Origin of the sequence: Mycobacterium sp. JS623, from assembly GCF_000328565.1 — a bacterium.
Taxonomy (GTDB): domain Bacteria; phylum Actinomycetota; class Actinomycetes; order Mycobacteriales; family Mycobacteriaceae; genus Mycobacterium.
Genome location: NC_019966.1, coordinates 1,025,677 through 1,080,108, shown reverse-complemented (window position 1 = coordinate 1,080,108; position 54,432 = coordinate 1,025,677). Strand labels below are relative to the sequence as shown.

Here is a 54,432-nt window from a genome sequence, read left to right as displayed (position 1 = left end):
AGCACCCAAGGCGGCGGTTATGAGTACAGGGGTATTCGCCTGCGCGACGGCGCCGCCATGCAGCTCAGTGACGTAACGCCGACCGCGGACGGATTCGTCGCGAGAAACGCTGAAATAGCGTATGTCGTCTCGCCGAAAGAGCTCGTCGTCACCTCGGACAACTTGACATTGGCCCGCGATCCGATGGTCGAGTACCACGCTTTGCGGCCAGCACGCCCAGCACGACCAGCCCCGCCCCCTCCGATATCCACAGGCGCCCCTGCGAAGCTGGGCACGCCATCCACCGTCGACTATCCGACGCTCCCGGTGAATGCCCGAGGCGTGGGTGACGGCACGGTGTCCTTCACCGCCAGCGGGCGGTGGCGATACGAATACGCCATCCAGTGCCGCCCAGACGCCGCGGTCCTTGGGTTCATCTCGATCGGCACCCCCAAAGCTGTGCCGGACAGATTCGACGAGCTGCGCGGCGACACCAACTCACATCGAGCAGGGATCAGTCGGGGCACAGTGAGTTTCGGGCCGACGGTCCTTAACGTCAGCCCATTCGACAAGGATTGCGCGTGGCAGGTGACGATCCGGAACTGAAGGCCAACTGTCGAGGTGTCAGGCGGCAGACCTCTTGTGCGCCGCCCACCAGCTGCCGTGCAGGCGTTGGCAATCCGCGATGGTCAGCGATTCGCCCGTGCAGTAGTCGGAGCGCACCGCCACGGCTGCCGGGATATCCGGTGTTCCGTCGCCGGTGATGACGACGGTCGCCAGACCCGCACACGTCGCCGAGCGCAGCCCGCAAGCGGACCCTGTGATCGCGAGCGCATTCTCGGCGGATATGCCGAGTTCCCATAGCGCGTTCTGGTTGGCCTCGCGATCGGGCATCGGCTTCTTCACGTCGTCATTGGTCACCACCGTTTCGACCAGCCCGTCGCCGACGAGTTGGCGGATCAACGGCTCGGCCCAGCTTCGCGGGCCATTCGCAACCACGGCCACCCACACGCCCGCGCCGAATGCGTCCATCACGAGGTCGACGAGCCCGGGACGGGGCGTCAGATCGGCGTCGTGAACCAGCTCGTCGAACATCACGGTCTTGGTCGAGTAGATCTCGTCGGCAAGCAGCTGGGTCAGCACATCGGACTCGGTGGAGATGCCGCGCTTGCGCAGCTCGGCCGAGACGCGCTGCCGCTCGTCAGGCAGCGCCAGCAGCTGCCGATAGCGGCCGACGGTCCACTCGATATCCAGGCCGTGCGCCGCGAACGCCGCGTTGTACGCCACGCGGTGACCGTCGCATTCGATGTCGGTGAGGGCGTCGAGGTCGAAGATCACCGCTCGCAGCGGATAGACAACGCTTCGGGTTGTCGTGGTGGCATCCCACCAAAAGCGACCAGCGCGCCACGATTTCTCCTGCGTTGTAGGCATGCGGATAGGGTGTCCCACATCACAGCCATCGGTCCTCCCCCAATTGGGGGATCGGACAGGCCAAGTTGTTCTACCTCAGGAAAAATCCCAGCTCTAAGGTGGTGCCATGACGCCCAGCGGTCCTCCGGTACGCCTCGTGCTGGTCGACGACCACGAGATGGTCATCGAGGGCCTCAAGGCGATGCTTGCGGCGTTTTCGGACCGCGTCGAGGTGGTTGGTCAGGCCGTCGGCGCTGAGCGGGCGCTCAGCGTGATCAAGGAGCTCCACCCCGACATCGTGTTGTGCGACGTGCGCATGCAGGGCGCCAGCGGCCTGGACCTGTGCCTCGAGCTACGCGAGAGCGACCCCAAGCGCAAGGTCGTGATGCTGTCTGTCTACGACGACGAACAGTACCTCTTCCAGGCACTGCGGGTCGGAGCGTCCGGCTATCTGCTCAAGAGCATCAGTAGCGACGAGCTGGTCCGTCAGCTCGAGTTCGTGCACAGCGGTGAGACGGCCATCGATCCCGGCATGGCCGCCCGAGCCGTCGACACCGCGGCCCGCCTGCAGCGCGACGAGTTCTGGCCGGGTGCCCGCCAGGGGCTGACCCAACGCGAGAGCGAGATCCTGTCGTTCGTCGTCAACGGGTTGTCCAACCGCGCCATAGCGACCAAATTGGTCATCGGCGACGAGACCGTGAAGTCCCATCTGCGGTCGATCTACCGCAAGCTCGGCGTCAGCGACCGCACCGGCGCGGTAGCCACCGCACTGCGGGAGGGCATCTACCAATGAAGCCTCGTCCACCGAATGCCGTCCGTGATCTCGTCGACGCCGACCGCGAACTCGCCCTGCTGCGCGAACTGATTCAGGCCGCATCGAAAGGCCCTGGCGTCGAGCCGCTCGCAGCCGCAGCGGCGCGGATGATCACCGCCGCCACGGCTAGCGACGTGTGCTTCGTCCACGTGCTCGACGACACCGACCGGTCGCTGACCCTGGCCGGGGCGACGCCGCCGTTCGACGCTGCGGTCGGCGAGGTGCGGCTGCCACTCGGGCAGGGCATCTCAGGCTGGGTGGCCAGCCACCGCGAGCCCGTGGTGATCAGTCACGACAAGGAGGCCGATCCGCGGTACATGCCGTTTGAGTCGTTGCGGGGCAAGGACTTCACGTCGATGGTGTCGGTGCCGATGGAGACCGATCCCGGTGGCTTGGTTGGCGTTTTGAACGTGCACACCGTGGAGCGCCGCGAGTTCACCGAGCGCGACGTCGAACTGCTGCTTGTCATCGGTCGGCTGATCGCGGGGGCACTGCATCAGGCCCGGCTGCACCGACAGTTGGTGGCCCGCGAACGCGCACACGAGAACTTCGTCGAGCAGGTCATCGAGGCCCAGGAGATCGAACGGCGAAGGCTGGCAGGCGATATCCACGACGGCATCTCGCAACGGCTCGTCACGCTGTCCTACCGGCTCGACGCGGCGACCCGGGCCGTCGGTGATCCGGTAATGATGAGCGAGCAGCTGAGCAAGGCACGCGAACTCGTCGACCTGACGCTGCAGGAAGCCCGTGCGGCGATCAGCGGGCTGCGGCCACCGGTGCTCGATGACCTTGGGCTATCTGGCGGGCTGGCCAGCCTGGCCCGGTCGATCCCACAGATCACCATGGAGATCGACCTCGACGACACCCGCCTGCCCGATCACATCGAGCTCGCGCTCTACCGCATCGCCCAGGAATGTCTGCAGAACGTCGTCAAGCATGCGAAAGCGAATAGAGCGCGCCTGACGTTCTTCGTCACCAGTGACGCCGCTCGCCTCGAAATCGTTGACGACGGAGTGGGTTTCGACACCTTCGAGCATCCGCTCGGCGGTGACGAGATGGGCGGGTACGGCCTACTGTCGATGGCCGAGCGCGCCGAGATCGTCGGCGGCAGGCTCAACATCCGGTCGCGGCCGGGCGCCGGTACTGCCGTCACCGCAACCATTCCGCTGCCGTCCCCAGCGCGAGAAGACGCTTAGAAGTCGCCGGAGTTGCGGCGCAGCGTCTCGATGGAATCCGCCAGCGCCCGCGACTGACCTTCGGACATCCCGATGTCGGCGAACACTTCGTTATTCAGCGTGACGGTGGCGTCCTCGACCGTCGAGCGGCCGAGCGCGGTGATCTGCACCAGCGTGGTGCGGCCGTCAGTCGGGTGGGGTAAGCGTACGACCAATCCGTCGGCCTCCAGCCGGCGGATCGCGTGCGTGACGCTGGTGACGTGCACCTGTAATCGGTCGGACGCCTTGGTGATCGGTAGCGCGCCGGTGCGGCTAAATGCCAGCAGCCGCAGCAACTCATACCGGGAAAAGCTCAGGTCATAGGGCCGCAGCGCGGTTTCCACCCGGGCCAGCAAGATCTGGTGCGCCCGCATCACCGAGGTCACCGCGACCATTCCGTCGGCGACGTCGCCCCAACCGGCCCGCTGCCAGTTGGCGCGCGCCAAGGCGATCGGATCATGCTCGTCGGATTCCGGGGGCACGCCTCTTCATACCGCACGGGATCGGGTGTCGTGCGCAACCTCGATCAGAACGCGCCCGGCAAACCAATCGTCATTCCGAGAAATCTCCAAGCACCGCCTGGTGGGCTGCGCACAAATTATTCGCCTTTCGCGCAAGTGGTCGCCTGCGCCGACGTGACAAGACCATCGACGACTGGGGCAAGCAGGTCTGCCCGCTCGGCGGATAGTCAACGCATTGCAGCCGGCGCCACCGCCGCCAGCACGGCGCGTGTGGACTGCCGGTTGCCGACCGTGATGCGCACGCCGCCGTCGGCGTAATGGCGAACCTGCAACCCGGTGCCGTCGAACACTTCCCGCCACGGCTCACGCCACGACGGCAGATATACGAAGTTGGCATGAGCGTCGGCGCTGTACACACCCATGGACCTCAGCCGCATCCGCAGGTAGCGCCGCTCGGCGGCGATAATCCGAATACGTTGCCGCAGCTGGCTTTCCGCGTCATAGGATGCCGCCACTGCCACCAAGCTGGTGATGCCCATCCCGAATGGCGGCTGCATGGCCCACAGTCTGCGGGCCAGCCCCGAGGCGCAGAACCCGTAGCCGATCCGCAGACCGGCCAATCCGTATGCCTTCGAGAAGGTGCGCAGCACAACGACATTCGGATAACGCTCGACGAGCGCAGGGGCGTCGATCCGATACGCCGGCGACAGAAACTCCACGTATGCCTCGTCCAGCAGCACCACGGTGTCCGGGGGGATCCGCTGCAGGAAACCCTCGATCTCGGCCGCCGGCTCGACGGTGCCGGTCGGGTTGTGCGGCCGGCACACCACAACGACTCTGGCGTCGTGGGCGGCGTCGGCCATGGCATCCAGATCGTGATGGCCGTGCACATCCAGCGCGACGGTGACCGCTTCCAGCCGTGCCATCCGCGCGAAGATCGGGTATCCGTCGAACGTAGGCGACGTCATCACCATTTTCTCGCCGGGGCTGGTTACCGCATGCAGCACCTGCAGGATCACCCCCGTCGCGCCGACACCGATCACCACCTGCTCGTCACGCACGCCGACTCGCCCCGCGATCAGCGCGCGCAACCGCTCAGGCAGGAATTCGGGATAGCGATTGGCCGCGTCAATCGATTCGATCAGCGCTGAACGCACCGCTGGCAGCGGCGGAAACGGATTCTCGTTGAGCGACAACGCCAACGGGTTCAGCGCGCTAGGCAGCGCCCCGACCGCATCGGTCAATTCGCGCTTGAGCGTGGCCATCAGCGGCCGCCCCACTTGACCGCGGCGGCACCGGCGAAGTCACCTGCGTGGGCGAACGCGGCCATCAAGACCACGTCACCCTTCTTCAACTGGCCCTCGGTGATCGCCCGGTCGAGATTGATCGGGATACCCGCGGCGAACAGGTTGCCGCAGTCGTCGAACGTGTCGACGTGGCGTTCCTTCGGCAGTTCCAGCGCCTCACGCCAGTTGCGCAGGAATACCCGGTTGGGTTGGTTCGTGACGAGTAGGTCAAGATCCTTGGGCCGCATGCCGATTCGGTCACACACGGCGTACGACACTTCCGGAACCTGACGGTTGCCCCTGGCCAGCACCTTGGTGATTTTGCTTTCGGTGAAGCCGATGTGAAGCTCGCCGACCCCCGGCTGCCACCACTTGCGCGGCGGGTCGACGGCGAGGGTCATGTCGCCCGCGTACTCGCCGTAGGTGCGGCATTCGACGTCGAGGATCGGCGATTCGTCCGACAGCGTGACCAGCCCGACGGCGGCACCATCGCCGGGCACCGCCGCCTGTGCTTTGCGGCGCACCGTGGGCTGGTCGAACGCCTGCCCGGCCGCGTTCTGCGCGACCGCGATCAGCGCGCTCTGACCCGCTCCCGACGAAAGCAGCTGGCGGGCCATCTGCAGCCCGAGCACGAACGCCGCACATCCACCATTGTGCAGATCGAGCACCCAATTCGGTTTCATGCCAAGGCGATGCGCCATCCCGCCGCCTCCGCCGTAGAACGGCATGTCCGGCGCCTGGGTGTGGGTGATCAGCACGTCGACGTTGGCGATGGTGTCGTGGCCGTGGCGCTCGATCAATCCTGCCGCGGCCCGCTCCACCATGTCGATGGCGGTCTCATCCGCGGCCACATGGTGGCGGAACTTCGGCGCGCGGAACATCACGTTGTCGCGCAGATCGTCGGAGTCCGCGAACTGGGCGTAGTACTCGGCGCCGATCGGTTCCCCCGGCAGGTACGTCGAAACGTCAACCAAGCTGACTGGCTTCTGCTCGTTCACGCCGGGCTCATCTCATCCAGGCCGGGGTCACCGGCAGGCCGTTGTGGTGTCGGTATTCGGCAATCGCCTTGAGGTTCTTCAGCTCGAGCAAATGACCTGCGCCGAACATGTCCCAGAAATCCCCGACCCACACCGGCCGCTCGGGTGGCGCAGCTTCCGGATACGGGTTGCGGTCGTAGAACGGGTGATGGCAATTGGTCCACAGCACCACCGAACCCGGCCTGTCGAACACGGTCTCGGCGTCGACGATCCGCATCAGGTAGACCATCCACAGGTGTTTGCCTTGGTCCCATGCGCAGTGATAGTCGACGGTCATGGCCTCTCTGTTGGCCACCGTTCGGGTGAAAATCTTGGTCTCCGAACCTAATCGGTCATAGGCCAGCCACAGCCCGGGTTCTTCGGTCGGCGTGAACCCTCGCAGGCTGTAGGTCCACTCTTCGAGGCAGCGAGTGTCGGACATGTAGTCGAACAGTTCGTCGGGAGGACAGTCGACATAGCTGTTGACGGTGCAGAATTCACCGAACACCTGGTCGTGCGGATACACCGACCGCATCATCTCCATGATGACGGGGGTCGCCTTTTCCCGAGGAGAGGTCTCGATGCGGACAAGATCGTCGATCGGATCCGGGGTACCCCGGTGGGCGGTGATGTCATCAAGCGCGGGCAATGACATGGGGGAGGTTCTCCTTCGTAGTGGGCGGTTGTGTCGAGGTATTGCGGAGAAAGGCCGCAAACGGCGGGATTTCGTCGGCTGAGCACTCGACACTGACGACCGATGGGCCGTCTGCCTCCAGTGCGGTTTGCAGTGCGCCGGGCAACTGGCCGATGTCGTCGACGTCCACCGACAACAGGCCGGGGAACATCGCGGCAAGGCCAGCGCCGAAACGGCTTGGCCCGAACCGGTTGTAGCTGTAGAGGTCGTCGTAGAAGATCTGCTCGCGCGTCACGCACATCGCATGCGCATGGTTGTCGAAAAGCACGAACGTCACCGGCAGCCGGTACTGCAGCGCCGTGTGAATCTCCATGCCGTGCATCAGGAACGAGCCGTCGCCGGCAATGACAACCGTTCGATGCCGTTGGCCATTGCTCTTCGCGCGAGCGCCCATACTCCGCCCGAATGCCACGCCCAGGCCGGCTCCGAAGCTGTATCCCATGCCGCCCATGCCGAGCGCGACGATGAACCGGCCGTCACGTCGCACCGGAAGGTAGTGAATCGCGGATGCGCCGATGTTTCCCGCATCGACGATCACGTCCGTGCCGACGGGGAGCATCGCGTCCAGCGCCGTCATCGCCTCGCGATATCGGATGCCAGGACCGTCCGAGCGCGGCGGCTGCAATTCGGTGTGCGGCACCGCATCAGGCACCAGCACACCAGGCGTCCGGCCCGAAAGGGCAGCGGTCAGTAGCGACAACGAGCCGCGCAAGTCGTCGGTATGCACGTGTGCGCATTGCACATACGGCGTCGCCGAACCGATCGAGACGACGGGAACCGACGCCAGCACGTCGTCAAGGCCGGCACGTGACGTCACACCCATGCGCGTGCCCACGAGTAGGCACACCGCGCTGTCGGCGATTGCGGTCGCGACGCCCGGGTGGCCCATCACGCCGGTGACGCCAAGCGCCGACGACGATCCCATGCCCGGCGTGCCCGCGACATCCTTGGCATCGGGCACCGTGGCGATCCGCGCGCGCAACACCGCGCGCAGCTGCTCGAGTTCGGCACGCGCGTCGTCGCGAGCGACCTGCTCGCCGGCAATGATCGTGACGGGCCCGTCGGCACGTCGCAGTGTGTCCGCAATGGCCTCGGGATCGCCAGGTTGCGTCGTTGCGAGTTCGAAGCCAACGCCGTTGGCGTCAAGCTCGGATTGCTGAATATCCTTGGGCAGCAACAGCACTGCCGGTCCACCGGTCCTGGCGGCCGCGATCGCTTCAGGCAGCGCCACGACGATGTCCTCCGGCCGCACCACACGTCGGCAGTACACCGATACCTCGGTGAACAATGCCTCGGCGTTCAGCGCACCGTTACAGCCGCTGGTGTCCTGGAAGGACCCGCTACCGTCGAGCGTGATCGGCGGTTGCCCGATCAGCGCCAGCACCGGCACCCGGCTGGCGAACGCTTCACCCAGCCCAGGGACGGTGTTCAGGCAGCCGCCGCCAGAGGTCGCAACCACCACGCCCAGCCCGGCTCCGCTGCGGCTGTAGCCGTCGGCCATTGTGGCGGCGGAGAACTCGTGCTTGGCGAGCACCGCGGTGATGTCATCGCGGAAGTAAGCGGCGTCGTAGAGATCCTCGATGTTGGCTCCGTCGACACCGAAGAAGCAGTCGATGCCGTTCGCCGCGAGACACGCGACGATGTGATCGACAACTCGATGCCTTCCGGCCATTTCTCACTCGCTTCTCCCGTCCCTATCAATGACACGACTGGCATCCGAGATGGGTTCACCAAGTGGCCGGGATCACAAGTGTCTTTCCAGCAAAACCTTTCCGTTGTCAGACGAAATCAGTTGCACCGCAGCGATTTCGTCCTTCTGCATCGGAGTGGTAGCACTCGGCAGCGCCGTCGCGCCCGACAAGCCGAGCCACGTGGCTACCTCGGTGTGGCTGCCGTCGCGGCCCACCACGACCATGCCCAGGTTCTGCGGAGGGATGGTGCCGGCTTGACCCCATTCGCCGTACGAGCAAGCCATGTCGATGCGGGTGCCCCAACCGAATCCGGTCAACGTGATCGACGCGTTGATCGGAGTATCCGACACCTTCGCCATGTCCATCGCCTGAGTGGTTCCCTGCGGGGTGTAGTCCGCAAGGCCCACAATCTCGGGACGAATAGCGATCACTACGCCAACCGCCAGCAGTGCGGCGGCGACCCCGACCGCGGCCGACGTCAGCCAGCGCGACCGCCTACGGCGCCACCGCACCTTGTCGAGGATCGAATCGAGCACCTCGGGCCGAAGCGGCGGGGATTCCGGCGGCTCCTCATCCAGCGCACGGACATCCTCGAGATCCATCATCGCCAGTAGCGCAGGGACGCCGCTGATCTCGGCGACGGCCGATCGGCACCGCTCACAGGTCTCCAGGTGAGCCTCGTACTCGCGGCGTTCGCTGCTCGTCAGTGAACCGAGGACATAGGCCGCATCCCAGGTCACGTAGCGATCGCCGTCCATAAGATCACCGCCTAGGGGAAAACCGAATTGTGTCATCGTGTCACCCCCATTTCCTGCAGATTGAGTCGCAACGCCCGAACCGCGTAATGAAGCCGGGATTTCACCGTGCCTTCCGCGATCTGAAGATCCTTGGCGATCTGTGCGGTAGTCCAGCCCTGGTAGTAGGACCGGCGGATCACGGCACGGTGTTCCTCGGACAGCTGGCTCAAGGCTGTGCCCAACAGCAGTCGGTCCAATGCGGAGTCCACCTCGTCGGGTGCGGCCCGGTCGGCGACCTGCTCGAGGTCGGGGGTGCCGGCTTCGTTGCGGTATCGCGCGCTGCGGCGCTCGTCGATGATCAGGTTGCGCGCCACGGTGAACAGCCACGCCCTGGCCGACCGTTCGACTTCGTCGGTCACCTCGGGGTGACGCCAAGCCCGAAGCAGCGTCTCCTGCACCACGTCCTCCGCACGCGCTTGATCACCAGTGAGCCTCAGGGCATAGCGCCACAGAGCCGCGGCGTGCTCGTCATAAAGCACCCGCATCATGGCGGCTTCTGGATCGTCCACTACCAACCTCCGTCTTAGATACGACGTTGGTGGTGCTCAGGTTCATTACACGCAGGATGCGGCCGGTGCGCGGCCTATTGCCGAATGTGGGCTTGATACACGCCGCAGGTGCTTGCGACGTGTTGGTAACCCACGTTCGCGCGCGAAAATTCAGACGGTGAGGATTCGTGGACCGTCGTCGGTGACGGCGACGGTGTGCTCCCAGTGCGCGGCGCGCGACCCGTCGGCGGTGACGACCGTCCATTCGTCTTCCAACACAACGGTCTTGGTGGTGCCGAGGGTGAGCATCGGTTCGATGGCCAGCACCGACCCCGGCGCCAGGTAGGGCCCGCGTCCCGGCGAGCCCTCGTTGGGCAGGAATGGGTCCATGTGCATCTGGCGGCCGATGCCGTGCCCGCCGTAACCAGCGACGATGCCGAACTTCCGGTCGTGGCGCGCCTGCGCGGCGTGCGTCCCAGTTTCGATGGCATGCGAAACGTCGGTCAGCCGGTTACCGGGCACCATCGCCGCGATTCCCGCTTCCATCGCCTCACGGGTGGCCGCTGACAGGGCCTCGTCGACGGGGATCAGCGCGCCGATGCCGAACGTGACCGCCGAGTCGCCGTGCCAACCGTCGAGGATCGCACCGCAGTCGATGGACACCAGGTCACCGTCGGCAAGTTTCTCACTTGCCGACGGAATGCCATGCACCACACGGTCATTCACCGATGAGCAGATGCTGGCCGGGAAGCCGTGATACCCGAGAAACGACGGGACACCGCCGCCGTCGCGGATGACGGATTCGGCGATCTCGTCCAGCGCCAGCGTCGAGACGCCAGGCGCGGCCGCCGTCCGGACGGCCAACAGCGCGGAGGCCACCAGCGACCCCGCCGCCGCCATGGCATCGAGTTCACCGGCGCTGCGCTGCGCGACGACCTTGCGGCTGCGCAGCCCCGGAAGGCCGATCATGGATTACTTGCCGAGCGCCCGCAGGGCCCGCGCGAACACCTCGTCCAGTGCACCTACCGCGTCGACCGTCTGCAGGTTGTTGTGGCTGTAGTACTCGAGCAGCGGCTCGGTCTCGTCGCGATACACCTGCATCCGGTTGTGGATGACCTCTTCGGTGTCGTCGGCGCGACCGCGGCCCTTGAGCCGCTCGAACAGCTCCGCCTCGGAGACCTGGAACTCCAGTACCGCGTCGAGCTTGGTGTCGTGGTTCTTCAGCATCTCATCGAGCGCCTTGGCCTGCTCTACCGAGCGGGGGTAGCCGTCGAGAATGAACCCGGCAGCCGCATCCTCCTGCTCGATGCGATCCTCGACCAGCTTGTTCGTCAACTCCGACGGCACCAGATCGCCTGCGTCGAGGTAGCGCTTGGCTTCGACCCCCAGTGGGGTGCCCTCGCTGATGTTCTTGCGGAACAGGTCCCCGGTCGAGATCTGCGGGATGCCGAGCTTTTCGGACAGCTTCTGCGCCTGAGTGCCTTTGCCCGCGCCGGGCGGTCCGAGTAGAACGACTCTCACTTCAGGAACCCTTCGTAGTTGCGTTGCATCAGCTGGCTCTCGATCTGTTTGACCGTATCCAACCCGACGCCAATCATGATTAGAACCGCAGTTCCGCCGAACGGCAGGTTCTGCACGCCGCCGCCGTTTCCTATCTGGAGGAACAGGTTCGGCAGGACGGCGATCACGCCCAGGTAGATCGAGCCTGGAAGGGTGATCCGGCTCAGCACGTAGCGCAAATAGTCGGCAGTCGGTTTGCCAGGGCGGATGCCGGGGATGAAGCCGCCGAACTTCTTCATCTCGTCAGCACGCTCGTCGGGGTTGAACGTGATCGACACGTAGAAGTACGTGAAGAAGATGATCAACCCGAAGTAGATGGCGATGTACACGGGGTCAGCGGGGTTGGTCAGGTAGTTGCCGACGAACCGGTCCCACCACGTGTTTCCGGGACTGGAGCTGCCGCTGCGGATCAGCTGGGTGATCAGGTGCGGGATATAGATCAGCGAGGACGCGAAGATCACCGGGATAACGCCGGCCTGGTTGACCTTCAGCGGCAGATACGTCGACGTGCCGCCGTACATGCGCCTGCCGACCATGCGCTTGGCGTACTGCACGGGAATGCGTCGTTGGCCCTGCTCGACGAACACCACGCCGACGATGATCACCAGCGCCGCCACGCAGACCAGCGCGAACACCATGCCGCCGCGGCTGTCGAGGATGGTCTTGCCCTCGACCGGGATACGCGCGGCGATGCCGGCGAAGATCAGCAGCGACATGCCGTTGCCGATGCCCCGCTCGGTGACCAGCTCACCCATCCACATCACCAACGCGGCGCCCGCAGTCATCACCAGCACGATGACGACGAGCGTGAAGATGTTCAGGCCCTGGCTCTGGCCCTGGATGATGTCGAGTGTGCAGCCCTGCAGCAGCCCGCCGTTCGCGGCCAGCGCCACGATGCTGGTGGCCTGCAGAATCGCCAGCGCAACCGCCAGATAGCGGGTGTACTGCGTCATCTTGGCCTGGCCGGCCTGGCCCTCCTTACGCAGCTGCTCGAAGCGCGGAATGACCACGGTCAACAGCTGCACGATGATGCTCGCGGTGATGTAGGGCATCACGCCGACCGCGAACACGGTCAGGTGCAGTAGTGCACCTCCGGAGAACAGGTTGATCAGCGAGTAGATCTGCGCCGAGTCACCGCCACTGACCTGCGCCACGCACTTCTGCACGTTCGGGTAGTTGACGCCCGGCGACGGGATGGACGCGCCGACCCGGTACAGGATCACGATGGCGAGCGTGAACAGGATCTTTCGTCTCAGGTCGACTGTCCTGAGCGAAGAGATGAAAGCCGAGAGCACTCTTCCTCCTGCGCAGCCGACCCGTAGATCCCGGCGTGCGAATGGGGCTGGTTTCACCAGCGTCTTGGTTTAGGTCCTGCGCGTACCTCTGTCAGGCTCGTAGCCTGCGAAGTCACGCGTCAAACAGTCTACGAGACTAACAGTTGAGGTTCTGCTTCCCCGCATCCATCGCGGGCAACTGCAGCACGGCCTGCTTTAAGAATCGGAGCGTACAGTCGGCGACGGGTCGTTACATCACCTAAGTAACGGCTTTGTACTACGGCAACAAGGGGTTTTCAGGGATGGCACGCACGGACAACGACACGTGGGATCTGGCATCGAGCGTCGGGGCGACGGCCACCATGGTGGCAGCGGCCCGCGCGATGGCCACCGCTGCCGACAATCCGTTGATCAACGATCCATTCGCCGAACCGCTCGTGCGGGCAGTAGGCATGGACTTCTTCACCCGCCTCGTCACCGGCGACCTACGCCCTGAGGATCTCGACAAGGACAGCCAGTCGGTCGGCATGCAACGGATGACCGACAACATGGCGGTGCGGACCAAGTTCTTCGACGACTTCTTTCTGACCGCCGGGGCCGCCGGCGTCCGCCAAGCGGTCATTCTCGCGTCGGGCCTGGATTCACGCGCCTACCGGCTGCACTGGCCGGCGGGAACGACGGTCTACGAGATCGACCAGCCCGAGGTGATCGAGTTCAAGACCCGGGTGCTGGCCGAGCTTGGCGCGGAACCGACCGCCAAGCGGCGCACCGTCGCGATGGACCTGCGCTACGACTGGCCCTCGGTGCTGATCGAAGAGGGCTTCGACCCGAACCAGTCGACAGCGTGGAGCGCAGAGGGCCTGCTCGGATACCTGCCCCCCGATGCGCAGGACCGGCTGCTCGACACCGTCACCGAACTCAGCGCGCCGGGCAGCTGGGTGGCGGTGGAAAGCGTGCCGAACATCAATCCGGACGATCACGAGAAGGCGATCGCGCGCATGCAAGCCGCGTCGGCGCAGTGGCGCGACCACGGCTTCGACCTCGACTTCGCTGAACTGGTTTACCTCGGCGACCGCAACGAGGCGGCCGCCTACCTCGGTGAGCACGGCTGGCAACTGAGCCGAAGCAGCGTCACGGAGCTGTTCGCCGCCAACGGGCTGCCGCCTCTCGAGGTCGAGGAAGACGGAAACTTCGGCGAGCTTCAGTACGTAAGCGGCGTGCTGAAGGGAGCGCACCGATGACCCGATCCGACGCCGACAGCTGGGATCTGGCGTCGAGTGTCGGGGCGACGGCAACCATGGTCGCCGCCGCGCGGGCGCTGGCCAGCCTCGAACCCGAGCCGTTGATCAGTGATCCGTTCGCCGCGGACCTGGTGCGCGCGGTGGGCGTCGACTTCTTCACCCGGCTGGTCGATGGAGAGATCCCGTTGACCGCCGTGGAATCAGGCGGGCCCCGCGTCATGGTGGACGTGATGGCGGTCCGCACCCGGTTCTTCGACGACTTCTTCGTGGGAGCCGGCAAGGCGGGCATCCGGCAGGCGGTGATCCTGGCCAGCGGCCTCGACGCGCGGCCGTACCGATTGCCGTGGGCTGCGGGCACGACGGTGTACGAGGTTGATCAACCGAAAGTCATCGAGTTCAAGACCACCACGATGGAGGCCATCGGCGCGACGCCAACGGCGCAGCGCCACGCGGTAGCCGTCGATCTGCGTGACGACTGGCCAGCTGCGTTGCGCCGCAGCGGGTTTGATGAGACCCAACCGACGGCGTGGAGTGCCGAGGGCCTGCTGGCCTATCTGCCTCCCGACGCGCAGGATCGGCTGTTCGACAGCATCACCGGGCTCAGCGCACCGGGCAGCCAGCTGGCCACCGAGTATCACCCCGATGGCGGAGCCGCGATGAGCGAACGCGCCAAGACCATGGGAAATCCGTGGCGCGACCACGGGTTCGACGTCGACCTCACGCAACTGTTCTACCGCGGCAAGCGCAATGCGGTGGTCGACTACCTGGCCGGGCAGGGCTGGCAGGTGTCCGCCAGTACCCGGCCTGAGGTGTTCGCCCGCTATGGCCGAGAATTTCCCGCCACCGATGACGTTGCGCCGCTTAGCACTTCACTGGCCGTCATCGCGACGCGAACGTAGGAACCGTTTTATGCCCCGAACTGACGGCGACACCTGGGATCTGGCCTCCAGCGTGGGTGCAACGGCCACCGGAGTGGCCGCATCGCGCGCGTTGGCGTCCAAGCAGCCCAATCCCCTCATCAACGATCCGTACGCCGACGCGCTCGTCAAGGCCGTTGGCCTCGAGCACCTCAACAAGTTGGCGGACGGCGAACTGGATTACGGCGACGATCCGCTGTTCAACCGCCGGCAGATGTGTGAGCAGATCGCTGTGCGCACACGGTATTTCGACGACTTTTTCATAGGCGCCGTGTCCGCCGACATTCGGCAGGCCGTGATTTTGGCTTCGGGACTCGACACTCGTGCCTACCGGCTGTGGTGGCCGAGGGAGGCGGCGGTGTTCGAGATCGACCAGCCGCAGGTGCTCGAGTTCAAGACCCGTGTGCTCCAAGACTTGGGCGCAGAGCCCGCCGCGAACCACCGAGCAGTGCCCGTTGATCTGCGCGACGACTGGCCCGCGGCGTTGCAGGACGGCGGGTTTGACCCTGATATTCCGACCGCGTGGATTGCCGAGGGCCTGCTGATCTACCTGCCCCCCGAAGCTCAGGACCGGTTGTTCGACAACATCACCGCGCTGAGTGCACCGGGCAGCAGGCTGGCCACCGAGCACATGGACATCCAGGGATCGCCCGACGAGTGGACGGAGAGGCTTTCGGAGCGGTCTCGCCGGATGGGGTCCAATCTCGACCTCACCGAGTTGTTCTATACAGCCGAGCGCAACGCGGCAGACAAATACCTGACGTCGAAGGGCTGGGACGTTGCCGTCCGTCCGAACCGAAAAGCGTACGCAATGAATGGTTTCAAGTATCCCGAGGATGAGCTGACCGCATTGGCGGGCGACAGCGGATATCTCTCGGCAATCCTCAACTAGGAGATCGACATGGCACGTACAGAAGGTGATTCCTGGGACCTGGCGTCCAGCGTTGGCGCGACCGCAACAATGGTCGCGGCGCAGCGGGCGCTGTCAAACCGTGAGGGCCTGATCGACGACCCGTTCGCCGAGCCGCTGGTGCGCGCCGTCGGACTTGACTTCTTCATCCGGGCACTCGACGGTGAGATCGATTTCGGCGACGTGGACCCGGAATTCGACATGCGCCGGGCCGCCGAGGGCATGACCGTGCGCACCCGCTGGTTCGACAAGCTGTTCACCGACGCCGCGGCCACGGGTGTACGCCAGGCGGTGATCCTTGCAGCCGGCTTGGACGCGCGGGCTTACCGCTTGGATTGGCCCGACGGCACGACGGTGTACGAACTCGACCAGCCTGAGGTCATCGACTTCAAAACGAAGACACTGGCCGGCCTGGACGCAAAGCCCAAGGCGAACCAGCTCACCATCGCGATCGACCTGCGCAACGACTGGCCGAAAGCGCTGCTGGCCAACGGGTTCGATCCGGCACAGCCCACCGCATGGATCGCCGAGGGCCTGCTGATCTACCTTCCGCCCGAGGCCCAGGACCTGTTGTTCGATCGGATCGACGAGCTCAGCGCCACCGGCAGCCGGGTCGCAACCGAGCACATCCCGGACGTCAGCATGTTTTCCGACGAACGCTCGCAGCAGATCAGCGACCGGATGAAGAAGTACGGCAGCGATATCGAGATTCAGGACTTGATCTATCACGGCGAGCGCAGCCACGTCATCGAATACCTGACGGCGCACGGCTGGGACGTGACTGCACAGACCATGCGAGAGGCCTACGCCGCGAATGGTTTTGAGTTCCCGGACAACGAAACGATCGGGTTCTTCTCCAACCTCAGCTATGTCAGCGCGGTCAAGCGGTAACGGCGGTCGCGAGCGTGGGGTTAACGCACGCCGGACGCGAAAAAGCGTGCGATAAGTCCACACTCGTCGCTACGGCGGTCCACCCAATTCGCGGAATCGGGCGTAGCGGTCATGCATCGCGTTGGCCCATGAAAGATCTGGTTCGACGACGTGTTCCGTCGATGCCCACCGGGCCGCATCGGCGATCGATTCTTCCAGGCCCGCCGCCACCCTGGCGATGAACGCCGCACCCAAGGCCGCACCCTCTGGAACGGCAGACACCTCAACGGGCAGGCCGGTGGCGTCGGCCATCGCCTGCATCCATGGGTGGACCCGAGTGCCTCCCCCGGTCGCCACGATCCTGGCGGCGGGTGCTCCACTGCGCTCGATGAGTTCACGCACAACGAAACCCGATGCTTCGTAGCCGGCGCGGCGTACCGCTGCGCCGCCGTGCATGAGGTTCAACCCGTCGAGCACCGCGCGGCGATCCGGGTCGTGATACGGCACCCGCTCCCCTCGCACATATGGCGACCACACCGGCACTCGCCCAGGGTCGACCGTCGAATTATCCTCGGCCACAAGCTGATCCACCCAGCCGAGGAACAGGCCGCCTGCGTTGCTCGGCCCACCGGTCTGAAACTTGCCCGCTGCCGCGTGGGGCACGGTCCACAGTCCCGGCGCCTCGCGGTATTCGGGAATGGTGATCCACACGATCAAAGTGGTGCCGCATAGCACGACCACATCGCCATCGCGATCAGCGCCAGCGACCACCTGCTCGCACAGCGCGTCGACCGAACCCGCGGCCAGCACGGCGTCGGTGTCGCGCACGTGGCCGACCGCAGCACCCGTCGGCGCGACGGTCGGCATGCGATCGGCCGTCGCCCCGCACTCCGCGCACTCTCCCTCGTTCCAGCCGGTGCCGTCGAACAATGGATAGGTCGTGCTCGCGGTGGCGTTGTCGACGACCGCCTCGCCCGCGAGCGCGTGATTGGCCACCGCGCTCGCCGGCCAGTACCCCTTCGCATCGGGCGCCTCTCGTGCCGTCCACCGCAGGAATCTGATGGTCTCGCCGGAGAACATCGACGCGTCGCCGGACGCGGCTCCCCTGCCTCGACTATCGCCGTACAACAGGCCGGGTGTCAGTGGCTCGCCTACGTCGTCGACGGCGGTCAGCGACGGCACCATCGCCGTCACGGCCACGGCAGCGGCATCGGGTATGCCCAGCTGCTCCAGCGCGGCCAACGGTCCGCGCCGCCACGCCTCGTCGGCGTCGTGCTCGAGACGGTCCGGTGCAGGCACCCGCAGCTGATGAGGAACTCGTGTCCTGGCTATCACCCCGCCGTTCTCGTCGGCGGCCACGGCTTTGACGGCGGTGGTGCCGATGTCGATGCCGATTGTGACCGCTTTTGCTGACACGCGGGTCACCGTACGCCAGCATGAGCAGTCGTGACGCGACTTCGAGCGCTCGTGACGGCGCCTTTGCGCGGGGTCGGCTTTGCGAAACTCCAGGGGTTGGCGGACGTCGTCTACGACCCGTGGATCGACCAGACGCCGTTGCGGATCTACTCCGCCGAGCAACTGGCCGAACGCGCGTCGGCCGAGAACGCGAATGTGCTTGTCGTCGAGAGTGATTCGGTCAGAGGTCCGGTGTTCGACCTGCCGCTGCGGGCGGTCGCCTCAACGCGCGGCGACCCGAACAACGTCGACGTCGCGGGCGCCACCAAGGCGGGTGTGCCGGTGCTCTACACGCCGGGACGCAATGCCGACGCGGTCGCCGAGATGACGATCGCGCTGCTGTTCGGTGTCACCCGCCACCTGCTCACCGCCGATGCGGATGTCAGGGCGGGCCAGGCGTTTCGCGACGGCACGATCCCCTACCAGCGGTTCCGAGCGTGGGAGGTGGCCGGGCAGACGGCGGGCCTCGTCGGGCTTGGCGCCGTCGCGGGGGCGCTGAAGTGGCGACTGGAGGGGCTCGGGGCCAACGTCATCGCGTACGACCCCTACAACGAGGCGGCCAGTCACAGCCTCGACGACCTGCTCGCCGAAGCCGACATCGTCTCGTTGCACGCGCCGGTCACCGACGAGACGGCGGGCATGATCGGTGCGACGCAGTTCAGGGCGATGCGCGACGGCGTGGTGTTTCTCAACACGGCACGGGCTCAGCTGCATGACACCGACGCCCTGGTCGAGGCGCTGCACACCGGCAAGGTGGCCGCCGCGGGGCTCGATCACTTCGCCGGTGAGTGGTTGCCAACGGATCATCCACTGGCGAGCATGCCGAACGTGGTCCTGACCCCGCATATCGGTGGGGCGACGTGGAACACTGAGGCCCGGCAGGCGCAGACCGTTGCCGACGGCCTCGAGGCGCTCCTGTCCGGACAACCGCCCGCGCACATCGTCAACCCGGAGGTGCTGGCTCGATGAGATTTGTCGACAACGCGGCTGACGCGGTGCTGGCCGCCGCCAAGGACATGTTGCGCCGCGGCCTTGTCGAGGGCACTGCGGGCAATATCTCCGCCCGCCGGGAGGACGGCAACCTCGTCATCACCCCGTCGTCGGTCGACTACGCCGACATGGCGCTGGACGACCTCGTCGTGGTCGACCCCGACGGGGCAGTGATGGAGGCCAAGGAAGGCCGGTCGCCGTCGTCAGAGATGAAGCTGCACCTGTCGTGTTATCAGGCGTTCGATGACATCGGCAGCGTGATCCACAGCCATCCGGTGTGGGCCACCATGTTTGCCGTTGCCCACCAGCCGATTCCGGCCGCCGTCGATGAGTTCGCGGTGTACTGCGGCGGAGAGATTCGGTGCGCGGAGTATGCGGCTTCTGGAACGCCCGATGTCGGCACCAACGCGGTGAAGGCCTTGGAGGGCCGCGCGGCGGCGTTGATCGCGAACCACGGCCTGGTCGCGGTCGGCCCACGGCCCGACAAGGTGCTGCACGTCACGGCGTTAGTGGAGCGGACCGCCCAAATCGTCTGGGGTGCACGGGCTCTCGGCGGTCCGGTGCCGATTCCCGACGAGGTCAACCGGAACTTCGGCGCGGTGTACGGCTACCTCCGTCAGAACCCGATGTAATTTTCATTCCCCGCGAGCGACCGTGTCTGCCCGCGACACGCCGCCAAATTCCGTACAAACGGGGTCGCTCGCGCAGGTGGTCAGGCGGGGCGGACGGCGCGATAGAACGAGAGCTGGCCGATCAGGCGATTCCGTCGGGTGCCGACCTCCGCGCACTCGAACCCCGCCGATCTGAGCAGCCGCGGGATCGCGTCGTCGAGGTTGCCTGTGGCATGGGGATTATCCTTCATCCACCGGGCCGCCAAACCATGGTGCGCGGTGGTGTGCCCGCCGATGTCGACGATGTGTAGTTGCCCGCCAGGGCGCAGCACCCGGTAAAGCTCAGTCGCTGCAACGGCTTTCACGTCTTCGTCGAGATGATGGAGCATCATCGAGGAAAATGCCCGATCGAACGTGCCATCCGCGAACGGCAGCTGCTGGGCATATGCCCGTTCGAACCGAATACCCGTCAACCCGTGCGTTTTCCGTTGTGCCCGGGCCAGCGCAAGCGGGTCCGGGTCAGTGGCAATCACGTCGGTACCCGGTGCAGCGCGTTTGATGCGCGCCGTGACGTTGCCAGTTCCGCAGCCGATCTCCAGCACACATTGCCCTTCGGTGAGCTCCGCCTGTGCGACGAGCGCGTCGTAGTTCTTGCCCATTCCGAGCACGCGGGTCAGCAGGTCGTAGCACGGAAGCAGCGCGTCTTTTCCGAATGCAGGGAGGTAGTCGTGCTCGCGGGCAGCGGCATCGGGACGATATTCGGTCATGTGATTCATAGTTACCCGCAGTCGCACAGAGATGTTGGGTGATCGTCGGCAATAGTTGGACTATCTTTGGTCACATGCCCCCGCCTTCTCGGCTGGTCCGTCATCGCGACGGCATGCCGGTCTATCAGTACCGGGCTGACTCTGACACGCCACCGGTCTCGGTCATCCGGGCCGACGGCATCCTCGAACATCGCGTGCACATTCACGAATTCCCGGTGCTGTGGTACGCCTGCACTGCGGGGGTGGTCTACGTGGTCGCTCCTGGAGCTGCGGTAGACCCTGGCCAGGTGCCCCATCGAGACAGCGGGGTCGGCTTGTTCTTCGATCCATCCGCACTCGACGGCGACGGGCGATCGCCCTGGCCGTCATGGCGTGCTCACCCGCTGCTCTTCCCGTTCGTCCACGGCCAGTCCAGCGGGCTGCTTCAGCTGACCGTGCCCTCGGCGCGAAACCGGTGTGGTCAGCGGCCATCGCGTCGATCGAATCCGAACTCGCACAGCGCAAGGAGGGCTACCGGCAGGCTGCGCTGGCACAACTGACGCTGCTGCTGATCGACGTCGCTCGGCTGGCCTGTGATGTGGTCGGCGATCTGCAACGCAGCGGTGAGCCGCTGCTGGCGGAGGTGTTCACGGTGATCGACCGCCGGCGCGGCGAGCCACTATCGTTACGCGACGTCGCGGGCGAGCTCGGTATGACGCCGGGTCATCTGACCACGGTCGTACGCCGCCGTACCGGTCGCACCGTGCAGGAATGGATCATCGAACGCCGCATGGCCGAAGCCCGCGACCTGCTGTCCGAAACCGACCTATCCGTCGCGGAAATCGCTCGGCGCGTGGGGATCTCAGATCCTGGATACTTCAGCAGGCAGTTCCGCCGCACGCACGGCGCATCGCCGCGGGAATGGCGTGGCCGCCGGATGTAGTCAGCGGTCAGGCGTGCCGCGCTGCCTCTTGCGCGAGTTGGACCCGCGAAGAGAGGCTGAGCTTGGTGTAAACGTGGGTGAGGTGGGTCTCGATAGTACGGGGCGAAACGAAAAGCCTTGCGGCGACGTCCTTATTGGCCAGACCCTCGCCCACCAGGCGCACCACGTCACGCTCGGTCGGTGTCAACGATGCCCAGCCGGACGCGGGTCGTTTGCGTCCACCTCGGCCGCGCAGCGCGTAGGCAGTCGCCTCGTCGGTACTCATCGCCGCACCCTCAGCCCAGGCATCGTCAAAGTCTGTATCTTCCATGGCATTACGAAGCACTGTCACCGACGTGTCGTAGTCGGCTTGGTAAATCTGGAACCGCACTTCGCGGGTACGCTGACGGATGCCATCCGCTGCGCCGAAGAGCCGCACCGCTTCTCGGTGGTTGCCGGCGTCACTGGCTAGACGTGCAAGGATTTCGAGGATTTCTGCGACGCCCAGGTACGCCTTGACGCTGGCGCTGCACTTAAGTGCATCGTGGGCATTGCGCTCGGCTTCGGCCGGCTCACCCTCCGCAATTGCGACTCGGGCACGCGCCGTCAGCGCCTCCCTCAAGTACCACCCGGTTGTTGCCGCGATGGCATCGTCCGCCCATTGTCGGGCGGCGGCAAGATCACCGCGCGCCCAAGCAGCCTGGGCGATAAACGCAGCCTGGAGGGCCGCAAGCTCGCGATAGCCACTCAGGCGGGACCAGGCAGCGTCGGCCGCGTCCGCCGCTAGTGCAACTTCACCGGCAGCGAGGTGTGCGCACATCAACGAGATATAGCTCGCACCCACGTAAAGATCACCCAGGTCCGCGGCAGATTCGATGGCGGCCTCGGCGGCAACCCGTGCCCCATTCGTGTCTCCGTGGTACGCCAGGGCCATCGGCAGCACCAGGAGCACGGTGACCCGCAACATCACGTCGTGATCGGCTTCGGCCTCGGCAACCAGCTCGCGCAATTGAGGAATCGCTTCGGTTAGGTTGCCTTCTTGCACATGCGCACCGGCGAGCCGCCACCGGCACTGCCGCGATCCGAAACGATCACCGATCGCGTTGGCAAGGTCGCGACCTTCTTCGGAGGCCGTCCGCACGGCCCATGCGTCGCCGGCGACGAACGCCGCTTGAGCCTGCTGGCTGAGAATTTGGTTCAACCTCCAGTGATCCCCGATCGCCCGCGCCAGGTCGATCGCCTCGGCGAAGTATCTGCCGGCCACCTCAGAGTCGTAAACTGCAGCGCTTCCGCAGGCGGTGAGTGCCCGGACCAACAGGGCCGCATCATCCAGTTCGCGCGCGATCGTTAGGGCTTGCTCGGCCTCAGCCAAGCTGTAGACGCCGACAAACTCATCGAGGACCGCCTTGTCGGCGAGCGCGCGCCCCCGCACCGCAGGCGCCACCTCGATATGAATTGCGTTCTCGCCGCTGAGGATGGCGTCGAACCAGGCGAGCCCTTCCTGGATCCGGCCCCGGGTTAGCCACAGCGGCTGCAGGGAAGATGCCAACTCCAACGCTCGCCCGATGTCGCCGGTTTCAGCGCTCCACCCGAATGCGCTTCGGAGATTGTCCATCTCTTCGTCTGCCTGCTCGACTCGCTGGTGATAATCACTGCGGGCGGGAGCGTCGAGCAAGCCTGCCGTCGAGGTGTAATGATCCCTGTGACGTGACCGCACCGCCTCCGCCTCGCCGGACTCGCCGAGCTTCTCCTGTGCATACTGTCGGACCGTCTCGAGTAACCGGTATCTCGTTCGGCCACCGGCATTTTCCGCGACCACCAACGACTTGTCGACAAGTAGGGCGATTTGATCGAGAACTTGGTAGCGCTCCACCTCGGTGTCGCCAGCGACCGCTTGGGCGGCGTCCAGGTCGAACCCGCCCTGGAATACCGCGAGCCGACGGAACAGAATTCGTTCGGGCTCGGTGAGCAACGCATGCGACCAATCCACCGACGCGCGCAAGGTCTGTTGTCGACGCACCGCAGTTCGAGCGCCACCGGTCAATAGGCGGAAGCGATCGTGCAGACTGCCGACGATCTCGTCGAGGGACAGCGCCCGCACGCGCGCCGCCGCCAGTTCGATGGCCAACGGCATACCGTCGAGACGGCGGCAGATCTCCGTCACGGTCGCGGCATTGTCATCAGTCACGCTGAAATCGGGTCGCACCCGGCGGGCCCGGTCGGCGAACAGCTTGATCGCCTCGTCCTCCAGCGGTAGCGACGGCACCAGATAGGTCAATTCTCCCGGCACATTGATCGGCTCACGGCTCGTCGCGAGAACCGTTAACCCCGGACAAGCTAGGAGCCCAACCATCAGGGACGCTGTCACCTCGAGCAGGTGTTCGCAGTTGTCGAGCACGATCAACATCTTGCGGTCGCCGACGAACCGCACGAGCGTTTCGAGGGTCGAAGTGCCGGGTTGGTCGGGTAGGCCGAGCGCGCGGGCCACCACCACCGGCACGACCTCGGCATAGGCGGTCGGCGCCAAGTCGACATACCAAGCGCCGTTCGCAAATTCGGGCGATAGGCGACCCGCGATTTCAATGGCGAGACGCGTCTTGCCGGCACCGCCTGCACCGGTTAACGTCACGAGCCGGTTGTCGGCCAATAAAGCTCGCACATCGGCCATCTGCGCCTGCCGGCCGATAAAGCTGGTCAATTGGGTCGGAAGGTTATGCGTACCAACACTCCAAGGTGTGCGCAATGGCGGAAACTCGTTGCGCAGATCGGGATGGCACAGCTGCACAACCCGTTCAGGCCGTGGCAAGTCGCGAAGGGCGTGTGTACCAAGATCGGTCAACCACGCATCGGCCGGGAGCGAGTCGACGACCAAATCCTCAACAGTGCCCGAGAGCACACTCTGGCCACCGTGAGCGAGATCGCGTAGCCGCGCGGTCCTGTTGATCGCGGGACCGATGTAGTTGCCCTCGTCGCGTAGGCGTACCTCTCCGGTGTGCACGCCGATACGCAGCCGGAGCGGTGTCAGCGGGCTCTGTTGCAATTCCAACGCACACGCGACCGCGTCGCTCGCTCGGGCGAACGCGAGCACGAAACTATCGCCCTCCCCCTGTTCAACCGGTCGTACTCCGTCGTGGGCGGCGATTAGATCGGCCAGTACGCGGTCGAGGCGTGCAATGGCGGCGGTCATCTCATCGGGCTGTGTTTCCCACAACCGGGTCGAGCCTTCGACATCGGCGAGCAGCAACGTCACCGTTCCGGTCGGCAGCTCGCTCATGACTACGTCGCTCCAGTCAGTTCCGCTCATGCTAGCCATCCTGCGGAGGCCGCGGGTCCCAAACATCAGCGAAAACCCGTATACGGCGGCCCTTCACTACGCAAATTCTGACCTGCACCGCTCGGCTTAGCGGAAGTCGATGGCCACCTTCACTGCACGACTCTCCCCCTGATTCGCGATTGCAAGGAACGCCTCGCGCCACTGCTCTAGCCGGAACGTGTGAGTCAGCATGGGACGCAAGTCAACTCGACCATCGACGACCAGATCCAGATAGTGCTCGATCGCATGCTGACGCTTGCCTTCGACCTCCTCGACGCCGAACGCGTTGGAGCCCACCCAGCTGATCTCCTTGAAATACAACGGGCTCCACTCCCACCGGCCTGGCGCATGTACGCCCATTTTCACCAGCGTTCCCCGCGCCTTGAGCACGCGCACTCCGACCTCGAACGTCTCCGGCTTGCCAACCGTGTCGTAGACGACGTCGACCGCGCCGGGATACGCCATCGGCAGACCTTGCAACGGCTGCCGCAGCCGGCCACCACCCCATGCCGCGAGTTCTTCGACAAGCGCCAAGCGTGGTTCGTGAGCGAGGACGAGGTCCGCGCCCATCCGGCGCGCCAATGCCGCCTGAGCGTCGAACCGCGCCACCACCGCGACCGCCACCTGCGGATACAGCGCCCGCAGCACCGCGAGCGCACACAGCCCCAGCGAGCCCACCCCGTAGACGACGACGCGGCCCGACGGCGGCGGCGGATGTCGAGTGATCGCATGCAACGACACCGAGAACGGGTCGGCGAACACCGCGACCTCGTCGGGCACCGAATCCGGCACCGCGAACAACATGCTGTCGTGGGCGGGCATCAATTCGGCGTAGCCGCCGGTCACATCGGCGGACACCCCGGTGTGGATGCCCGGCTTGATGTCGCCGTCCGTGAAGCTCCAGCAGAGGCTGTAGTCGCCGACTTCGCATGCCGGACAAGGAGGTTGCATGCCACGCGGACCACATGACAGCCACGGGTTGAGCACGACGCGCTGCCCGATCTCCAGTCCACGTGCCGCGGCACCCAGCGCAACCACATCGGCGACGACCTCATGACCCATCACTTGCGGGAACGAACAGAAGGCCGCTAACGCGTTGTCGGCGTCGCCCTCGCCGAAGTCCAGCAGGATCTGCTTGGAGTCCGAGCCGCAGATGCCGGTCAGCCGCGGTCGGGTGATCGCCCAATCATCATGCAGCGGAACAGGATCCGGCACATCGCGCAAACCGACCGGCGATCGCGCCAGGGCGTCGGGCACCTCGACCGGTTCAGGCGGAACACCAAAGACCAATGCCTTCATGCCATGCCCGCCGCTCCGGCGATGTAGGTGTCGATATCGGCGTTCTTCAGGTCGACCACCGCCTTCATGTCCGGGACGTAATGCTCAAACCCGTCGCTACCCAGCGCGGCGATGATCCCGACGGCAACCTCATCGGGGCTGAACTTGGGACCGTCGTAAATCGGATCGTCGTTGTCGGGTTGGTCCCATATCTCGGTGTCGACGGGGCCAGGCTCGATCAGCTTCACCGTGAGGCCCGTGGCGTGTAGGTCCACGGCCAGCGACTCACTCCACCCGCACAACGCGAATTTGCTTGCACAGTAGGCGGATTCATGGATGATTCCGAGCCGACCGCCGACGCTCGACACGTTCACGATCATCCCCGAACCCCGCTCGAGCATTCGTGGCAGCACCGCCAGGGTCAACCTCATCGGGGCGAAGAAGTTCACCTGCATGACAGCCTCGACCTCAGCAGGCGTCAACGCCGAAATCGCCCGGCGCTTGGGCACTGCCGCATTGTTGACCAATACATCGATCCCGCCGAGTGCATCCCACGCCTGCAGTCCCAAGCGACCGGCGTCATCGGCCAGGTCGGCGACCCACATCCGCGTGGCCGGCGACGCCTTCTGACAGTCCGCAAGCACCTCGGCGAGTCGTCCCTCCCGACGGGCGATCAGCCCGACGACCGCCCCGTCCGCGGCAAGTGCGCGAGCCAGCGCGGCACCCACCCCCGACGAGGCGCCCGTGATGAGCACCCGTTTGCCGGCCGCCGAAAAAGCCATGCCTTCAGGCTGGCCTATTCGGTGTGCGTCAGAAGCGGTATTCGCCGAGCCAAAGCGCGCTGACGCCGGTCAACGATTGCTCGGCCTGGGCGAGCACCCCGGCCACCGAGCGGCCCACCAGCGCGCCGAGTGCATCCGGCAGCGACGCGGCCCCGGGTTGCGACGACGCCTTGGGCCGCAGCAGGTCCATCAGCGACGAACCGGGATAGCCCACCACACGGACCTCGGCGTCGGGCTCGAGACCGGCCAGCACCTTGGCACGGGTGATCGCCGTGCGCAACCCGCCGAGCTCGTCGACCAGGCCGCGCTCCAGCGCATCGGCACCCGTCCATACCCGGCCACGCGCGATTGCGTCGACGGCCTCGACGGTCATCTTCCTGCCCTTCGCCACCCGCTCGACGAAGTCGGTGTAGAACAAGTCGGCCTCGGCCTCGACGTGTGCATGCTGCTCGTCGGTGAACGGCTGGTTGATCGACCACGCGTCGGCATTGGGGTTGGTGCGCACCGAATCGGACCCGACGCCAAGGCGGTCCTTGAGCTCGCGGGCCACCAGCTTGCCGGTGACCACTCCGATCGAGCCGGTGATGGTTCCCGGGTTCGCGACAATCGCGTCGGCCGACATCGACACGTAATACCCGCCGGAAGCCGCAACGGCACCCATCGATGCGACCACCGGGGTGCCACCGTCACGGACCCGATTCACCTCGCGCCAAATGGTTTCCGAGCCCGTGACCGAGCCGCCGGGGCTGTCCACCCGAAGCACGATCGCCGACACCGAGTCATCGGCGGCAGCCTCGCGCAAGGCCGCGGCGATGGTGTCACCGCCAGCGTTCGAGCCGCCAAACGGCAACAGCTGAGGTCCGCCCCGGCCGCTGACGATCGGGCCGTGCAGCGTGACGACGGCGATCTTCGGCTTTGTCTTGCGACCCGGGATCGACGGTGTTGGCGGCATCGGCCGCGACGCCGTGGCGCGCGCATACCGCGACAGGAAGAGCCGTGGTGGCGCGTCGTCGGAGTCCGCATCTCCGGTTTCGGGCGAAATGCCGCGCGCACCAACGAGTTCGCTGATACGCGCGTAGGCCTCGTCACGGAAGCCGATGCGGTCGATCAACCGTCCGGTGACGGCGTCGTCGCGTAGCAGCGGCGCCTTGTCGGCGAGTGCGTCGACCTCAGCGGGCTCCAGATGGCGGGACGCCGCGACCGCCTGTAACACCTGGCCGTGCAGGCTCTCGATCAACCGGCCGTCGGCTTCGCGGTGCGCGTCGGTGTAGCGGTCCTGGGTGAAAAGGTTTGCCGCGGACTTGTATTCGCCCTTGGCAATGAATTGCGCCTCAATGCCCGCCTTGTCGAGTGCGTCGCGCAGGAACAGCGCGTTGGTGGCGAAGCCGACAAGCCCGACGGTGCCCGACGGCTGCATCCACACCTCGCGGAACGCCGACGCCAGGTAGTACGACAACGTGCCGGGAAACGTCTCGGCCCATGCCAGCGATGGCTTGACGTCACTGAAGGCGGTGATGGCGTCGCGCAGTTCCTGCACCGGACCAGCCGCAGCCGCGGGAATCTGCACGCGGGCAATAAGGCCAGCCACGCGCGGGTCCTCGGTTGCGCGGTGAATGGCTGCAACGGCTTCGCGCAACAGAAGAGGCTTGCCGCCACTGGCGATCATCGCGAGCGGATCGAACCCACCCGTTTCGTGTGGCACCGCCTGCAGATCCAGTTCGAGCACACACCCGCCGGGAACACCGTGGTGCCGAGCGGTATCCACCCGCCTGGCCAGTTGGCGGAGTTCGTCGGTGCCGGGGATGCCGGACAGGAAAGCAAACATGATTTGAGCGTACCGATACCGAGGTGCTAGCCCGCCTGCGTCTGGATGTAGATATCTACCCGCGCGATACGCCCGTCGCCGTCGAGCCCGAAGACGAGCACTTCCGGGGTGAGCATTGGCTTGCCGTCGAGTTCCACGGTCTCGCTGAGCTCGACGAACGCCAGCGCATCGCTCGCATACGTCACCCTGTGCAACTCCATGGCGTAGCCCTCGAGCCTCGGCATCAGGTCGGCGATGAAGGCCAGGTAGTCGGCACGTCCCGCGTAGCGGTCCCCGTACGGCCCGACTCGAACGATGTCGTCGGCAATGCATTCGTCGACGACACCCCACTGCTGCGATGCGATTGCGCGCAGATAGCGCTCGACTATGTCGGCCACACGCCTACGTTAGATGTGTGAGGTTCTCGATTTCGATTCCCCAGCGCGCAGCGGACGGCTTCGACGCAGAGGGCGCAAGCAGTTATCTCAAGCGGGCAGAAGAGCTCGGGTTCGAAGGCGGCTGGACGCTCGAGCAAATCGTCGGTCCCGCACCGTCTCTCGCGCCGCTGGAGTTGTTGTCCTGGGCGGCGGCGCACACCACTCGCCTGCGACTGGGCGTGGCCGTGCTCATCACCTCCCTGCACGATCCGCTGCAGCTCGCATCTGCCATCACCGCGGTCGATCAGCTCAGCCATGGCCGACTCGACGTCGGCGTCGGCCATGGCGGCAACTTCCGGCCGTTTCCCGCGTTCGGCGTCGAGAAGGCCACCTTCGTCCGGTATTTCACGGAGGGCCTCGAGTTGATGGAGGCGGCCTGGTCCGACGAGCCGACGGTGACGTTTCACGGTCGCTTCCGCGATGTGGACGGCCTGCCGATTCAGCCCAAGCCGATACAGCGCCCGCACCCGCCGCTGTGGTTTGGCGGCAGCGCCCCAAAGGCCGTTGCCCGCGCCGTGCGCCTCGGCGACGCGTTCATGGGCGCCGGCTCGTCGACGACGGCCAACTTTGCAGAGGCGGTCAAGGTTGTCCACCGCGAACTCGACGACCAGGGCAAGGACCCAACCCAATTCAGAATTGCCAAGCGGGTGTACCTGACCATCGACGACGACGCGGCGCGCGCCCGCGAGCGGGTGCTCGCCGGGTTGCACCGCATCTACGGCGACTTGCCAGGCATCGATTTCGCAGCCGTTCCGGTGTACGGCACCGCCGCCGACATGGTTCGCGGGCTACGCGCGGTGATCGAGGCCGGCGCGGAGATGATCCTGCTCAACCCGGTCGGTGAGGGCGTAGCAGAGGATCGCGAGCAGATGGAACGGCTTGCTGCGGAAGTGATTCCGCAGCTCAGCTGATGCACAGCTTTTGCTGAAAATTAGCTGTTTTTAGTTTGTGATCTTGGTGGTAAACCGGAGTCATGATGGCGAAACTGAAATTCCTCGCCCCGCTGGTCATGGCGGGTGCCGCCGCGACGGCGATCGCCGCCGCACCGGTGGCTGCCGCAGAGTCCATCGCGGCGATCACGAGCACCTCGATCACTCAATTTGCACCCGAAAGCCCCGGCGGCGACGGCTGCTACAACGGCATCTGCGGCAGCGGCGACGCCGGCGGCGGCAGCGGCTGTACTACCGATGGAACGTGTGGCAGCGGCGGCCCGCTTGGGGGCGGCGGTTGTACCGCCGAGGGTGTGTGCGGTCACGGCGGCCCGTGGGGCGGTGGCGGCTGCGTACCCGGTGTCGGCTGCTTCAACTGGGGCCAGTAACGCAAAAGACCCCCGCGTGCGGGGGTCTTCAGCGTGCGTTCGTGAATTACAGCTCGGTCGCGGATCCGCCTGCAGCAGAGATCTTCTCGCGTGCGCTGCCGCTGAACTTGTGTGCGGTGACGTTGACCTTGACGGTCAGCTTGCCGTCGCCGAGCACCTTGATCAACGAGTTCTTGCGCACCGCGCCGGCGGCCACCAGCTCGTCGACACCGATGTCGCCGCCCTTGGGGAACAGCTTGTTGATGTCGCCGACGTTGACGACCTCGTAGGAGGTGCGGAACCGGTTGCGGAAGCCCTTGAGCTTCGGCAGCCGCATGTGGATCGGCATCTGGCCACCCTCGAACGTCGCGGGGACGTTCTTGCGGGCCTTGGTGCCCTTCGTACCGCGGCCGGCGGTCTTGCCCTTGGAACCCTCACCGCGACCCACGCGGGTCTTGGCGGTCTTCGAGCCCGGGGCGGGCTTCAGGTCGTGAAGCTTTATCGTCATTTGACTTCCTCCACCTCGACGAGGTGATGCACGGTCTTGATCAGACCACGCGTCTGCGCGTTGTCCTCACGGACGACGGACTGACGGATCTTCCGCAGCCCCAGCGTCCGAAGGCTTTCCCGCTGGTTCCAGCGCGCACCGATGGTGCTGCGCACCTGGGTGATCTTCAGTTCAGCCATGGTCATGCGCTTCCTTCACGTGCGGCCGCTGCGGCAAGCGCATCGGCTTCGCGCCGCTGTCGAAGCATGCTCGGAGGCGCGACGTCTTCAATCGGCAGCCCGCGTCGGGCCGCGACCTCTTCGGGACGCTGCAACATCTTGAGCGCGGCAACGGTGGCGTGCACCACGTTGATCGCGTTGTCGCTACCCAGCGACTTGGCCAGGATGTCGTGCACGCCAGCGCATTCCAGCACCGCACGGGCCGCGCCACCGGCGATCACACCGGTACCGGGGCTCGCCGGACGCAGCATGACGACCCCCGCGGCGGCCTCACCCTGCACCGGGTGCGTGACGGTCCCGCCGATCAGCGGGACGCGGAAGAAGCCCTTGCGAGCCTCCTCGACACCCTTGGCGATCGCGGCGGGAACTTCCTTGGCCTTGCCGTAACCGACGCCGACCATGCCGTTGCCGTCACCGACGATCACCAGAGCGGTGAAGCTGAACCGCCGACCACCCTTGACGACCTTGGAGACGCGGTTGATCGCGACCACGCGCTCGATGTAGTTGCTCTTCTCGCCGCCGTCGCGGCCACCACGGCCACCACGGTCGTCGCGACGGCCCCGCCCATCACGTGAGCCATCGCGGTCACCGCGCGAACCTCGGCCGTCGGATTGCGCCGGCCCGGCACCTGTTGCCTGCTCGGCCATCATGCAGTCCTTCCGTTGTCAGTCATTAGAACTTCAGCCCGCCTTCGCGCGCCGCGTCGGCCAGCGCCGCGATGCGGCCACCGTAGGTGTAGCCGCCGCGGTCGAACACGACCTCGTCGATGCCCGCGGCCTTGGCGCGCTCGGCGATCAGCTGTCCGACCCGCACGCTGTGGGCCTTCTTGTCACCGTCGACGGCGCGCACGTCGGCCTCGATCGACGACGCGGCGGCCAGCGTGGTGCCGGTGAGATCATTCACCAGCTGCACGTGGATGTGCCGCGCCGAGCGGTTGACCACCAGGCGCGGCGTGGTGGCCGTGCCCTCGATCTTCTTGCGGAGCCGGGCGTGCCGACGCAACCGCGCAACCCGCCTGGTCGCAGAAATGTTCTGGCCCACCGGCTTACGTGCCGCGGACTCTGTCTGCTGTGTTGTCTTGGTAGCCATGACCTACTTGCCCGTCTTTCCGACCTTGCGGCGGATCTGCTCACCCTCGTAGCGGATGCCCTTGCCCTTGTAGGGGTCGCTCTTCCGCAGGCGGCGGATGTTCGCCGCGACCTGGCCGACCTTCTGCTTGTCGATGCCCGAGATCGAGAACTTCGTGGGGGTCTCCACCGCGAAGGTGACGCCCTCAGGGGCGTTGATCAGCACCGGGTGGCTGTAGCCGAGAGCGAACTCGAGGTTGCTGCCCTTGGCCACGACGCGGTAGCCGACGCCGAAGATCTCCATCTTGATGGTGTAGCCCTCGGTCACGCCCGTGACCAGGTTGGCCACCAGCGTGCGCGACAACCCGTGCAGCGAACGGTTGCGCCGCTCGTCGTCGGGCCGGGTCACCACGATGGCGCCATCGTCGTTGCGCGACACCGAGATCGGCTCGGCGACCGCGAGTTCCAGCGTGCCCTTCGGTCCCTTGACCGACACGTTCTGGCCGTCGATGGTCACGTCGACCCCGGAGGGAACGACGACCGGTTGCTTTCCAATACGCGACATATCTATCTACGCTCCTGCTCCCGCTACCACACGTAAGCGAGGACTTCGCCGCCCACGCCTTGTCGTGATGCCTGGCGGTCGGTGAGCAGACCCGATGACGTGGAGATGATCGCCACGCCGAGGCCACCCAGAACCCGAGGCAGGTTGGTGGATTTCGCGTACACCCGCAGACCGGGCTTGGATACCCGGCGCAGCCCCGCGATGCTGCGTTCACGGCTCGGGCCGTACTTGAGTTGCACCACCAGCGACTTGCCAACGCGAGCATCCTCGGTGTGGTAGTCGGTGATGTAGCCCTCCGCCTTGAGGATCTCGGCGATGTTCGCCTTGATCTTGCTGTGCGGCAGGGTCACCTCATCGTGATACGCCGAATTGGCGTTGCGCAGACGTGTCAAGAAGTCTGCGATCGGGTCCGTCATGGTCATGACAGCCGGTTCACCTTCCTCGCGGCGGTTCCCCCACTGGGTTTAATCCCTTAGGGGCCTACCGCAACCTGTTGTTGATGTTGGTCTGAATGCTGGTTACCAGCTGGACTTCTGCACACCCGGCAGTTCGCCGGCATGCGCCATTTCGCGCAGGCAGATGCGACACAGCCCGAACTTGCGGTAGACCGCGTGCGGGCGACCGCACTTATTGCAACGCGTGTAGCCGCGCACCTTGAACTTGGGCTTGCGCTGGGACTTGTTGACCAGTGCCTTCTTTGCCATCTGTTCAGTTCTCCTTGAACGGGAAGCCGAGGGCGCGCAACAGGGCTCGTCCTTCGTCGTCGTTCGTCGCCGAGGTGACGACGGTGATGTCCATGCCACGCGTCCGGTCGATCGAGTCGACGTCGATCTCGTGGAACATCGACTGCTCGGTCAGGCCGAAGGTGTAGTTGCCCGTGCCATCGAACTGCTTGGGCGACAGGCCGCGGAAGTCGCGGATACGCGGCAATGCGATCGAGATCAGCCGGTCCAGGAACTCCCACATCCGGTCGCCGCGCAGCGTGACACGCGCGCCGATCGGCATGCCCTCACGCAGCTTGAACTGCGCGATGGACTTGCGAGCCTTGCGGATCTCCGGCTTCTGACCGGTGATCAGCGCGAGGTCGTTGACTGCGCCGTTGATCAGCTTGGCGTCACGGGCGGCGTCGCCGACACCCATGTTGACGACGACCTTCACCACGCCGGGGATCTGCATGACGTTGGTGTAATTGAACTCTTTTTGCAGCGAGTCGCGGATCTCTTCGCGGTAGCGCTCTTTAAGACGAGGAAGGGTCTTCACGCCGCTTTCACTAGTAGTCATCTTCTAGATGTCCTTGCCATTGGTCTTGGCGACGCGGACCTTCTTGCCGGTCTCGTCGTCGCGGCGGAAGGCGACGCGGGTGGGCTTGCCGTCGGAGTCGAGCAACATCACGTTGCTGACGTGGATCGGCGCCTCCTGAGTGACGATGCCGCCGGAGGCCGCGCCGCGCTCGGTGCGCGAGACAGGGGTGTGCTTCTTGATCCGGTTGACGCCCTCGACGAGGATCTTGTTGCGATCCGGGTAGGCCAACAGGACCTTGCCCTTGGCGCCCTTGTCCTTGCCCGAGATGACGAGCACCGTGTCGCCCTTATGGACGTTCATCTACAACACCTCCGGGGCGAGCGAGACGATCTTCATGAAGCGCTTCTCGCGCAGTTCTCGGCCGACCGGACCGAAGATGCGCGTGCCACGCGGGTCGTTGTCGGCCTTGATGATCACGGCCGCGTTCTCGTCGAACTTGATGTAGCTGCCGTCGGCGCGGCGGCGCTCCTTGACGGTGCGCACGACGACGGCCTTGACCACCTCACCCCGCTTGACGTTGCCACCGGGGATGGCGTCCTTGACGGTTGCCACGATGATGTCGCCGATGCCGGCGTAGCGCCGCGACGAGCCGCCGAGCACGCGGATGCACAAGATCTCCTTGGCGCCCGTGTTGTCGGCGACCTTCAGCCGCGATTCCTGCTGAATCACTCGATCTCCTCGACCTGGTTAATGTGTGCATGGCAGATTCCGACCTGACATGCGCGGTCTTGCTGTCACCGAAAGGCACGCAGGGATTTCTTGCGATATCCGAGGTCTGCCCAAGGCAACCGTTTGATTCTAGGTGACGACCTGCGAGGAACCAAATCGCCACTGGTCACCCCGACACACCACCAACACCGGCGATTATTCACCCGTTCACCTGGGCGTACTACGCCCAGCCACACTGGCACAATGCTCGCCGTCACCGCGCTGGCTCTGGCGGCCGCTTTCCTCTTCGCCTTGTCGGCATTCCTGCAGCAACGGGCCGCGCGCACCGTCGTCGGCGCCGATGCCGCGTCATTGCGCGACGCGTCCGGGGTCAAACGGCTTTTTGGCAGGCTGCTGCGCAGCAGGATGTGGCTGTCCGGCTGGCTGACGAACCTCGGCGGCGTCGGCACCCAGGCCGCGGCGCTGAAGGTCGGTTCGGTGTCGGCGGTGCAACCGTTGATGGCCGCGCAACTACTGTTTGTCTTGACGCTGGCGTCGGCAGAGCAGCGTCGCTGGCCGTCGTGGCGGGACTGGTTGTCGGCGCTGGCGGTGTGCGCAGGCCTGGTGCTGCTGGTCACGGCCGACGCGTCGTCGCTGACCGGCCAGCCGCACCGCGACCGGGCGTTCATCGCGACGGTCTGTGTCGTCGGCCTCGTCGTCGTACTGCGTCAGCTGAGCCGACACGTTTTTCCGTCACTGCTCGTCGGTGTCGCCGCGGGCCTGTGCCATGCGCTCAACGCCGTCTATCTGAAGCTGACGGTCGAGGATCTGTACCACGGTGGTGTGCCTGCCACGCTGCTCGACTGGCCGGTCTACGCGTTGGCCGCCACCGCGCTGAGCGGAATGTTGTTGGTACAGATAGCTTTTGCCAGCGGTCCGCTGCCGCCCGCCGTCGCGGCCATGAGCGTCATCAACCCCGTCGCCAGCTTCGTGTTGGGCATCCTCGCGTTCGATGCGCCTGCTCCGCGCGACCCGGCCGTACTGTCGGCGATCGCGGTGTCGGGGCTGCTGATAGCGGTCGGGATCGTCGGGCTGGCCAATGCGTCGAGCACACGCCGGCTGTACCGCGGCGATTCGCCCACGATCCAGCTTCTTCCCGTCGATCATGGGTGACATGCAACTGTCCGGCGCCGTCGTGCTCGTCACGGGCGCCTCAGCAGGCATCGGCCAGGTCGCGGCGGCCAAATTCGCCGCGCAAGGCGCACGCGTGTTGGTGCACGGACGCGACTCGCAACGCACGCGCCGGGTGGCCGACGAGATCGGCGGCCGGGCTCTGATCGCGGACCTGGCGTTACCCGCGGACCGTGAACGGCTCGCCGCCGAGGCGCTCAGCACACACGGCCACGTCGACGTGCTTGTCAACAACGCCGGGTTCGGCTACCTCGGTCCGGTGTCCGCCATGGCCGTCGACGTGATTCGGCGGCTGATCGAGGTTGATCTGCTCGCCGCGATCGAACTCACCCGTTCGCTGCTGCCGGGAATGATCGAACGGCGCCGTGGCGCAATCTGTTTCGTCACGTCGATCGCCGGCCGGACCGGTGTCGCCGGCGAGGCTGTCTACTCGGCGACCAAGGCTGGTCTCGACACGTTCGCCGACAGCCTGCGTGTCGAGACCGCCGGATCCGGCGTCAACGTCAGCGTCGTCGTGCCTGGCGTTGTCGACACGGGATTCTTCGAAACGCGCGGCACTCCTTACACGCGCTCGCGGCCGCGGCCGATTCCGGCCGAGACTGTCGCCGACGCTGTCGTCCGTGCCGTGGAGCGCGAGCACGCCGAAGAGTGGCGACCGCGATGGCTTCGGATCGCCCCGACCGTGCGGGCGCTGGCACCGGGTGCGTTTCGGCGGCTCGCGGTCCGCTTCGGTCGTCAGACCTAATGGGTGACCTGGCAGCGCGCAGAAAGGTCTGCCACGCAACGGAATCCGATGTGTGTGGTCGCGCTGTCCTGTGACTGCGGCGAGCGTGCTGCGGGGCGGTATCGGTGGCAGTACTCCGGTGCACACAGGTGTGAGCCACCCTTAAGCGTCTGGTTCACCGTTGGGTCGGGACTCGATGGGCCGCAACAAGATTCGATCGGACCGTCCAGCCGGTGGTGTGCCGAGAACTGCGTCGTCGTCCATTCCCACACGTTGCCGATCATGTCCACAAGGCCGAATCCGTTCGGCGGGAAGGCACCGACCGGCGACGTGCCCACCCAGCCGAGTGCGCCGTCGTTGCGGTACGGGAATCGTCCCTGCCAGGTGTTGGCCATCAATTGACCGCCGGGCGTCGCGTCGTCACCCCACGGGTAGACAGTGCTGGCGCCGCCGCGCGAGGCGTACTCCCATTCGGCCTCGGTTGGCAGCCGTCGACCCGCCCACCGCGCGTAGGCCGCCGCGTCGGGGTAGGCGACCTGTACGACGGGATGGTCGAGCCGATCCTCGATTCCGCTGCCGGCGCCAAACGGGTGTCGCCAGCTGGCGCCGGGGAGCCAGGCCCACCATTGCCGCCAGTCGCGCAGATCGACGGGACCTTGGCTGGGCTGGAACACGAGCGCGCCAGGAACAAGATCGTGCGGCGCGGCCCCCGGATATAGCGCGGGATCCGGGGGCTGCTCGGCGATCGTGACGTAATCCGTTTCGGCGACGAACTCCGCGTACTGAGCGTTGGTCACCGGATGACGCTCGACGGCGAAGGCGCCGACCGTCGCGGTGTGAAGTGGCGCCTCTTCCGGATAGAACTGCGTTGAGCCCATCCGAAAGGACCCGCCCGGCAGCTCCACGAGCTCAGTCAGCATGACTATCAAGGTAAAACGATCTCGAAGTCCTCGGTCAGCAGCGCCGCTGCCGAGTCGAACCCGGGGGTGCCGGTCGGGGCTTGCACGTGAACTGCCACGAGATAGTCGGGACCGCTATTGGTCCAGACATGGACGATGCGGTCTTCGTATTGGACGGCGTTCTGTGGCGTATCCGACCACGCCCCCATCAGCTTCTGCCCGCTGTAGCCGCACAGTTCGCCGGGTAGCACGCTGACCGAGCTGACTGTCGACTCCGCCATCAGGTCATCGGTGTATTTGCGGAACGCGGCCGCGGGGTCCAATTTTGTCGCCGCAACGGTGATGGTCGCCGCCATGCCACCGGGACCGGCCAGCTTGCCGCCCACGTCACCGGTGCCCGCGGTCATCGACCACTTATCGGGAACGCCGACCGTGACCCTGGGCGCCTGCGGATCATCGACCTCAGCCGTCATCCGCACGCTCGGTTTGATGGTCTGCGAGCACGCGACGATGTTCGCCGGCATCGGGGCCCGCGTCGTCGGGACGACGCCGAACGTCGACCCCTCCCGCTGCTGTGGTGGCACAGCCGTCTCCGACGTCGACGGGGTGGCCGCACCGGTTTCGCCGGCGACGGGCACCCCTTCGCTGGTCCGTACGCACGCAGCCAGCAGGAAGGCCAGCGCGAGCGTCGTCAGACCAACCCGCTTCATCAGTCTTTCGCGAAAGCCCGTGCGAACTCTCGTTCCAAATCCACGTACGGCTTGCCTGACACGTCAACGTTCACCATTGCGATGGTGCCACCTGTGAACGGGAACGGCGCCTTGTACGCCCGCGAGACGGGCGACCCGGTGTTCTGCCCGACGCTGAGGCTGGCGCCCGCCAGCCCGAACGTCCCGGGATGGATCTTCATGCCCGACATCGACGCCACCTCGGCGTTGTCGATGTAGAGCGCTGTGTCCCCGAGCGGGGTGTGGCTGCCCTCCACTGTCCCGGTCCTCACGAAGGCGACCCCGAAGGTGTGCTTGCCCAACGGCAACGCATCCGACGACAGCTTCTGCTCCTCCTCGCCGAGGAAGTTGTAGATGTAGTGCAAGCGGCCGTCCTGGACGAACAGCACGTGGCCGCCATGTGCGCCACCGTGTTTGATGATGACACCCTCGGCGCCGGTGTCGATCGTCACCTCGGCGATGATCGCGAACGATCGGCCCTGGATCTCGACGGCAGCGCCCATGCCGACGTCGGCGGTGCCGGAGTAATAGGTGTACGACTCGCGGGTGCCGGTGAGGTACGGCCGATACCGCGACATCGTCTCGAGGATGTTCAAGTCGGCCAGCGGCAGGCCGTTGTACTTGTCGGCTTCGGCGAACCACAGCTTCTTGAGTTCCTCGAGCTTGTCGGGATTCTCGGCGGCCAGATCCTTGCACTGGCTGCGGTCGGCCTCGATGTGGAAAAGCTCCCAGCGGTCCTTGTCGAAATGGGACCAGCCTGCAGGCGATGCGGCGTGCACGGTGTTGGCGAACCAGCCCTTGTCCCAGATACCGCGGGTGCCCAGCATTGCGTAAAACTGCGTTGCCTTACCGGTGGGTGCCTGCGGATCATCAAGGGCCACTTTGATACTCACGCCGTCGAGGGGCTTCTGCGGAACGCCGCGAACCGTCACGGGTGGGGTGATGCCCAGCACGTCATACACCGTAGGGGTGATGTCGCAGACGTTGATGTAGTTGTCGCGCACTTCCCCGTGGGCCTTGATTCCCTTGGGCCAGCTGATGATTGCAGTGTCGGCGATGCCACCCTCATGCGACGCGTATCGCTTGAACAGCTTGTAGGGCGTATTGAAGGCCATCGCCCATCCGATTGGATAATGGTTGTACGTCTCAGGCCCACCCAGGTTGTCCATCAACCGCAGGCTTTCCTCGACGGTGTCGATATAGCCGTTGAAGAATTTGACCTCGTTCACCGATCCGTTTGGACCACCTTCGCCGCTGGCGCCGTTGTCGGAGATCACCACGATGATCGTGTTGTCGAGCTGGCCCGATTCATCCAAATAGTCGAGGATGCGCCCGATTTGGGCGTCGGTGTAGGACAGGAAACCGGCGAACACCTCGGCCATCCTTGCGAACAACCGCTTCTCGTCGTCGCCAAGCGAATCCCACGGGCGAACGGTGTCCTGTGGCGGCCACGGTTCGCCGTTGGGCCCCTTGACATCCAGGTATGGGTTGACGGGCGACAGTTCGGTGTCCTGCGGGACGATGCCCAGCCTCTTCTGGTTCTCCAGCACGATCTCGCGGTAGCGCTCGTAGCCCATGTCGAAGCGGCCCGCGTACTTGTCGGCCCATTCCTTGAAGACGTGGTGCGGCGCATGCCCTGCGCCGGGGCAGACGTAGGAGAACCACGGCTTATCGGGCGCGATCACCTTGGAGTCGCGGATGAATTCGATTGTCTTGTCGGCGATGTCCTTCGACAGGTGGTAGCCGTCCTCCGGGGTTCCCGGCGGCGCGATCGGGTGGTTGTCGTAGACGAGTTCGGGATACCACTGGTCGGTCTCACCGCCCATGAATCCGTAAAACCGCTCGAATCCCCGCGACAGTGGCCAATGTCGTTTGGTGGCAGCCAGATTCGACTCCTCCAGCGGCGTGAGGTGCCACTTGCCGACGCAGTAGGTGTTATAGCCGTTCTCGACCAGGACTTCCGAGAGCAGTGCGGTGTCCTCGGGGATCCGTCCATTGCAGCCAGGGAACCCGTCGGTGAACTCCTCGATGGTGGCCATCCCGACCGTGGTGGGGTTGCGGCCAGTCAACAACGAGGCCCGCGTCGGTGAGCACAGTGCGGTGGTGTGGAACTGCGACAGCCGCACACCGCGCTCCGCGATACGGCTCATGGTGGGCATTTCGACCAAGCCGCCGAAGCAGTCCCACGTCGCGATGCCGGTGTCGTCCCAGACGAGATACAAGACGTTGGGTGCGTCCTGTTGCGCCGTCGGCGCGGCGTAGGGTCCCCAGTCCGGCTCCGAATCCCGGATGTCCAGCTCGATCTTGCCGTTGAATTCCTTCGCCATGTCAGCCTCGTCCCGGGTTCCTGATCGCCGTGTCGTCGACGATCGGACGGAGATTACACCCGCTGTGTATTGCTTAGCTGGGAAATTGACGATGGCGGCAGTACAGTTTTGCGGTTCAGCCACCGTCGCACCGCGAAGAACAGAATCGACCAGCCCAGCCACGCGCCGATGCCGGCCACGACCCACACGAAGTGTTCTTGATCGCCGCCAAACATGCTGTCCCGCAACGGCAGGAACGCGATCACCAACAGCGGCGTCCAGATCCGGTTCGTGATGATGGACAACGCAAGCGTCGCGCTGAGAATCATGTGACGCCGATGCTGCGCGAACCGCCGCTGTCGCGCAGCAAGGTGGCCGTTGATCGTGAACCACAGCCACAGCGATGCGAGCAGAACATTGCTGACAGCCAAAAACGGTCCGAAGGGTGTTGCCGCTCCGATCACCATGGCGCACACCGCGGCCGGTATGGCCGCACATACATAGCTCCGCCCGACCCGCCGGTGCAGAGCGGGTCGCTTGGCACGCAGCCCCGGCCAGATCTGCACCACCGCCGCCACCATCGCGACGCTGGCGCACATCACGTGGCCGACCAGCAGGGGGTAGTGCAATGCGAACGTCGCGGGCACCCGCGTGCCACCCGTGAAGTAGGGCGGCAGCGAGTAGGCCAGGAAGGCGACGACGACAACGGCTAGGAGGGGAGCTGGCCATTTTCTGCTCGAAGCAGCCGATGCGTATGTCATACGCATGAGCGTACGGCATACGCGTCCGGCGCATGCAGCGATTAGGCTGATGCGTGATGACGTCTGACGAACCGCTGCCCCGAGCGCTGGAGATCCTGTGGCGAGACGCGCCGCCGGCCCGGCGCACCCGAGGGTTGAGTCGCGACCGCATCGTCGCTGCCGCTGTTGAGTTGGTCGAGGCTGAAGGCCTCGCCGCGCTGTCGATGGCGCGGCTAGCCGAACAGCTCGGCTGCGGCACCATGTCGCTGTACCGCCACGTCGCGAACAAGGACGAGCTACTGACGTTCATGCTGTCGACCGCTCCGGATCCGCCGCCCACCCCGGTGGATCCATCGGATTGGCATGGTGCACTTACGATTTGGGCTGTCGGGTTGTGGGACGTCTACCACCGGCACCCCTGGGTACTGCAGACCGCCGCGGCGGGCCCGCCGCTGGATCCGGGCCAGTTGGCGTGGTTGGACGCGGGTCTTGCCGCGCTGGGCCATACAGGGTTGACCGAGCGTGACAAGCTGGCGGCCGTCATGGCGGTACTGCATTACGTCCGCGGTGCGGCGGCCCTGAGCATCGAGGCCGCTGTCGAGGGTCCGGACTACCCCGCGCTGCTTCGGCGCCTGTTAGACGGCGGGCGGTTCCCCGCGCTCGCGGCCGCTATGCAGGCCGGGGTGTTCGACGACGTCGACAACGACCACCTTGCCGAATTCCGTTCCGGTCTTGGTCAGTTGCTGGACGGCATCGCCGCGAAGATGACCTGAAACGCCTGTGATATCCCGGCGCGACATCATCCGGTGTTTAGGTTGCGGCCCGTCGTGCAAAGTTAAGAGTGGCTGTCTGGTCCGTGATCTCACGGTGGCCAGTGGTTTGGCAGCCTGCAGACACAGTGGGGCGGTGGAAGTATGCCGAGGGTGACGACCGGCAACCCGCAGACGATCTCCTATCCGGCAGTCGGCTCGCGGCCGTACCGACAGGATGAGGTCGCTGTAGACCCTCACGTTGTTGTGCTTTTCGGCGCGACGGGAGACCTGGCGCGACGCAAGTTGATACCTGGCCTGGCCTACCTCGACCAGTCCGAACTGGCGCCCAACATCGCGATCGTCGCGACCTCGCTCGAGGACATCTCCACCGACGAGTTCCTAGACGTGGCCAAGGACGCCATCGACGACTTCGGAACGCACAAGCTCAATAAGGAGCAGTGGGGCCGATTCGCTAAAACGGTCACCTATGTGCCGCAGAGCGCAGGGCCTGAGGCGCTGGCTGCCGCCGTCACCGAAGCGGAGGAAAAGCTCGGTAAGGGAGTCCGCCGGCTGCACTATCTGTCCGTGCCCCCGAAGGCCGCGCGAGCCGTGATCGAAACGCTGCGGGCCGCAGACCTGGTGGACCGCTCCCGCGTGGTGATGGAGAAGCCCTTCGGCACCGACCTGGCAAGCGCCGTGGCGCTCAACGACTTCGTGCATGAGACGTTCAGCGAGGACCAGATCTTCCGCATCGACCACTTTCTTGGCAAAGAGGCGGCGCTGAACATCTTGGCGTTCCGCTTCGCGAACGGCCTTTTCGAACCGATCTGGAACCGCAACTTCATCGACCACATTCAGATCGACATCCCCGAAACCCTTGGCCTTGACGAGCGTGCGAACTTCTACGAGAGCACCGGTGCGTACAAGGACATGGTGGTCACCCATCTGTTCCAGGTGATGGCGTTCGTCGTGATGGAGCCGCCGACCGCCCTGGAGCCCCGCGCCATCAGCGAGGAAAAGAACAAGGTTTTCCGGTCGATGCTGCCCGTCAACCCAGCGCACGTGGTCCGTGGCCAGTTCGCCGGTTATCGCGAATTAGACGGTGTGGCAAAGGATTCCGATACCGAGACGTTCGTCGCGCTCAAGGTCGGCATCGACAACTGGCGGTGGGCGGGCGTCCCGATCTATCTGCGCACAGGCAAGCAGATGGCCGAGGGCATGCGCATCATCTCGATCGCGTTCAAGGAGGCGCCGCGCACGATGTTTCAGCACGGCTCGGGTGTGGGCGCCCAGGGTCCGGACCACTTGACGTTCGACCTAGCCGACAACTCGAAAGTTTCGCTGTCGTTCTACGGCAAGCGGCCCGGCCCCGGCATGAAGCTGGACAAGCTGTCGATGCAGTTCTCCACACAAGAGGTCGACACCTCTACCGACGTGCTCGAGGCGTACGAACGGCTGATGCTTGACGCGATGCGCGGCGACCACACCCTGTTCACCACAGCTGAGGGCATCGAGTCGCTGTGGGAGCGATCGGAGGAGCTGCTGTCCGATCCGCCGTCGGCCAAGTCGTACCCGCAGGGCACCTGGGGCCCCAATGCGATCCACCAGCTGATCGCGCCGCATGCGTGGCGGCTACCGTTCGAGCGGGCGTGGCGTGAGGCCAAGAACAACGACCACTAGCTGTGCCGAGAAGACGCAAAAGTCCCCGACACGCCAAGCGTGCGGGGACTTTCTGCGGATGTTCGCGTTAGACGGCTATTTGGCCTTCTCGAGGACCTCGACGAGACGCCAGCGCTTGGTCGCCGAAAGCGGCCGGGTCTCCATGAGTGAAACCCTGTCGCCGACACCGGCATCGCCGTTCTCGTCGTGCGCCTTGACCTTCGAGGTGGTGCGGATGATCTTGCCGTAGAGCGGGTGGCTCTTGCGGTCTTCCAGCTCAACCACGATGGTCTTCTGCATCTTGTCCGACACCACGTAGCCGATGGCGGTTTTGCGTCGACCGCGCGGCTTCTCCTGGCGCGGAGTGTGCTTGGGGCCCTTAGTTTCTGCCATTACGATTCCTCACCAACGGGCCCGGAAGCCAGGCCCAATTCACGTTCGCGCAGCACTGTGTACACACGCGCAATTTCCTGACGCACCGTACGAAGCCGACGGTTGTTGGCGAGCTGGCCGGTCGCCATCTGGAAGCGCAGATTGAACAGCTCTTCCTTGGACTCGCGCAGCTTGTCCTTCAGCTCGTCGTCGGTCAGTTCGCGAAGTTCGCCAGGATTCACTCCCACTGCCATCAGAAATGGTCCTCTCGAGTCACAATGCGCGCCTTGATCGGCAACTTGTGGATCGCACGGGTCAATGCGTCACGCGCGGTCTTCTCATCGGGGTAGCTCAGCTCGAACAGCACGCGCCCGGGCTTCACGTTGGCGACCCACCACTCCGGCGAACCCTTACCCGAACCCATACGGGTTTCGGCCGGCTTCTTGGTCAGCGGGCGGTCCGGGAAGATGTTGATCCACACCTTGCCGCCACGCTTGATGTGCCGGTTGATGGCGATACGAGCGGACTCGATCTGCCGGTTGGTGATGTAGGCATGCTCCAGCGCCTGGATGCCATAGTCACCGAAGCTCACCGTCGTCCCGCCGCTGGCGATGCCACGCTGCCGAGGGTGGTGCTGCTTACGGTGCTTGACCTTGCGGGGAATCAACATGATTCAGCTCTCCCCTGACGTTGACGTTTCCGTGGTCCCAGAAGACGAAGCGTCACCAGCGGCGGCCTCGGTTCCTGTCGTCGCCTCGGCGACGGCGGGTGCATCTTCGGTGCCCGTGGCGGCGCGGCCGGCCTCGGTGCTCGTCGCGGTGGTACCCGACGCGCCGCTACGGCGCGGGCGGGTGCCCGACGGACGCTCGCGGCGCGGACGATCGGCACCCGACGGAACCGTCGCTGTCGCCTCACGCTTGCCACCGACGATGTCGCCCTTGTAAATCCACACCTTCACGCCGATCCGGCCGAAGGTCGTCTTGGCCTCATACAGGCCGTAGTCAATGTCGGCGCGCAGCGTGTGCAGCGGCACCCGACCCTCGCGGTAGAACTCCGAGCGGCTCATCTCCGCACCGCCGAGACGGCCCGAGCACTGCACCCGGATGCCCTTCACGTTGGGCTGACGCATCGCCGACTGGATCGCCTTGCGCATCGCGCGACGGAACGCCACACGATTCGAAAGCTGCTCTGCCACACCCTGAGCCACCAACTGAGCCTGCGACTCGGGGTTCTTCACCTCGAGGATGTTCAGCTGCACCTGCTTCTTGGTCAGCTTCTCCAGGTCGGCGCGGATGCGGTCGGCCTCGGTGCCGCGGCGGCCGATCACGATGCCGGGACGCGCGGTGTGGATGTCGACACGAACCCGGTCGCGGGTGCGCTCGATCTCCACGTCGGCGATGCCGGCGCGCTCCAAACCGGTGGCCAGCAGCCGACGGATCGCCACGTCTTCCTTGACGTAGTCCTTGTACTGCTTGTCGGCGTACCACCGGGACTTCCAATCGGTGGTGATACCGAGTCGGAAGCCGTGGGGATTGATTTTCTGGCCCACTACTCCGAGCCCTCCTTCGCTTCGGCAGAAGCTTCAGTCTTCTTGGCCGCCTTGGATTCTGCGGACTTCTTCGCTGTGCTGGACGTCGCCGCCTTCGCGGCTCCGGAAGCCTTCTTGGCCGGAGCCTTCTTGGCCGGAGCCTCGGCAGCTGCCTTGGTCGCCGGGGCCTTCTTGGCCGCGGCGGCCTTGCTGCCCTCGGCACGGCGGGCGCGCGCTGCGCTCGCCGACCGGCCACCACCGCGCTCCTCCTTCGAGGGACGGCTTTCGACGATCACAGTGATGTGGCTGGTGCGCTTGCGGATTCGGAACGCACGCCCCTGGGCGCGCGGCCGGATGCGCTTGGCGGTCGGGCCTTCGTCGGCATAGACGGTGGCGACCACGAGGGTGGTCGGGTCCAGCCCTTCGTTGTTCTGCGCGTTGGCCGCAGCGCTGGCGATCACCTTGGCGACCGGCTCGCTGGCGGCCTGCGGCGCCCACCGCAGGATGTGCAGGGCCTCGTCCACCGACTTGCCGCGCACCAGGTCGATGACCCGGCGCGCCTTGGTCGGCGAGATACGCACGAAGCGTGCCTTCGCGACCGCAGACGGATATTCAGTCGTGATACTCACCGGCGCTTGGCCTTCCGGTCGTCCTTGATGTGACCCTTGAATGTGCGGGTCGGCGCGAACTCGCCGAGCTTGTGCCCGACCATCGCCTCGGTGACGAACACCGGGACATGCTTGCGGCCGTCGTGCACCGCGAAGGTGTGCCCGATGAAGTCGGGGATGATGGTCGAACGCCGCGACCAGGTCTTGATGACCTGCTTGGTGTTCTTCTCGTTCTGAACGTCGACCTTCTTGAGCAGATGGTCGTCGACGAACGGACCCTTCTTAAGGCTGCGTGGCATCGTTTATCTCCTGGCTACGTCTACCGGTGGTGCTTCTTGCCGGTGCGCCGGCGTCGGACGATGAGCTTGTCGCTTGGCTTGTTCGCCTTGCGGGTGCGGCCCTCGGGCTTACCCCACGGGCTGACCGGGTGACGGCCACCGGAGGTCTTACCCTCACCGCCGCCGTGCGGGTGATCGACCGGGTTCATCACGACACCACGGACGGTGGGGCGCTTGCCCTTCCACCGCATACGGCCGGCCTTACCCCAGTTGATGTTGGCCTGCTCGGCGTTACCGACCTCGCCGACGGTGGCGCGGCACCGCACGTCGACGCGACGGATCTCACCGGACGGCATACGCAGCGAGGCGTAGCTGCCTTCCTTACCCAGCAGCTGGATGCTCGCGCCGGCAGAGCGGGCCATCTTCGCGCCGCCGCCTGGCCGCAGCTCCACGGCGTGGATCACGGTGCCCGACGGGATGTTGCGCAACGGCAGGTTGTTGCCCGGCTTGATGTCGGCGTTGGCACCGGACTCGACCACATCACCCTGCGACAGGCCTTGCGGCGCAATGATGTAGCGCTTCTCGCCGTCGAGGTAGTGCAGCAGCGCGATGTTGGCGGTGCGGTTCGGGTCGTACTCGATGTGCGCGACCTTGGCGTTGACGCCATCCTTGTCGCGGCGACGGAAGTCGATCACGCGGTACGCACGCTTGTGGCCACCGCCCTTGTGCCGGGTGGTGATTCGACCGTGCGCGTTGCGACCGCCCTTGCCGTGCAGCGGGCGAACCAGCGACTTCTCCGGGTGATCGCGAGTGATCTCGGCGAAATCGGAGACGCTGGCACCGCGACGACCCGGGGTCGTCGGCTTGTACTTGCGAATTGCCATGATTCTCTAGGTCTCTCTGCGTTATCCGCCGGCTACGCCGGAGCTCCGAACAAATCGATCGGCTTGCTACCCGCGGCCAGCGTGACGATGGCGCGCTTGGTGTCCTTGCGCTTACCGAAGCCGGCGCGGGTGCGCTTGCGCTTGCCCTGCCGGTTAGCGGTGTTCACCGACGCGACCTTGACGTTGAAGATCTTCTCGATAGCGATCTTGATCTGCGTCTTGTTCGAGTCGGGGTGCACAACGAACGTGTACACGTTGTCCTCGATCAGTCCGTAGGACTTCTCCGAGATGACCGGGGACAGGATGATGTCGCGGGGGTCAGTGACGGTCGCCATCAGGCCGAAACCTCCTCGGTGGCTTCTGCTCTTCGCGCAAGCGGCTCATCGCCGGTCTTGGTGTTCGCGCTGATGTAATCGTTCAGCGCCTCGACGCTGAAAACCACGTCGTCGGCCTTCAGCACGTCGTAGGTGTTGAGCTGGTCCGGCGAGAGGATGTGCACACCGGGCAGATTGCGCGCGCTCAGCGCGCCGGTCTCATCGGCGCGGCCGATCACGACCAGCACCTGCTTGTTTTCGGTCAGCGTGGCCAGGAACGCCTTGGCGCTCTTGGTCGACGGGGTCTGACCCTCCACCAGCTCGGTGACGGCGTGGATTCGGCCGTTGCGGGCCCGATCCGACAGCGCCCCGCGCAGGGCGGCGGCGATCATCTTCTTGGGCGTGCGCTGGCTGTAGTCGCGCGGCTGCGGGCCGTGCACGGTGCCACCGCCGGTGAACTGCGGAGCACGCGTCGAACCCTGGCGGGCCCGACCGGTGCCCTTCTGGCGGTACGGCTTCTTGCCGCCGCCGCGGACCTCGCCGCGCGTCTTGGTCGAGTGGGTGCCCTGCCGCTTGGCGGCCAGCTGCGCCTCGACAACCTGATGCATCAGCGCGATGTTCGGCTCCACATCGAACAGCTCGGCGGGCAGCTCAACCGAGCCGTCCTTCTTACCCGCCGGGGTGTTGACGTCAATCTTGAGAGTCTTGGCAGCCATTTACTTTTCGCCTCGCTTGATTGCGCTGCGGACCACGACCAGTCCACCGGTGCGACCGGGGATGGCGCCCTTGATCAGCAGCACGCCGTTCTCGGCATCGACCTTGTGTACCAACAGGTTCTGCGTCGTCACGCGATCGTTGCCCATCCGACCCGACATGCGCGTGCCCTTGAACACCCGGCCCGGGGTCGCGCAGCCACCGATGGAGCCGGGACGACGGTGCACCGCCTGGGCACCGTGGCTGGCGCCCTGGCCGCGGAAGCCGTGGCGCTTCATGGTGCCCGCAAAGCCCTTGCCCTTGCTGGTGCCGGTCACGTCGACGTAGGTGCCGTCGGCGAAGATCTCGGCGGTCAGTTCCTGCCCGACCTCGTATTCGCCTGCGGCGGCCTCATCGTCGAGCCGCAGCTCGGCGAGGTGGCGACGCGGGTTGACGCCCGCAGCGGCGTACTGACCGGTCACCGGCTTGTTCACCTTGCGCGGGCTGATCTCGCCGTAGGCCAGCTGCACGGCGGAGTAGCCGTCACGCTCAGGTGTACGGATCCGAGTCACCACATTGGGGCCGGCCTTGATGACCGTCACCGGTACGACCCGGTTGTTCTCGTCGAACACCTGCGTCATGCCCAGCTTGGTGCCCAGAATGCCTTTTCGTGCCATTTCTGTTGCGATCTCCTACTGGATGTTGACGTCGACACTGGCCGGCAGATCGATGCGCATGAGGGCGTCAACGGTCTTCGGCGTCGGGTCGAGGATGTCGATCAGTCGCTTGTGCGTACGCATCTCGAAGTGCTCCCGCGAGTCCTTGTACTTATGCGGGGACCGAATGACGCAATACACGTTCTTCTCAGTCGGCAGCGGCACGGGGCCAACCACGCTGGCGCCGGTACGGGTGACCGTCTCCACGATCTTGCGTGCCGAGGCGTCAATCGCCTCGTGGTCGTAGGCCTTGAGCCTGATGCGGATCTTCTGTCCCGCCACGCTTCTCCTACCTCACTCCTACTGGGCCCCTGTCGGGGCCGCTCTTTTCCGGCGCACGTCGCGCTGGTATGCCGCCGCTGTTTATCTGTCTGTGGTCCACCGATCCCCGCGGTCGGGCGTGTCGCCCTTACGCACACTCAGCCGCGGCGGAAAATCGTCGCGATCGAGTGGGGACCGGATGCGCCCGCTTGAGCGCTGGTCGTATGCCCCGGCCAGGCGCGAACCCGGCTCAAGGCAACCCGAACAGTATGCCCTAGATGCGGGCGTCATCCAAATCTCTGGCCATCCCCGATAGGCCGAGGTCAGCTGCTCAATGACCGTCGGCCTACGCTCGGCGCGGTCATGACGGTATATCCGCAGGACGAACATGCCGCTCGTCGAGCCGAGCCCGGCTGAGCTCGCTGCCGCACAACCCATGATCGAGTGGCTCAACACGGCGCCGCCGCTGAGGTCGCCGCGCAGGTCATGGCGGCATTCGGTCCTGGTGGGCCGGGCGCTGGAGGAGATCCGCTGACCCGCGACAAGCTCGTCGAATGGGAATTCCGCGAGGATCCCAAGCCTGGAGCTGGTTCGACCAGAACTATCCGCAGTTGGCGTGGCCCGCCACCCGGTTGGGACTTCGGCGCGTTGACGGACGCTGAGCGGGCGTACGCGCGCCGAAATCACCCGCCCAGATACGTGCCGTGGCCTTCGCGGACCAGGCCGTCGGCGTCGAATATCAGCACCTCGTTCACGAGTTCGCCGCGATGATTGCGGTAGTTGAGCACCAGCGCCGACTCGCCGCGGTAGACGCCGACGATGTCGAACCGCAGCTCCGGCTGCTTGGTCAGCGCGGCCGTCCAGTAGTCCCGCAACGCCGCCTTGCCGCGCACCACTCCCCCGCTTTCGGGGACAACGCGCGCGGCCACTGGCGAGGTGAACAGCACGTCGTCGCTAAAGTGGCCGAGCACCGCCTCGATGTCGTGCGCGTTCCATGCCCGCACCCACTGGTCTGCATAGCCGTTCGGGTCGGGAGTTGGCATGGCAGTTAACCTTTCACGCTCGCCCAGAACGCGCACTGGTGGGACTCGTCGTAGTCGGAGATGACTGTGCTTCCGCCGGGCTGAAACGACAACCGTTTTTTGTCGGCGCCGAATGACGGCCACTGTCCACCCGGTTCGGCGGTTCGCACGAAATGCGCCCAATAGTCGATCATTTGGTCGGACAGCACCTGCTGGCCAGGGTTCAGCGCCGGCGCGCCTCCGATGTCGAACAGGTAGCGCAGTTCCAGGGAGTGGCTGGCACCCAGCGGGAACGGCAGCGTGCGCAGCGGATCGGGTGTAGGGGCATCGCGGTCGTTGAACTCGTAGGCATAGACAGACTGCGTGCGGGCCATCGCCTCGGCCATCCGATCCGACGGACAGGCGAACACGCCGTCCGTGACGGCCGCCGAATATGCAAGGGGCACAGTGCCGTATCGCTGCAGCGGGTAGTGCGCCTCGACGGCGGCGGCGTCGGCGCCGAACGTCTCGGCCAGCAGTTGCGGATACTGTTCCGTCGTGTACTCGGCGTGCCGCAGATACTGCAGCGCGACGAATAAGGTGAACTCATCGCGGTTGGTGCCGATGAGCACCGGCACGCGGGCCGCGCGCCCGTCGGCGGATCCGGCGACGGGGTCGACCGGCAGCCTCTTCGTTCCAGTGACCGGACCGCTGAGTTTGTCGGCGCCAATGCGGTAGTACCAGACCGGCTCTCGCAGCTTGTCGGGCGGCATTGAGCGTAGGCACTGCGCTGCGGATTGCGGTTCGCCACAACCAAGTTCGGCCGCATAGTCGAGACTGGCTTTCTCTGCGTCGGGCAATGTCAGCTGCGCTTGGCACGGGCCGCTCTGAATGATGGCCGCCCTGAACAACCCCGCCGAGTCCGGCGCGACCAGATGGTCGCACACCGACATGCCGCCCGCAGATTCGCCCGCAAGCGTCACCTTGCCCGGATCCCCGCCGAAGTTCGCGATGTTGTCACGCACCCAACGCAGCGCCGCCTGCTGATCGGCCAGCCCATAATTGCCGACGTCGCCCGGCGATCCGAGCGCGGGATGCGCCAGGAAGCCCATTGCGCCGAGCCGGTAGTTGAGCGTGACGACGATCATGTCGCCCCGGTTGGCCAGCCAGCGCGCGTCGTAGATTCCACCGCTGCCGTTGATGAACGCGCCACCGTGGATCCACACCATCACCGGGAATGTCCCGCCGCCGCGGCCCGCCGGGGGTGTCCACACGTTCAGCGTCAGACAGTCCTCGTCGGTCTGCCGCCCGAATTCCGGGTCACCACCGGGATCCTGAAGGCACCGCGGTCCGGCGCGGGTGGCGTCGCGCACCCCCTGCCACGCGGGGGCCGGCGCCGGCGGCTGCCACCGCAACGACCCGATCGGCGGTGCGGCGTAAGGGATTCCGGCGAACAAGCGGTGATCCGCGGCGACGACGCCGCGCAATGCTCCTGTGGCCGTGTACACCACCGCGGGATCAGACGGATGCGGCGGAGTCGCGGTCTTTGGTGGCCCGTCGTCGCCGCGGCCACAGCCGACAGCCAGCACCACACAGAAGGCGAGCGCCAACAGGCGGCGAAGCATTTGGGACGGCACGCCCTGAGAGCCTAGCGGCGTCAGATTCGTGCGCCCCTTCCCACCGGTGGCCCGCGTCACATACACTCCAAACTTGACACCCGTCAAGTTCACCGCAGCCCCGGTAGTGAGGAGCACGAATTGAGCACGCCGACGATGGATGACGCCGCCAAAGTCCTGGCCGATCCGACGGCCTATGCCGACGACGCACGACTACATGCGGCGCTGACTCATCTACGGGCGAACAACCCGGTGGCCTGGGTGGACAACCCGCCGTACCGGCCGTTCTGGGCCATCACCAAGCACGCCGACATCATGGCGATCGAGCGAGCCAACAACCTATTCCTGTCCGAGCCTCGGCCGCTGCTGGCCACGGCCGCGGCCGACGACATGCAGAAGGCGCAGCTGGAAGCAGGGATGGGGCTGCGCACCCTGATCCATATGGATGATCCCCACCACCGCAAGGTGCGCGCCATCGGCGCCGACTGGTTCCGGCCCAAGGCAATGCGGGATCTCAAGACGCAAACCGACCTTCTGGCCAAGCGCTACGTCGACCGCATGCGCGATTTGGGCCCCGAATGCGACTTCGTCACCGAGATCGCAGTCAACTTCCCGCTCTACGTGATCATGTCGCTGCTCGGGCTGCCCGAGGAGGACTTCCCGCGCATGCACATGCTGACGCAGGAGATGTTCGGCGGCGACGACGAGGAGTACAACAAGCGCGGCGGCACGCCCGAGCAGCAGCTGCAGATCCTGCTCGATTTTTTCGCCTACTTCTCACAGCTCACGGCGTCGCGGCGGGAGCACCCGACCGACGACCTCGCGTCGGCGATCGCCAACGGCAGCATCGACGGCGAACCGCTGTCTGACGTCGACACCGCGTCGTACTACGTCATCGTGGCCAGTGCAGGACACGACACCACGAAGGACGCGATCTCGGGAGGACTGCTCGCGTTGATCGAAAACCCCAGTGAGTTAGAGCGTTTGCGTCAGAACATGGACCTGATGCCGACGGCGGTCGAAGAGATGATCCGGTGGACGACGCCGGTGAAGGAGTTCATGCGCACCGCCGCCGAGGATACGGTCATCCGTGGGGTGCCGATCGCCAAGGGCGAATCCGTTTACCTCGCATACGTTTCGGGCAACCGCGACGAAGAGGTGTTCGACGAACCGTTCCGCTTCGATGTCAGCCGCGATCCCAACAAGCACGTCGCATTCGGATACGGCGTGCATTTCTGCCTCGGTGCCGCCCTGGCGCGAATGGAGATGAACAGCCTCTACACCGAACTCATTCCGCGGCTGGAGTCCATCGAATTGGCTGGTGAGCCGGAGTTGGCGGCGACGACGTTCGTCGGCGGACTCAAGCACCTGCCCATTCGCTACTCGATCAAGTGATTTCCGGAGCCTTCGCAAAGCACTTCAGGAAGCCGTCGACGGCGGCGATCGCGACGGCCTGGTAGTCGAACTCGGTCAGCGTGCTGATCCGGCCGAACGCCAACGGGCCGATGAGTAGCGCGAAAGCCGTTGTCCGATCGACAGGTTTGAGTTCAGCGGCGACCTGAGGGCCGTCGAAGATGACGTCGAACGGCGCCGAGTATTGCTCGGCGATGCGCTCGCGTAACGACCGCACCTCGGGACTGCCCGGCTCCTGCGTGCCGGGTAGCCGGCCGATGTCCGGCCCAAGCGAGAGCCAGGCCATCGCCGTCAATGTCGTTGGCACTTCCGCGATCATCTCCGCCCATGCGGTCACGATCGCGATGAGCCGCTCACGGAGCGATCCTTCGTCCGGCGGCATCGGGGGCGGCGGGATCAGCCGCATGAATGCCGCGGCGACGAGGTCGTTGGCGCTCGGGAAGTGGCGATACAGCGTCGCCCTCGCGACGTTGGCGCTACGGGTGACCGCGTCAATAGTGACTGCGCTCGGGCCGCCCGACCGCAACAGCGCGGTCGCAGCATCGAGCAATCGGGCCCGGGACTGCGCGGGCCGCGGATCGCTACCGATGCCCGTCATGCGTTTGCATCACCTCCGTCGCGGGAACAAGACTATCCGTCTTGCTCCGAGACTGTTAGTCTCAAAACTATCCACCTAAGGAGAACGACGCTGATGGTCGACACCCTCGCGCTATCCGATCAGGATATCGATGGCGGCGTCGCCTCCCTCTCCAAGCGCGCCCGGTTTTGGTTGTTGGCTGTCGCCGCTCTCGACGTGCTGCTGGTGATTTCGTCGATGGTGGCGCTGAACGCGGCACTGCCGGACATGGCGGTGCAGACCGCCGCGACGCAGACACAACTGACATGGATTGTCGACGGCTACACGCTGGTGCTGGCGTGCCTGCTACTGCCGGCGGGCGCCATCGGCGACCGGTACGGGCGCCGCGGGGCTCTGCTCGTCGGGCTCGCGATCTTCGCAGTCGCGTCGCTCTCGCCGATCGTCCTCGACAGCCCGGTTCAGATCATCGTCGCGCGTGCGGTCGCGGGTCTGGGCGCCGCGTTCATCATGCCCGCGACACTGTCGCTGCTCACCGCTGCGTTCCCGAAAGCCGAGCGCAACAAGGCCGTTGGCATCTGGGCAGGCGTCGCAAGCTCTGGAGCGATAT

At 65.5% G+C, this 54,432-nt stretch carries 64 protein-coding genes and 1 pseudogene (2 of these 65 cut by a window edge); 19 read left to right on the top strand and 46 right to left on the bottom strand.

The features are described from left to right. Positions 1–585, top strand: partial view of a hypothetical protein gene (locus MYCSM_RS35180; RefSeq protein ID WP_051073708.1) — the 3' portion only. 267 nt of this gene lie to the left of the window's left edge; the window shows 585 of its 852 coding nt (coding positions 268–852); the start codon falls outside the window, past its left edge; it ends in the stop codon at positions 583–585. Between the two features lie 18 nt (positions 586–603). On the opposite strand, the gene MYCSM_RS05115 is transcribed toward MYCSM_RS35180, so the two are convergent. Further along, a complete protein-coding gene (locus MYCSM_RS05115) occupies positions 604–1,410 on the bottom strand; it encodes an HAD family hydrolase (protein WP_015305072.1) in 807 nt (268 codons plus the stop codon). A 106-nt stretch (positions 1,411–1,516) separates the two neighbouring features. Between MYCSM_RS05115 and MYCSM_RS05110 the strand changes: the two genes are divergently transcribed. Together MYCSM_RS05110 and MYCSM_RS05105 are read left to right on the top strand one after the other, a co-directional pair. Then, complete coding sequence (locus MYCSM_RS05110; protein WP_015305071.1) at positions 1,517–2,182, top strand: response regulator; 666 nt, start codon at positions 1,517–1,519, stop codon at positions 2,180–2,182. Next, positions 2,179–3,399 (top strand): GAF domain-containing sensor histidine kinase, encoded by a 1,221-nt coding sequence (locus MYCSM_RS05105; RefSeq protein WP_015305070.1) that lies wholly within the window; start codon positions 2,179–2,181, stop codon positions 3,397–3,399. Before MYCSM_RS05110 ends, MYCSM_RS05105 begins: the two co-directional genes overlap by 4 nt. Here the strand turns inward: MYCSM_RS05105 and MYCSM_RS05100 are convergent. The 10 genes from MYCSM_RS05100 to secY form a co-directional block, all read right to left on the bottom strand. Then, positions 3,396–3,899 carry a MarR family winged helix-turn-helix transcriptional regulator gene (locus MYCSM_RS05100; protein WP_015305069.1) on the bottom strand — a complete coding sequence of 168 codons (504 nt, stop codon included), beginning with the start codon at positions 3,897–3,899 and terminating at the stop codon, positions 3,396–3,398. The two genes, MYCSM_RS05105 and MYCSM_RS05100, sit on opposite strands and share 4 nt — an antisense overlap. Positions 3,900–4,105: 206 nt before the next feature. Next, positions 4,106–5,143 (bottom strand): pyridoxal phosphate-dependent aminotransferase, encoded by a 1,038-nt coding sequence (locus MYCSM_RS05095; protein ID WP_015305068.1) that lies wholly within the window; start codon positions 5,141–5,143, stop codon positions 4,106–4,108. Then, on the bottom strand, positions 5,143–6,162 hold the full coding sequence (locus tag MYCSM_RS05090) for a 3-oxoacyl-ACP synthase III family protein (protein ID WP_015305067.1): 1,020 nt from the start codon (positions 6,160–6,162) through the stop codon (positions 5,143–5,145). The genes MYCSM_RS05095 and MYCSM_RS05090 overlap by 1 nt, the downstream gene beginning before the upstream one ends. Before the next feature lie 7 nt (positions 6,163–6,169). Beyond that, positions 6,170–6,835 carry a hypothetical protein gene (locus MYCSM_RS05085; protein WP_015305066.1) on the bottom strand — a complete coding sequence of 222 codons (666 nt, stop codon included), beginning with the start codon at positions 6,833–6,835 and terminating at the stop codon, positions 6,170–6,172. Further along, positions 6,816–8,546: a thiamine pyrophosphate-binding protein gene (locus MYCSM_RS05080; RefSeq protein ID WP_015305065.1), complete on the bottom strand. Its 1,731-nt coding sequence runs from the start codon at positions 8,544–8,546 to the stop codon at positions 6,816–6,818. The genes MYCSM_RS05085 and MYCSM_RS05080 overlap by 20 nt, the downstream gene beginning before the upstream one ends. Positions 8,547–8,618: 72 nt before the next feature. Continuing rightward, positions 8,619–9,359 (bottom strand): anti-sigma factor family protein, encoded by a 741-nt coding sequence (locus MYCSM_RS05075; RefSeq protein ID WP_041311359.1) that lies wholly within the window; start codon positions 9,357–9,359, stop codon positions 8,619–8,621. Further along, a complete protein-coding gene (locus tag MYCSM_RS05070; RefSeq protein ID WP_232425780.1) occupies positions 9,356–9,850 on the bottom strand; it encodes a sigma-70 family RNA polymerase sigma factor in 495 nt (164 codons plus the stop codon). The genes MYCSM_RS05075 and MYCSM_RS05070 overlap by 4 nt, the downstream gene beginning before the upstream one ends. Positions 9,851–10,021: 171 nt before the next feature. Next, a complete protein-coding gene (gene map, locus MYCSM_RS05065) occupies positions 10,022–10,819 on the bottom strand; it encodes a type I methionyl aminopeptidase (RefSeq protein ID WP_015305062.1) in 798 nt (265 codons plus the stop codon). A 3-nt stretch (positions 10,820–10,822) separates the two neighbouring features. Further along, a complete protein-coding gene (locus MYCSM_RS05060; RefSeq protein ID WP_015305061.1) occupies positions 10,823–11,371 on the bottom strand; it encodes an adenylate kinase in 549 nt (182 codons plus the stop codon). Beyond that, positions 11,368–12,705 carry a preprotein translocase subunit SecY gene (secY, locus tag MYCSM_RS05055; RefSeq protein WP_015305060.1) on the bottom strand — a complete coding sequence of 446 codons (1,338 nt, stop codon included), beginning with the start codon at positions 12,703–12,705 and terminating at the stop codon, positions 11,368–11,370. Before secY ends, MYCSM_RS05060 begins: the two co-directional genes overlap by 4 nt. A 281-nt stretch (positions 12,706–12,986) precedes the next feature. Here secY and MYCSM_RS05050 point away from each other — a divergent pair, with 281 nt between their 5' ends. From MYCSM_RS05050 to MYCSM_RS05035, 4 genes are read left to right on the top strand one after another with little or no spacing between them, the layout of a single operon-like run. After that, a complete protein-coding gene (locus tag MYCSM_RS05050) occupies positions 12,987–13,925 on the top strand; it encodes a class I SAM-dependent methyltransferase (RefSeq protein ID WP_015305059.1) in 939 nt (312 codons plus the stop codon). Next, a complete protein-coding gene (locus MYCSM_RS05045; RefSeq protein WP_015305058.1) occupies positions 13,922–14,824 on the top strand; it encodes a class I SAM-dependent methyltransferase in 903 nt (300 codons plus the stop codon). The genes MYCSM_RS05050 and MYCSM_RS05045 overlap by 4 nt, the downstream gene beginning before the upstream one ends. Positions 14,825–14,834: 10 nt before the next feature. After that, positions 14,835–15,734, top strand: coding sequence for a class I SAM-dependent methyltransferase (locus tag MYCSM_RS05040; protein ID WP_015305057.1), 900 nt, complete (start codon positions 14,835–14,837; stop codon positions 15,732–15,734). Positions 15,735–15,743: 9 nt separating this feature from the next. Next, the gene (locus MYCSM_RS05035; protein WP_015305056.1) at positions 15,744–16,643 is read left to right on the top strand and encodes a class I SAM-dependent methyltransferase; all 900 of its coding nucleotides are present in this window, start codon (positions 15,744–15,746) and stop codon (positions 16,641–16,643) included. 69 nt (positions 16,644–16,712) lie between these two features. Here the strand turns inward: MYCSM_RS05035 and MYCSM_RS05030 are convergent, their stop codons facing one another. Beyond that, complete coding sequence (locus tag MYCSM_RS05030) at positions 16,713–18,038, bottom strand: xylulokinase (RefSeq protein ID WP_041313259.1); 1,326 nt, start codon at positions 18,036–18,038, stop codon at positions 16,713–16,715. A gap of 30 nt (positions 18,039–18,068) precedes the next feature. Here MYCSM_RS05030 and MYCSM_RS05025 point away from each other — a divergent pair, with 30 nt between their 5' ends. Continuing rightward, on the top strand, positions 18,069–19,046 hold the full coding sequence (locus MYCSM_RS05025; protein ID WP_198345000.1) for an NAD(P)-dependent oxidoreductase: 978 nt from the start codon (positions 18,069–18,071) through the stop codon (positions 19,044–19,046). Continuing rightward, positions 19,043–19,699: an L-fuculose-phosphate aldolase gene (locus MYCSM_RS05020; protein WP_015305053.1), complete on the top strand. Its 657-nt coding sequence runs from the start codon at positions 19,043–19,045 to the stop codon at positions 19,697–19,699. The genes MYCSM_RS05025 and MYCSM_RS05020 overlap by 4 nt, the downstream gene beginning before the upstream one ends. Before the next feature lie 80 nt (positions 19,700–19,779). On the opposite strand, the gene MYCSM_RS05015 is transcribed toward MYCSM_RS05020, so the two are convergent. Beyond that, a complete protein-coding gene (locus MYCSM_RS05015; RefSeq protein WP_015305052.1) occupies positions 19,780–20,454 on the bottom strand; it encodes a class I SAM-dependent methyltransferase in 675 nt (224 codons plus the stop codon). Positions 20,455–20,519: 65 nt separating this feature from the next. On the opposite strand from MYCSM_RS05015, the pseudogene MYCSM_RS05010 reads away from it, so the two are divergent. Continuing rightward, a pseudogene (locus MYCSM_RS05010) lies at positions 20,520–21,367 on the top strand (helix-turn-helix transcriptional regulator). A gap of 7 nt (positions 21,368–21,374) precedes the next feature. On the opposite strand, the gene MYCSM_RS05005 reads toward MYCSM_RS05010, so the two are convergent. The 5 genes from MYCSM_RS05005 to MYCSM_RS04985 all read right to left on the bottom strand — a co-directional run bounded on the left by MYCSM_RS05005 (position 21,375) and on the right by MYCSM_RS04985 (position 28,921). Next, complete coding sequence (locus MYCSM_RS05005; RefSeq protein WP_015305051.1) at positions 21,375–24,650, bottom strand: helix-turn-helix transcriptional regulator; 3,276 nt, start codon at positions 24,648–24,650, stop codon at positions 21,375–21,377. Between the two features lie 96 nt (positions 24,651–24,746). Further along, complete coding sequence (locus MYCSM_RS05000) at positions 24,747–25,958, bottom strand: zinc-dependent alcohol dehydrogenase (RefSeq protein WP_015305050.1); 1,212 nt, start codon at positions 25,956–25,958, stop codon at positions 24,747–24,749. Beyond that, on the bottom strand, positions 25,955–26,719 hold the full coding sequence (locus tag MYCSM_RS04995) for an SDR family NAD(P)-dependent oxidoreductase (RefSeq protein ID WP_015305049.1): 765 nt from the start codon (positions 26,717–26,719) through the stop codon (positions 25,955–25,957). Before MYCSM_RS04995 ends, MYCSM_RS05000 begins: the two co-directional genes overlap by 4 nt. A gap of 28 nt (positions 26,720–26,747) precedes the next feature. Further along, the gene (gene sppA / locus MYCSM_RS04990) at positions 26,748–28,544 is read right to left on the bottom strand and encodes a signal peptide peptidase SppA (protein ID WP_015305048.1); all 1,797 of its coding nucleotides are present in this window, start codon (positions 28,542–28,544) and stop codon (positions 26,748–26,750) included. A gap of 26 nt (positions 28,545–28,570) precedes the next feature. After that, positions 28,571–28,921 (bottom strand): nuclear transport factor 2 family protein, encoded by a 351-nt coding sequence (locus MYCSM_RS04985; RefSeq protein ID WP_015305047.1) that lies wholly within the window; start codon positions 28,919–28,921, stop codon positions 28,571–28,573. A gap of 17 nt (positions 28,922–28,938) precedes the next feature. Here MYCSM_RS04985 and MYCSM_RS04980 point away from each other — a divergent pair, with 17 nt between their 5' ends. Then, the gene (locus tag MYCSM_RS04980) at positions 28,939–29,871 is read left to right on the top strand and encodes an LLM class flavin-dependent oxidoreductase (RefSeq protein ID WP_015305046.1); all 933 of its coding nucleotides are present in this window, start codon (positions 28,939–28,941) and stop codon (positions 29,869–29,871) included. A gap of 62 nt (positions 29,872–29,933) precedes the next feature. Then, entirely contained in the window at positions 29,934–30,278 is a 345-nt protein-coding gene (locus MYCSM_RS04975; RefSeq protein WP_041311355.1) for a hypothetical protein, read from the top strand. 46 nt (positions 30,279–30,324) lie between these two features. Here MYCSM_RS04975 and rplO read toward each other — a convergent pair whose 3' ends face one another. The 10 genes from rplO to rplN all read right to left on the bottom strand — a co-directional run bounded on the left by rplO (position 30,325) and on the right by rplN (position 34,586). Next, positions 30,325–30,765, bottom strand: a complete 441-nt coding sequence (gene rplO, locus MYCSM_RS04970) for a 50S ribosomal protein L15 (RefSeq protein ID WP_015305044.1) — start codon at positions 30,763–30,765, stop codon at positions 30,325–30,327. Then, positions 30,762–30,944: a 50S ribosomal protein L30 gene (gene rpmD / locus MYCSM_RS04965; RefSeq protein ID WP_041311353.1), complete on the bottom strand. Its 183-nt coding sequence runs from the start codon at positions 30,942–30,944 to the stop codon at positions 30,762–30,764. The genes rplO and rpmD overlap by 4 nt, the downstream gene beginning before the upstream one ends. 2 nt (positions 30,945–30,946) lie before the next feature. Continuing rightward, positions 30,947–31,630: a 30S ribosomal protein S5 gene (gene rpsE, locus MYCSM_RS04960; RefSeq protein ID WP_015305042.1), complete on the bottom strand. Its 684-nt coding sequence runs from the start codon at positions 31,628–31,630 to the stop codon at positions 30,947–30,949. Positions 31,631–31,655: 25 nt separating this feature from the next. Further along, positions 31,656–32,024 carry a 50S ribosomal protein L18 gene (rplR, locus tag MYCSM_RS04955; protein ID WP_041313255.1) on the bottom strand — a complete coding sequence of 123 codons (369 nt, stop codon included), beginning with the start codon at positions 32,022–32,024 and terminating at the stop codon, positions 31,656–31,658. A gap of 51 nt (positions 32,025–32,075) precedes the next feature. After that, on the bottom strand, positions 32,076–32,615 hold the full coding sequence (gene rplF / locus MYCSM_RS04950; RefSeq protein ID WP_015305040.1) for a 50S ribosomal protein L6: 540 nt from the start codon (positions 32,613–32,615) through the stop codon (positions 32,076–32,078). Between the two features lie 23 nt (positions 32,616–32,638). Then, the gene (gene rpsH / locus MYCSM_RS04945; protein ID WP_015305039.1) at positions 32,639–33,037 is read right to left on the bottom strand and encodes a 30S ribosomal protein S8; all 399 of its coding nucleotides are present in this window, start codon (positions 33,035–33,037) and stop codon (positions 32,639–32,641) included. 96 nt (positions 33,038–33,133) lie between these two features. Then, a complete protein-coding gene (locus MYCSM_RS04940) occupies positions 33,134–33,319 on the bottom strand; it encodes a type Z 30S ribosomal protein S14 (RefSeq protein WP_015305038.1) in 186 nt (61 codons plus the stop codon). Positions 33,320–33,323: 4 nt separating this feature from the next. Continuing rightward, positions 33,324–33,896: a 50S ribosomal protein L5 gene (rplE, locus tag MYCSM_RS04935; RefSeq protein ID WP_015305037.1), complete on the bottom strand. Its 573-nt coding sequence runs from the start codon at positions 33,894–33,896 to the stop codon at positions 33,324–33,326. A 3-nt stretch (positions 33,897–33,899) separates the two neighbouring features. Then, the gene (gene rplX, locus MYCSM_RS04930) at positions 33,900–34,217 is read right to left on the bottom strand and encodes a 50S ribosomal protein L24 (RefSeq protein WP_015305036.1); all 318 of its coding nucleotides are present in this window, start codon (positions 34,215–34,217) and stop codon (positions 33,900–33,902) included. After that, on the bottom strand, positions 34,218–34,586 hold the full coding sequence (gene rplN, locus MYCSM_RS04925) for a 50S ribosomal protein L14 (protein WP_015305035.1): 369 nt from the start codon (positions 34,584–34,586) through the stop codon (positions 34,218–34,220). A gap of 243 nt (positions 34,587–34,829) precedes the next feature. Here rplN and MYCSM_RS04920 point away from each other — a divergent pair, with 243 nt between their 5' ends. Further along, a complete protein-coding gene (locus MYCSM_RS04920; RefSeq protein WP_015305034.1) occupies positions 34,830–35,738 on the top strand; it encodes a DMT family transporter in 909 nt (302 codons plus the stop codon). A 1-nt stretch (position 35,739) separates the two neighbouring features. After that, positions 35,740–36,501, top strand: coding sequence for an SDR family NAD(P)-dependent oxidoreductase (locus tag MYCSM_RS04915; RefSeq protein ID WP_041313252.1), 762 nt, complete (start codon positions 35,740–35,742; stop codon positions 36,499–36,501). Here the strand turns inward: MYCSM_RS04915 and MYCSM_RS04910 are convergent. Genes MYCSM_RS04910 through MYCSM_RS04895 form a run of 4 tightly spaced genes read right to left on the bottom strand, consistent with a single transcriptional unit; the run spans position 36,498 to position 41,180 of the window. Continuing rightward, positions 36,498–37,400, bottom strand: a complete 903-nt coding sequence (locus tag MYCSM_RS04910) for a formylglycine-generating enzyme family protein (RefSeq protein WP_015305032.1) — start codon at positions 37,398–37,400, stop codon at positions 36,498–36,500. The two genes, MYCSM_RS04915 and MYCSM_RS04910, sit on opposite strands and share 4 nt — an antisense overlap. A 5-nt stretch (positions 37,401–37,405) precedes the next feature. After that, positions 37,406–38,089, bottom strand: coding sequence for a hypothetical protein (locus MYCSM_RS04905; protein WP_015305031.1), 684 nt, complete (start codon positions 38,087–38,089; stop codon positions 37,406–37,408). Beyond that, positions 38,089–40,434 carry an arylsulfatase gene (locus MYCSM_RS04900; RefSeq protein WP_015305030.1) on the bottom strand — a complete coding sequence of 782 codons (2,346 nt, stop codon included), beginning with the start codon at positions 40,432–40,434 and terminating at the stop codon, positions 38,089–38,091. The genes MYCSM_RS04905 and MYCSM_RS04900 overlap by 1 nt, the downstream gene beginning before the upstream one ends. Positions 40,435–40,487: 53 nt before the next feature. Continuing rightward, positions 40,488–41,180 (bottom strand): DUF2306 domain-containing protein, encoded by a 693-nt coding sequence (locus tag MYCSM_RS04895; protein WP_015305029.1) that lies wholly within the window; start codon positions 41,178–41,180, stop codon positions 40,488–40,490. A gap of 50 nt (positions 41,181–41,230) precedes the next feature. Here MYCSM_RS04895 and MYCSM_RS04890 point away from each other — a divergent pair, with 50 nt between their 5' ends. Both MYCSM_RS04890 and zwf read left to right on the top strand, forming a co-directional pair. Beyond that, positions 41,231–41,926 (top strand): TetR/AcrR family transcriptional regulator, encoded by a 696-nt coding sequence (locus MYCSM_RS04890; RefSeq protein ID WP_015305028.1) that lies wholly within the window; start codon positions 41,231–41,233, stop codon positions 41,924–41,926. 150 nt (positions 41,927–42,076) lie between these two features. Next, positions 42,077–43,585 (top strand): glucose-6-phosphate dehydrogenase, encoded by a 1,509-nt coding sequence (gene zwf / locus MYCSM_RS04885; protein ID WP_041313247.1) that lies wholly within the window; start codon positions 42,077–42,079, stop codon positions 43,583–43,585. Between the two features lie 75 nt (positions 43,586–43,660). Here the strand turns inward: zwf and rpsQ are convergent, their stop codons facing one another. The 11 genes from rpsQ to rpsJ are packed head-to-tail and all read right to left on the bottom strand — an operon-like array spanning position 43,661 to position 49,239. Continuing rightward, positions 43,661–43,957: a 30S ribosomal protein S17 gene (gene rpsQ / locus MYCSM_RS04880; RefSeq protein ID WP_015305026.1), complete on the bottom strand. Its 297-nt coding sequence runs from the start codon at positions 43,955–43,957 to the stop codon at positions 43,661–43,663. Next, positions 43,957–44,190 (bottom strand): 50S ribosomal protein L29, encoded by a 234-nt coding sequence (gene rpmC, locus MYCSM_RS04875; protein WP_015305025.1) that lies wholly within the window; start codon positions 44,188–44,190, stop codon positions 43,957–43,959. The genes rpsQ and rpmC overlap by 1 nt, the downstream gene beginning before the upstream one ends. Next, complete coding sequence (rplP, locus tag MYCSM_RS04870; protein ID WP_015305024.1) at positions 44,190–44,606, bottom strand: 50S ribosomal protein L16; 417 nt, start codon at positions 44,604–44,606, stop codon at positions 44,190–44,192. Before rplP ends, rpmC begins: the two co-directional genes overlap by 1 nt. Before the next feature lie 3 nt (positions 44,607–44,609). Continuing rightward, positions 44,610–45,485, bottom strand: a complete 876-nt coding sequence (rpsC, locus tag MYCSM_RS04865) for a 30S ribosomal protein S3 (protein WP_015305023.1) — start codon at positions 45,483–45,485, stop codon at positions 44,610–44,612. Continuing rightward, the gene (rplV, locus tag MYCSM_RS04860) at positions 45,485–46,093 is read right to left on the bottom strand and encodes a 50S ribosomal protein L22 (RefSeq protein ID WP_015305022.1); all 609 of its coding nucleotides are present in this window, start codon (positions 46,091–46,093) and stop codon (positions 45,485–45,487) included. Before rplV ends, rpsC begins: the two co-directional genes overlap by 1 nt. Continuing rightward, a complete protein-coding gene (rpsS, locus tag MYCSM_RS04855; protein ID WP_010908582.1) occupies positions 46,090–46,371 on the bottom strand; it encodes a 30S ribosomal protein S19 in 282 nt (93 codons plus the stop codon). Before rpsS ends, rplV begins: the two co-directional genes overlap by 4 nt. Before the next feature lie 20 nt (positions 46,372–46,391). Next, complete coding sequence (gene rplB, locus MYCSM_RS04850; protein WP_015305021.1) at positions 46,392–47,234, bottom strand: 50S ribosomal protein L2; 843 nt, start codon at positions 47,232–47,234, stop codon at positions 46,392–46,394. Between the two features lie 32 nt (positions 47,235–47,266). Beyond that, complete coding sequence (gene rplW / locus MYCSM_RS04845; protein ID WP_015305020.1) at positions 47,267–47,569, bottom strand: 50S ribosomal protein L23; 303 nt, start codon at positions 47,567–47,569, stop codon at positions 47,267–47,269. Continuing rightward, entirely contained in the window at positions 47,569–48,264 is a 696-nt protein-coding gene (gene rplD / locus MYCSM_RS04840) for a 50S ribosomal protein L4 (RefSeq protein ID WP_015305019.1), read from the bottom strand. Before rplD ends, rplW begins: the two co-directional genes overlap by 1 nt. Continuing rightward, on the bottom strand, positions 48,265–48,918 hold the full coding sequence (gene rplC / locus MYCSM_RS04835) for a 50S ribosomal protein L3 (RefSeq protein WP_015305018.1): 654 nt from the start codon (positions 48,916–48,918) through the stop codon (positions 48,265–48,267). A 15-nt stretch (positions 48,919–48,933) separates the two neighbouring features. Then, the gene (rpsJ, locus tag MYCSM_RS04830; protein ID WP_003883485.1) at positions 48,934–49,239 is read right to left on the bottom strand and encodes a 30S ribosomal protein S10; all 306 of its coding nucleotides are present in this window, start codon (positions 49,237–49,239) and stop codon (positions 48,934–48,936) included. 367 nt (positions 49,240–49,606) lie between these two features. Here rpsJ and MYCSM_RS37005 point away from each other — a divergent pair, with 367 nt between their 5' ends. Then, a complete protein-coding gene (locus tag MYCSM_RS37005) occupies positions 49,607–49,753 on the top strand; it encodes a hypothetical protein (protein WP_015305017.1) in 147 nt (48 codons plus the stop codon). Between the two features lie 148 nt (positions 49,754–49,901). Here MYCSM_RS37005 and MYCSM_RS04825 read toward each other — a convergent pair whose 3' ends face one another. Then, the gene (locus MYCSM_RS04825) at positions 49,902–50,261 is read right to left on the bottom strand and encodes a YybH family protein (RefSeq protein ID WP_015305016.1); all 360 of its coding nucleotides are present in this window, start codon (positions 50,259–50,261) and stop codon (positions 49,902–49,904) included. Between the two features lie 5 nt (positions 50,262–50,266). After that, a complete protein-coding gene (locus MYCSM_RS04820; protein WP_041311345.1) occupies positions 50,267–51,844 on the bottom strand; it encodes a carboxylesterase/lipase family protein in 1,578 nt (525 codons plus the stop codon). Positions 51,845–51,976: 132 nt separating this feature from the next. Here MYCSM_RS04820 and MYCSM_RS04815 point away from each other — a divergent pair, with 132 nt between their 5' ends. After that, positions 51,977–53,230: a cytochrome P450 gene (locus MYCSM_RS04815; protein ID WP_041311343.1), complete on the top strand. Its 1,254-nt coding sequence runs from the start codon at positions 51,977–51,979 to the stop codon at positions 53,228–53,230. Here the strand turns inward: MYCSM_RS04815 and MYCSM_RS04810 are convergent. Then, the gene (locus tag MYCSM_RS04810) at positions 53,223–53,846 is read right to left on the bottom strand and encodes a TetR/AcrR family transcriptional regulator (RefSeq protein ID WP_015305013.1); all 624 of its coding nucleotides are present in this window, start codon (positions 53,844–53,846) and stop codon (positions 53,223–53,225) included. The two genes, MYCSM_RS04815 and MYCSM_RS04810, sit on opposite strands and share 8 nt — an antisense overlap. A gap of 93 nt (positions 53,847–53,939) precedes the next feature. On the opposite strand from MYCSM_RS04810, the gene MYCSM_RS04805 reads away from it, so the two are divergent. Then, positions 53,940–54,432, top strand: the 5' portion of a protein-coding gene (locus MYCSM_RS04805; protein WP_015305012.1) for an MFS transporter. Its footprint extends 1,166 nt past the window's final position; the window shows 493 of its 1,659 coding nt (coding positions 1–493); its start codon is at positions 53,940–53,942; its stop codon lies off the right edge, out of view.

Coding starts and splice junctions, on each gene's coding strand:
- MYCSM_RS05115 (WP_015305072.1), bottom strand. CDS start 1,410: ATGCCTACAACGCAGGAGAAATCGTGGCGCGCTGGTCGCTTTTGGTGG.
- MYCSM_RS05110 (WP_015305071.1), top strand. CDS start 1,517: ATGACGCCCAGCGGTCCTCCGGTACGCCTCGTGCTGGTCGACGACCAC.
- MYCSM_RS05105 (WP_015305070.1), top strand. CDS start 2,179: ATGAAGCCTCGTCCACCGAATGCCGTCCGTGATCTCGTCGACGCCGAC.
- MYCSM_RS05095 (WP_015305068.1), bottom strand. CDS start 5,143: ATGGCCACGCTCAAGCGCGAATTGACCGATGCGGTCGGGGCGCTGCCT.
- MYCSM_RS05085 (WP_015305066.1), bottom strand. CDS start 6,835: ATGTCATTGCCCGCGCTTGATGACATCACCGCCCACCGGGGTACCCCG.
- MYCSM_RS05080 (WP_015305065.1), bottom strand. CDS start 8,546: ATGGCCGGAAGGCATCGAGTTGTCGATCACATCGTCGCGTGTCTCGCG.
- MYCSM_RS05075 (WP_041311359.1), bottom strand. CDS start 9,359: ATGACACAATTCGGTTTTCCCCTAGGCGGTGATCTTATGGACGGCGAT.
- MYCSM_RS05070 (WP_232425780.1), bottom strand. CDS start 9,850: ATGATGCGGGTGCTTTATGACGAGCACGCCGCGGCTCTGTGGCGCTAT.
- map (WP_015305062.1), bottom strand. CDS start 10,819: ATGATCGGCCTTCCGGGGCTGCGCAGCCGCAAGGTCGTCGCGCAGCGC.
- MYCSM_RS05050 (WP_015305059.1), top strand. CDS start 12,987: ATGGCACGCACGGACAACGACACGTGGGATCTGGCATCGAGCGTCGGG.
- MYCSM_RS05045 (WP_015305058.1), top strand. CDS start 13,922: ATGACCCGATCCGACGCCGACAGCTGGGATCTGGCGTCGAGTGTCGGG.
- MYCSM_RS05040 (WP_015305057.1), top strand. CDS start 14,835: ATGCCCCGAACTGACGGCGACACCTGGGATCTGGCCTCCAGCGTGGGT.
- MYCSM_RS05035 (WP_015305056.1), top strand. CDS start 15,744: ATGGCACGTACAGAAGGTGATTCCTGGGACCTGGCGTCCAGCGTTGGC.
- MYCSM_RS05020 (WP_015305053.1), top strand. CDS start 19,043: ATGAGATTTGTCGACAACGCGGCTGACGCGGTGCTGGCCGCCGCCAAG.
- MYCSM_RS05015 (WP_015305052.1), bottom strand. CDS start 20,454: ATGAATCACATGACCGAATATCGTCCCGATGCCGCTGCCCGCGAGCAC.
- MYCSM_RS05005 (WP_015305051.1), bottom strand. CDS start 24,650: ATGAGCGGAACTGACTGGAGCGACGTAGTCATGAGCGAGCTGCCGACC.
- MYCSM_RS05000 (WP_015305050.1), bottom strand. CDS start 25,958: ATGAAGGCATTGGTCTTTGGTGTTCCGCCTGAACCGGTCGAGGTGCCC.
- MYCSM_RS04995 (WP_015305049.1), bottom strand. CDS start 26,719: ATGGCTTTTTCGGCGGCCGGCAAACGGGTGCTCATCACGGGCGCCTCG.
- sppA (WP_015305048.1), bottom strand. CDS start 28,544: ATGTTTGCTTTCCTGTCCGGCATCCCCGGCACCGACGAACTCCGCCAA.
- MYCSM_RS04975 (WP_041311355.1), top strand. CDS start 29,934: ATGATGGCGAAACTGAAATTCCTCGCCCCGCTGGTCATGGCGGGTGCC.
- rplO (WP_015305044.1), bottom strand. CDS start 30,765: ATGACGATAAAGCTTCACGACCTGAAGCCCGCCCCGGGCTCGAAGACC.
- rpmD (WP_041311353.1), bottom strand. CDS start 30,944: ATGGCTGAACTGAAGATCACCCAGGTGCGCAGCACCATCGGTGCGCGC.
- rpsE (WP_015305042.1), bottom strand. CDS start 31,630: ATGGCCGAGCAGGCAACAGGTGCCGGGCCGGCGCAATCCGACGGCCGA.
- rplF (WP_015305040.1), bottom strand. CDS start 32,615: ATGTCGCGTATTGGAAAGCAACCGGTCGTCGTTCCCTCCGGGGTCGAC.
- rpsH (WP_015305039.1), bottom strand. CDS start 33,037: ATGACCATGACGGACCCGATCGCAGACTTCTTGACACGTCTGCGCAAC.
- MYCSM_RS04940 (WP_015305038.1), bottom strand. CDS start 33,319: ATGGCAAAGAAGGCACTGGTCAACAAGTCCCAGCGCAAGCCCAAGTTC.
- rplE (WP_015305037.1), bottom strand. CDS start 33,896: ATGACTACTAGTGAAAGCGGCGTGAAGACCCTTCCTCGTCTTAAAGAG.
- rplX (WP_015305036.1), bottom strand. CDS start 34,217: ATGAACGTCCATAAGGGCGACACGGTGCTCGTCATCTCGGGCAAGGAC.
- MYCSM_RS04920 (WP_015305034.1), top strand. CDS start 34,830: ATGCTCGCCGTCACCGCGCTGGCTCTGGCGGCCGCTTTCCTCTTCGCC.
- MYCSM_RS04915 (WP_041313252.1), top strand. CDS start 35,740: ATGCAACTGTCCGGCGCCGTCGTGCTCGTCACGGGCGCCTCAGCAGGC.
- MYCSM_RS04910 (WP_015305032.1), bottom strand. CDS start 37,400: ATGCTGACTGAGCTCGTGGAGCTGCCGGGCGGGTCCTTTCGGATGGGC.
- MYCSM_RS04905 (WP_015305031.1), bottom strand. CDS start 38,089: ATGAAGCGGGTTGGTCTGACGACGCTCGCGCTGGCCTTCCTGCTGGCT.
- MYCSM_RS04900 (WP_015305030.1), bottom strand. CDS start 40,434: ATGGCGAAGGAATTCAACGGCAAGATCGAGCTGGACATCCGGGATTCG.
- MYCSM_RS04895 (WP_015305029.1), bottom strand. CDS start 41,180: ATGCGTATGACATACGCATCGGCTGCTTCGAGCAGAAAATGGCCAGCT.
- MYCSM_RS04890 (WP_015305028.1), top strand. CDS start 41,231: ATGACGTCTGACGAACCGCTGCCCCGAGCGCTGGAGATCCTGTGGCGA.
- rpsQ (WP_015305026.1), bottom strand. CDS start 43,957: ATGGCAGAAACTAAGGGCCCCAAGCACACTCCGCGCCAGGAGAAGCCG.
- rpmC (WP_015305025.1), bottom strand. CDS start 44,190: ATGGCAGTGGGAGTGAATCCTGGCGAACTTCGCGAACTGACCGACGAC.
- rplP (WP_015305024.1), bottom strand. CDS start 44,606: ATGTTGATTCCCCGCAAGGTCAAGCACCGTAAGCAGCACCACCCTCGG.
- rpsS (WP_010908582.1), bottom strand. CDS start 46,371: ATGCCACGCAGCCTTAAGAAGGGTCCGTTCGTCGACGACCATCTGCTC.
- rplB (WP_015305021.1), bottom strand. CDS start 47,234: ATGGCAATTCGCAAGTACAAGCCGACGACCCCGGGTCGTCGCGGTGCC.
- rplW (WP_015305020.1), bottom strand. CDS start 47,569: ATGGCGACCGTCACTGACCCCCGCGACATCATCCTGTCCCCGGTCATC.
- rplD (WP_015305019.1), bottom strand. CDS start 48,264: ATGGCTGCCAAGACTCTCAAGATTGACGTCAACACCCCGGCGGGTAAG.
- rplC (WP_015305018.1), bottom strand. CDS start 48,918: ATGGCACGAAAAGGCATTCTGGGCACCAAGCTGGGCATGACGCAGGTG.
- MYCSM_RS37005 (WP_015305017.1), top strand. CDS start 49,607: ATGCCGCTCGTCGAGCCGAGCCCGGCTGAGCTCGCTGCCGCACAACCC.
- MYCSM_RS04825 (WP_015305016.1), bottom strand. CDS start 50,261: ATGCCAACTCCCGACCCGAACGGCTATGCAGACCAGTGGGTGCGGGCA.
- MYCSM_RS04820 (WP_041311345.1), bottom strand. CDS start 51,844: ATGCTTCGCCGCCTGTTGGCGCTCGCCTTCTGTGTGGTGCTGGCTGTC.
- MYCSM_RS04810 (WP_015305013.1), bottom strand. CDS start 53,846: ATGACGGGCATCGGTAGCGATCCGCGGCCCGCGCAGTCCCGGGCCCGA.